The 56225-nt window shown below is 69.8% G+C and carries 56 protein-coding genes and 2 pseudogenes (1 of these 58 running past the window's edge); 19 read left to right on the plus strand and 39 right to left on the minus strand.

The features are described 5' to 3' along the window. Positions 1-385: 385 nt before the first annotated feature. The 24 genes from ACZ5TL_RS35760 to ACZ5TL_RS35875 form a co-directional block, all read right to left on the minus strand. Positions 386-1549, minus strand: coding sequence for an NUDIX hydrolase (locus ACZ5TL_RS35760; protein WP_468594957.1), 1164 nt, complete (start codon positions 1547-1549; stop codon positions 386-388). A gap of 57 nt (positions 1550-1606) precedes the next feature. Further along, positions 1607-2743, minus strand: a complete 1137-nt coding sequence (locus tag ACZ5TL_RS35765; protein WP_468594958.1) for an NUDIX hydrolase — start codon at positions 2741-2743, stop codon at positions 1607-1609. A gap of 77 nt (positions 2744-2820) precedes the next feature. Beyond that, positions 2821-4044 (minus strand): methyltransferase, FxLD system, encoded by a 1224-nt coding sequence (fxlM, locus tag ACZ5TL_RS35770; RefSeq protein WP_468595033.1) that lies wholly within the window; start codon positions 4042-4044, stop codon positions 2821-2823. Positions 4045-4122: 78 nt separating this feature from the next. Then, positions 4123-6114: an ABC transporter ATP-binding protein gene (locus tag ACZ5TL_RS35775; RefSeq protein ID WP_468594959.1), complete on the minus strand. Its 1992-nt coding sequence runs from the start codon at positions 6112-6114 to the stop codon at positions 4123-4125. Continuing rightward, the gene (locus ACZ5TL_RS35780) at positions 6111-6578 is read right to left on the minus strand and encodes an NUDIX domain-containing protein (protein WP_468594960.1); all 468 of its coding nucleotides are present in this window, start codon (positions 6576-6578) and stop codon (positions 6111-6113) included. Before ACZ5TL_RS35780 ends, ACZ5TL_RS35775 begins: the two co-directional genes overlap by 4 nt. Next, positions 6575-6784 (minus strand): hypothetical protein, encoded by a 210-nt coding sequence (locus ACZ5TL_RS35785; RefSeq protein WP_468594961.1) that lies wholly within the window; start codon positions 6782-6784, stop codon positions 6575-6577. The genes ACZ5TL_RS35780 and ACZ5TL_RS35785 overlap by 4 nt, the downstream gene beginning before the upstream one ends. Before the next feature lie 301 nt (positions 6785-7085). Beyond that, on the minus strand, positions 7086-8231 hold the full coding sequence (locus ACZ5TL_RS35790; protein WP_468594962.1) for a hypothetical protein: 1146 nt from the start codon (positions 8229-8231) through the stop codon (positions 7086-7088). Between the two features lie 4 nt (positions 8232-8235). Next, complete coding sequence (gene fxlM, locus ACZ5TL_RS35795) at positions 8236-10281, minus strand: methyltransferase, FxLD system (RefSeq protein ID WP_468594963.1); 2046 nt, start codon at positions 10279-10281, stop codon at positions 8236-8238. Between the two features lie 34 nt (positions 10282-10315). Beyond that, positions 10316-11386, minus strand: coding sequence for a lanthionine synthetase LanC family protein (locus tag ACZ5TL_RS35800; RefSeq protein ID WP_468594964.1), 1071 nt, complete (start codon positions 11384-11386; stop codon positions 10316-10318). Continuing rightward, entirely contained in the window at positions 11383-13341 is a 1959-nt protein-coding gene (locus ACZ5TL_RS35805) for a lantibiotic dehydratase family protein (protein WP_468595034.1), read from the minus strand. Before ACZ5TL_RS35805 ends, ACZ5TL_RS35800 begins: the two co-directional genes overlap by 4 nt. A 169-nt stretch (positions 13342-13510) precedes the next feature. Beyond that, the gene (locus ACZ5TL_RS35810; protein WP_387582225.1) at positions 13511-13699 is read right to left on the minus strand and encodes an FxLD family lanthipeptide; all 189 of its coding nucleotides are present in this window, start codon (positions 13697-13699) and stop codon (positions 13511-13513) included. 131 nt (positions 13700-13830) lie between these two features. Next, positions 13831-14298, minus strand: coding sequence for a DUF6082 family protein (locus ACZ5TL_RS35815; RefSeq protein ID WP_468594965.1), 468 nt, complete (start codon positions 14296-14298; stop codon positions 13831-13833). A gap of 71 nt (positions 14299-14369) precedes the next feature. Beyond that, positions 14370-14945: a DUF6624 domain-containing protein gene (locus ACZ5TL_RS35820; protein WP_468594966.1), complete on the minus strand. Its 576-nt coding sequence runs from the start codon at positions 14943-14945 to the stop codon at positions 14370-14372. Further along, a complete protein-coding gene (locus tag ACZ5TL_RS35825; RefSeq protein ID WP_468594967.1) occupies positions 14942-15505 on the minus strand; it encodes a hypothetical protein in 564 nt (187 codons plus the stop codon). The genes ACZ5TL_RS35820 and ACZ5TL_RS35825 overlap by 4 nt, the downstream gene beginning before the upstream one ends. An 83-nt stretch (positions 15506-15588) precedes the next feature. After that, positions 15589-16080 carry a LuxR C-terminal-related transcriptional regulator gene (locus ACZ5TL_RS35830; RefSeq protein ID WP_468594968.1) on the minus strand — a complete coding sequence of 164 codons (492 nt, stop codon included), beginning with the start codon at positions 16078-16080 and terminating at the stop codon, positions 15589-15591. A gap of 127 nt (positions 16081-16207) precedes the next feature. Then, the gene (locus ACZ5TL_RS35835; RefSeq protein ID WP_468594969.1) at positions 16208-17461 is read right to left on the minus strand and encodes an acyl-CoA dehydrogenase family protein; all 1254 of its coding nucleotides are present in this window, start codon (positions 17459-17461) and stop codon (positions 16208-16210) included. A gap of 82 nt (positions 17462-17543) precedes the next feature. Continuing rightward, positions 17544-18185 (minus strand): GAF domain-containing protein, encoded by a 642-nt coding sequence (locus tag ACZ5TL_RS35840; RefSeq protein WP_468594970.1) that lies wholly within the window; start codon positions 18183-18185, stop codon positions 17544-17546. After that, a complete protein-coding gene (locus ACZ5TL_RS35845) occupies positions 18185-18853 on the minus strand; it encodes a GTP-binding protein (protein ID WP_468594971.1) in 669 nt (222 codons plus the stop codon). The genes ACZ5TL_RS35840 and ACZ5TL_RS35845 overlap by 1 nt, the downstream gene beginning before the upstream one ends. Beyond that, positions 18825-19238, minus strand: a complete 414-nt coding sequence (locus tag ACZ5TL_RS35850) for a DUF742 domain-containing protein (RefSeq protein WP_468594972.1) — start codon at positions 19236-19238, stop codon at positions 18825-18827. Before ACZ5TL_RS35850 ends, ACZ5TL_RS35845 begins: the two co-directional genes overlap by 29 nt. Further along, positions 19235-19750: a roadblock/LC7 domain-containing protein gene (locus ACZ5TL_RS35855; protein ID WP_468594973.1), complete on the minus strand. Its 516-nt coding sequence runs from the start codon at positions 19748-19750 to the stop codon at positions 19235-19237. The genes ACZ5TL_RS35850 and ACZ5TL_RS35855 overlap by 4 nt, the downstream gene beginning before the upstream one ends. A 69-nt stretch (positions 19751-19819) precedes the next feature. Next, complete coding sequence (locus ACZ5TL_RS35860; RefSeq protein WP_468594974.1) at positions 19820-21364, minus strand: sensor histidine kinase; 1545 nt, start codon at positions 21362-21364, stop codon at positions 19820-19822. 27 nt (positions 21365-21391) lie between these two features. Beyond that, positions 21392-23293 carry a glycoside hydrolase family 15 protein gene (locus tag ACZ5TL_RS35865; protein ID WP_468594975.1) on the minus strand — a complete coding sequence of 634 codons (1902 nt, stop codon included), beginning with the start codon at positions 23291-23293 and terminating at the stop codon, positions 21392-21394. Between the two features lie 93 nt (positions 23294-23386). After that, a complete protein-coding gene (locus tag ACZ5TL_RS35870) occupies positions 23387-23530 on the minus strand; it encodes a hypothetical protein (RefSeq protein WP_468594976.1) in 144 nt (47 codons plus the stop codon). Further along, positions 23527-24021, minus strand: a complete 495-nt coding sequence (locus tag ACZ5TL_RS35875; RefSeq protein ID WP_468594977.1) for a DUF6415 family natural product biosynthesis protein — start codon at positions 24019-24021, stop codon at positions 23527-23529. The genes ACZ5TL_RS35870 and ACZ5TL_RS35875 overlap by 4 nt, the downstream gene beginning before the upstream one ends. Before the next feature lie 291 nt (positions 24022-24312). On the opposite strand from ACZ5TL_RS35875, the gene ACZ5TL_RS35880 reads away from it, so the two are divergent. Further along, positions 24313-25095: an aminotransferase class IV family protein gene (locus ACZ5TL_RS35880; RefSeq protein WP_468594978.1), complete on the plus strand. Its 783-nt coding sequence runs from the start codon at positions 24313-24315 to the stop codon at positions 25093-25095. Between the two features lie 9 nt (positions 25096-25104). Then, complete coding sequence (locus tag ACZ5TL_RS35885) at positions 25105-26022, plus strand: formylglycine-generating enzyme family protein (RefSeq protein ID WP_468594979.1); 918 nt, start codon at positions 25105-25107, stop codon at positions 26020-26022. Between the two features lie 35 nt (positions 26023-26057). Here the strand turns inward: ACZ5TL_RS35885 and ACZ5TL_RS35890 are convergent, their stop codons facing one another. Next, positions 26058-26201 (minus strand): hypothetical protein, encoded by a 144-nt coding sequence (locus ACZ5TL_RS35890; RefSeq protein WP_468594980.1) that lies wholly within the window; start codon positions 26199-26201, stop codon positions 26058-26060. A 4-nt stretch (positions 26202-26205) separates the two neighbouring features. On the opposite strand from ACZ5TL_RS35890, the pseudogene ACZ5TL_RS35895 reads away from it, so the two are divergent. Beyond that, positions 26206-26469: pseudogene (locus ACZ5TL_RS35895) on the plus strand (Tat pathway signal protein); the annotation flags it as partial. A gap of 335 nt (positions 26470-26804) precedes the next feature. On the opposite strand, the gene ACZ5TL_RS35900 reads toward ACZ5TL_RS35895, so the two are convergent. Beyond that, positions 26805-27266, minus strand: coding sequence for an ATP-binding protein (locus ACZ5TL_RS35900; protein WP_468594981.1), 462 nt, complete (start codon positions 27264-27266; stop codon positions 26805-26807). A 158-nt stretch (positions 27267-27424) separates the two neighbouring features. Here ACZ5TL_RS35900 and ACZ5TL_RS35905 point away from each other — a divergent pair, with 158 nt between their 5' ends. The 4 genes from ACZ5TL_RS35905 to ACZ5TL_RS35920 are packed head-to-tail and all read left to right on the plus strand — an operon-like array spanning position 27425 to position 30879. Next, positions 27425-28828, plus strand: coding sequence for a helix-turn-helix domain-containing protein (locus ACZ5TL_RS35905; protein WP_468594982.1), 1404 nt, complete (start codon positions 27425-27427; stop codon positions 28826-28828). Further along, on the plus strand, positions 28825-29706 hold the full coding sequence (locus ACZ5TL_RS35910) for an aminoglycoside phosphotransferase family protein (RefSeq protein ID WP_468594983.1): 882 nt from the start codon (positions 28825-28827) through the stop codon (positions 29704-29706). Before ACZ5TL_RS35905 ends, ACZ5TL_RS35910 begins: the two co-directional genes overlap by 4 nt. Before the next feature lie 55 nt (positions 29707-29761). Next, complete coding sequence (locus ACZ5TL_RS35915; protein WP_468594984.1) at positions 29762-30625, plus strand: HAD-IA family hydrolase; 864 nt, start codon at positions 29762-29764, stop codon at positions 30623-30625. Beyond that, a complete protein-coding gene (locus ACZ5TL_RS35920) occupies positions 30508-30879 on the plus strand; it encodes a gamma-glutamylcyclotransferase family protein (protein WP_468594985.1) in 372 nt (123 codons plus the stop codon). The genes ACZ5TL_RS35915 and ACZ5TL_RS35920 overlap by 118 nt, the downstream gene beginning before the upstream one ends. A gap of 127 nt (positions 30880-31006) precedes the next feature. On the opposite strand, the gene ACZ5TL_RS35925 is transcribed toward ACZ5TL_RS35920, so the two are convergent. Further along, complete coding sequence (locus ACZ5TL_RS35925) at positions 31007-31270, minus strand: hypothetical protein (RefSeq protein ID WP_468594986.1); 264 nt, start codon at positions 31268-31270, stop codon at positions 31007-31009. A 1088-nt stretch (positions 31271-32358) separates the two neighbouring features. Here ACZ5TL_RS35925 and ACZ5TL_RS35930 point away from each other — a divergent pair. Further along, entirely contained in the window at positions 32359-32619 is a 261-nt protein-coding gene (locus tag ACZ5TL_RS35930; protein ID WP_280887777.1) for a hypothetical protein, read from the plus strand. A 44-nt stretch (positions 32620-32663) separates the two neighbouring features. On the opposite strand, the gene ACZ5TL_RS35935 is transcribed toward ACZ5TL_RS35930, so the two are convergent. Next, positions 32664-34160 carry a recombinase family protein gene (locus ACZ5TL_RS35935; protein ID WP_468594987.1) on the minus strand — a complete coding sequence of 499 codons (1497 nt, stop codon included), beginning with the start codon at positions 34158-34160 and terminating at the stop codon, positions 32664-32666. Positions 34161-34421: 261 nt separating this feature from the next. After that, positions 34422-35414: a DEDDh family exonuclease gene (locus ACZ5TL_RS35940; RefSeq protein ID WP_468594988.1), complete on the minus strand. Its 993-nt coding sequence runs from the start codon at positions 35412-35414 to the stop codon at positions 34422-34424. Positions 35415-35713: 299 nt separating this feature from the next. Between ACZ5TL_RS35940 and ACZ5TL_RS35945 the strand changes: the two genes are divergently transcribed. Both ACZ5TL_RS35945 and ACZ5TL_RS35950 read left to right on the plus strand, forming a co-directional pair. After that, positions 35714-36682, plus strand: a complete 969-nt coding sequence (locus ACZ5TL_RS35945; protein WP_468594989.1) for a sterol desaturase family protein — start codon at positions 35714-35716, stop codon at positions 36680-36682. Further along, positions 36679-37359 (plus strand): lysoplasmalogenase, encoded by a 681-nt coding sequence (locus ACZ5TL_RS35950; RefSeq protein WP_468594990.1) that lies wholly within the window; start codon positions 36679-36681, stop codon positions 37357-37359. The genes ACZ5TL_RS35945 and ACZ5TL_RS35950 overlap by 4 nt, the downstream gene beginning before the upstream one ends. 12 nt (positions 37360-37371) lie before the next feature. Here the strand turns inward: ACZ5TL_RS35950 and ACZ5TL_RS35955 are convergent, their stop codons facing one another. The 3 genes from ACZ5TL_RS35955 to ACZ5TL_RS35965 form a co-directional block, all read right to left on the minus strand. Further along, positions 37372-38385, minus strand: a complete 1014-nt coding sequence (locus tag ACZ5TL_RS35955; protein ID WP_468594991.1) for a CopD family protein — start codon at positions 38383-38385, stop codon at positions 37372-37374. 248 nt (positions 38386-38633) lie between these two features. Beyond that, positions 38634-40154, minus strand: a complete 1521-nt coding sequence (locus ACZ5TL_RS35960; protein ID WP_468594992.1) for a S8 family peptidase — start codon at positions 40152-40154, stop codon at positions 38634-38636. A 64-nt stretch (positions 40155-40218) separates the two neighbouring features. Then, positions 40219-41748, minus strand: a complete 1530-nt coding sequence (locus tag ACZ5TL_RS35965) for a S8 family peptidase (RefSeq protein ID WP_468594993.1) — start codon at positions 41746-41748, stop codon at positions 40219-40221. A gap of 251 nt (positions 41749-41999) precedes the next feature. On the opposite strand from ACZ5TL_RS35965, the gene ACZ5TL_RS35970 reads away from it, so the two are divergent. The 3 genes from ACZ5TL_RS35970 to moaA all read left to right on the plus strand — a co-directional run bounded on the left by ACZ5TL_RS35970 (position 42000) and on the right by moaA (position 45140). Continuing rightward, positions 42000-42356, plus strand: coding sequence for a DUF485 domain-containing protein (locus tag ACZ5TL_RS35970; RefSeq protein WP_468594994.1), 357 nt, complete (start codon positions 42000-42002; stop codon positions 42354-42356). Then, positions 42353-43978: a solute symporter family protein gene (locus ACZ5TL_RS35975; RefSeq protein ID WP_468594995.1), complete on the plus strand. Its 1626-nt coding sequence runs from the start codon at positions 42353-42355 to the stop codon at positions 43976-43978. Before ACZ5TL_RS35970 ends, ACZ5TL_RS35975 begins: the two co-directional genes overlap by 4 nt. Positions 43979-44150: 172 nt before the next feature. Continuing rightward, positions 44151-45140 (plus strand): GTP 3',8-cyclase MoaA, encoded by a 990-nt coding sequence (gene moaA / locus ACZ5TL_RS35980; protein WP_468594996.1) that lies wholly within the window; start codon positions 44151-44153, stop codon positions 45138-45140. A gap of 13 nt (positions 45141-45153) precedes the next feature. On the opposite strand, the gene ACZ5TL_RS35985 is transcribed toward moaA, so the two are convergent. Both ACZ5TL_RS35985 and ACZ5TL_RS35990 read right to left on the minus strand, forming a co-directional pair. Continuing rightward, positions 45154-45366 carry a hypothetical protein gene (locus tag ACZ5TL_RS35985; RefSeq protein WP_468594997.1) on the minus strand — a complete coding sequence of 71 codons (213 nt, stop codon included), beginning with the start codon at positions 45364-45366 and terminating at the stop codon, positions 45154-45156. 216 nt (positions 45367-45582) lie between these two features. After that, entirely contained in the window at positions 45583-45978 is a 396-nt protein-coding gene (locus ACZ5TL_RS35990; protein WP_468594998.1) for a DUF3099 domain-containing protein, read from the minus strand. A gap of 240 nt (positions 45979-46218) precedes the next feature. Between ACZ5TL_RS35990 and ACZ5TL_RS35995 the strand changes: the two genes are divergently transcribed. Next, positions 46219-46494, plus strand: coding sequence for a GlsB/YeaQ/YmgE family stress response membrane protein (locus ACZ5TL_RS35995; RefSeq protein ID WP_468594999.1), 276 nt, complete (start codon positions 46219-46221; stop codon positions 46492-46494). Between the two features lie 61 nt (positions 46495-46555). Here the strand turns inward: ACZ5TL_RS35995 and tyrS are convergent, their stop codons facing one another. The 3 genes from tyrS to ACZ5TL_RS36010 all read right to left on the minus strand — a co-directional run bounded on the left by tyrS (position 46556) and on the right by ACZ5TL_RS36010 (position 50806). Next, a complete protein-coding gene (gene tyrS, locus ACZ5TL_RS36000; RefSeq protein ID WP_468595035.1) occupies positions 46556-47824 on the minus strand; it encodes a tyrosine--tRNA ligase in 1269 nt (422 codons plus the stop codon). Between the two features lie 67 nt (positions 47825-47891). Beyond that, positions 47892-49286 carry a metallopeptidase TldD-related protein gene (locus tag ACZ5TL_RS36005; RefSeq protein ID WP_468595000.1) on the minus strand — a complete coding sequence of 465 codons (1395 nt, stop codon included), beginning with the start codon at positions 49284-49286 and terminating at the stop codon, positions 47892-47894. After that, entirely contained in the window at positions 49283-50806 is a 1524-nt protein-coding gene (locus tag ACZ5TL_RS36010; RefSeq protein WP_468595001.1) for a TldD/PmbA family protein, read from the minus strand. The genes ACZ5TL_RS36005 and ACZ5TL_RS36010 overlap by 4 nt, the downstream gene beginning before the upstream one ends. A 240-nt stretch (positions 50807-51046) precedes the next feature. Here ACZ5TL_RS36010 and ACZ5TL_RS36015 point away from each other — a divergent pair. Then, positions 51047-51568, plus strand: a pseudogene (locus ACZ5TL_RS36015) (DEAD/DEAH box helicase); the annotation flags it as partial. Between the two features lie 266 nt (positions 51569-51834). Here the strand turns inward: ACZ5TL_RS36015 and ACZ5TL_RS36020 are convergent. Next, entirely contained in the window at positions 51835-52035 is a 201-nt protein-coding gene (locus tag ACZ5TL_RS36020; protein ID WP_468595002.1) for a DUF397 domain-containing protein, read from the minus strand. Continuing rightward, a complete protein-coding gene (locus ACZ5TL_RS36025; protein ID WP_468595003.1) occupies positions 52032-52892 on the minus strand; it encodes a helix-turn-helix domain-containing protein in 861 nt (286 codons plus the stop codon). Before ACZ5TL_RS36025 ends, ACZ5TL_RS36020 begins: the two co-directional genes overlap by 4 nt. Before the next feature lie 167 nt (positions 52893-53059). Here ACZ5TL_RS36025 and ACZ5TL_RS36030 point away from each other — a divergent pair, with 167 nt between their 5' ends. The 4 genes from ACZ5TL_RS36030 to ACZ5TL_RS36045 form a co-directional block, all read left to right on the plus strand. Then, on the plus strand, positions 53060-53524 hold the full coding sequence (locus tag ACZ5TL_RS36030; protein ID WP_468595004.1) for an ATP-binding protein: 465 nt from the start codon (positions 53060-53062) through the stop codon (positions 53522-53524). A 139-nt stretch (positions 53525-53663) separates the two neighbouring features. After that, positions 53664-53936 carry a hypothetical protein gene (locus tag ACZ5TL_RS36035; protein WP_468595005.1) on the plus strand — a complete coding sequence of 91 codons (273 nt, stop codon included), beginning with the start codon at positions 53664-53666 and terminating at the stop codon, positions 53934-53936. 113 nt (positions 53937-54049) lie between these two features. Further along, positions 54050-54964: a helix-turn-helix transcriptional regulator gene (locus ACZ5TL_RS36040; protein WP_468595006.1), complete on the plus strand. Its 915-nt coding sequence runs from the start codon at positions 54050-54052 to the stop codon at positions 54962-54964. Positions 54965-55149: 185 nt separating this feature from the next. Further along, positions 55150-56225 carry the 5' portion of an McrB family protein gene (locus ACZ5TL_RS36045; RefSeq protein WP_468595007.1) on the plus strand. 175 nt of this gene lie beyond the right edge of the window, so only the first 1076 of its 1251 coding nucleotides appear in the window; its start codon is at positions 55150-55152; the stop codon falls past the right edge of the window.

Raw genomic sequence — 56225 nt, forward strand, 5'->3', positions numbered from 1 at the left:
CTACACCATGGCCATCGGCCCGCGACCAGCCCGAGCATCGCGAACCCCGCGCATACCAGACCCGTGACCTGCAACGTCACGATGCACACTGCTCAGTGCGCACGGCTCGGGCGCGGTCGTAGGCCGCCGACACTGACACGCTCGGCCAGAGGGCCGAGGCCGTGAGCGACTGAGCCAGGCCGCCGATCGGGTTGCTCCTGTCTGTTGCGAGCCCGGCCTTCTGGAGACGATCACGCGCAGACCACATCCCGAGTAGGACGTCGCTCAGCATGAGTACATCGTCAGAGGTGTCCATTGCGGACCTCGACCTCCCGTTGCCAGAAGTAGAGACGGGATACGCTCGCGGTGCGAAACTCGACAAGCTGAAACTCGACATGTGGTTTGCCTAGTGAACCGACGGGACGTGCCAGGTGGAGGGCGCGAACGCGGAGTCGGGGTGGCGCAGCCCGAGCAGCACCGTCCCGTCGGGCCGCTGCAGGTAGAGGTGGACGCCGATGACGTTGAGGACCGTGCCGTGCGGCGAGGCTGGGCGGCGCTCCTCGTGCGATGAGGGCCCGCTCTGCGGCGCAGTGCTGGAAGCGTTGGCCGGGAGGCTGGCGGCGTGGCGCCGTACGAGGTCGCTGGTGGTGTCTGCGATGCGCAGGCGGTGGAGGTCGTCGGGGGCGAACCAGGCCAGCATCACCCCTTCCGTCAGGTGGAGTTCGCGGGGATCGCCGTTCCAGTGGCCGGCGTAGATGGCGATGGGCACACTCGCGCCGGCGTCGTCGGAGGCGTACTCGGTGCCGAACGGGGTGAGGTCGGCGATGTCGAGGCCGGCTTCCTCGGCCAGTTCGCGCCGCACGGTGTGTTCCAGGGTGACGTCCTGGGGCTCTCGGCCGCCGCCCAGCAGTGACCACATGCCCGGCTCCCAGATCCGGCCGGGGAAGTAGTCGCGCAGGTGGAGCAGGTACTCGCCGCGGTCGTTGTAGATCAGGGCGGAGGCGTTGACGGTCTCCGGTTCGGTCTCCGGTGTGAGCTTGAGCAGCTTCTCGCGCAGGGAGGGGGAGGCCACCCTGTCCACGGGACGCCACTCGATGCCGCCGACCTCTTCTTCCTGCAGCACCACGGGCAAATCTGTTGCGGGGTGCAGGCGGAAGAGGAACCGGAGGTCGAAGTGCTGGTGGCCGGGTTCGCCTTTGCCCGGGTGGGCGTCGATGTCGAACGGCACAGTCTCGTAGCCGGGCCACGGCGTGACGGCCTGGGGCGGGATCCCGGTCTCCTCGTGCAGCTCCCGCAGCGCCGCTGCCGCCAGGGACTCGTCGGCGGGCTCGGTGTGTCCGCCGGGGGCGAGGACCTTCCCGCTCGCCAGGTGCAGCACGTGCAGAACGCGGCCGAGCGCGTCGACGACGATCGCGCCGCAGGTGACGTGTCCGGTGAAGGTGGAGCGGCTGGCGATGTCAGTGGGACGGTCGAGGGCGGCCAGGAGTCCGCCGAGCTGCTCGCGCTCGTGAGGGTGGCGAGCGAGGTAGGTCTCGACGGTGGTGCGGATGTGGTCGTGCGACAACGGCATGGGGCTACCTCAGAGGGGCGTGGAGCGGGACGTGTTGAGGCGGGGTGCTCGTTCGGGTCAGGTCAGCCGCATCCCCTCCGCCGGGATCTCCTCGATGGCGGCGGGGCGAGCGGTGGGCAGGCCCCACCGCTCTCGTGCCGTCTCCGCCGCGAGCTGGGCTTGCCGCGCGCCGGGCGGGCCCCAGCCCAGCAGGGCGGCTGCCTGGGCGGGGGTGGCGAGCAGGCGGGCGAAGGGGTGGCCGGTGGCGGGGTCGACGGCCGTCGGCCCGATGGCGGTGACCCGGGCGGCCAGGCGGAGCCGGGTGTTGGGCCCCACTCCGCCGTAGACCTCGCCGGTCTCGTCCAGCACCCAGCCCAGTCGCACCGGTTCGGCCAGGGTGAGCTGGGCTTCCTCGGCGGCTTCGCGGTGCAGGGTGTCCTCGGGCGTCGCGTCGGTCGTCTCCACGGTGCCGCCGGGCAGCATCGGCAGCGCGCCCCGCGGGCCGGGGTCGGCCACCAGGACGACGCGGCCGTCGGGGACGAAGCACCACGCCCAGGCTTGCCGCACGGGCAGCCGCTCGGGGACGGGGCCGCGGTGGAGAGGGCTGTCCCACGAGGGCCGGTAGCGGACGTGGACGTCATGGCGGTCCAGCGCCGGGACGTCGAGGATGTGCCGGCCGTCGGCGAGGTGAGCGGTGGCAGTGTTCCCGAGCCGGGCACGGTAGGCGGCGAGCATGATCTGCCCGTCCACAGGGCGCAGCCGCTGCACTGCGTCCCGGGTCTCCAGGAAGGCGTACTCGGACAGCTCCTCGGACGGCAGGCGGATCGCCTCCACCTGGTCGGGGCGGAGGGTTCCGCCGTCGAAGACGAACCGGACCTCCCCGGGGCACAGCGCGCCGGGCTGAAGGTTGGGGTGGTGGGAGGAGAAGGAGTGGACGGCGAGTACGGCCGACAGGGGTAGATCCAGGCCCAGTTCCTCGGTGATCTCGCGCCTGCAGGTGACGTGCGGGTGTTCGCCGGCTTCGACGACGCCTCCGGGCAGCAGCCACGAGTCGTCCTCGCGGTAGGTGGGGTGCACCAGCAGGACCCGGCCGACCTCGTCGGTGATGATCGCGGCGGCGCCCAGCCACGCCGCATGCCGGGATGCGGCGTACTGCGCTGCGGGCAGAGCGGCACGCGGTGAGACGTGATCCGAAGGGGAGACGGGAGAGGTCACGTAGCTCTGCCTTTCGCGACGGTGTACGGGGGAGTGGGCAGCGCGGAACGGCGAGGGGTGATCGGGGGTACCGCCGTTCATCCGGTGTTGCGGCTCCCGGTGCTGCTGGGCACGATCGGCCAGTCCACGGTGATACGGGTGTGCTTCTTGGCGAACAGGTGCGGTTCGTGGTCCGTGTCCGCCGGGGCACGGCCGGCTGCCGGGCGGGCGGTGATGAGGGGGCAGCGGGCGCTGCGGTGATTGCGCTGCCAGTGCTCGACCTGCTCGGCCATCTCCTGCGCGGCGACGTGTCCTTGCGCGCCGTAGCCGTGGACGACGAATTCGTACCGGCCCTTGCCGTCGTCTCCGTCGCCGATGCGCTCATGGGTCAGCCGGGCGAGGGAGGCCCCGCGGACGATGGCGGCGCCGGGCCAGTGCTGGGGCGGCGGGTTCAGGACCTGGTTGTCGCCGTCGGGGTCGACTTCCAGGCGGCAGAAGCCGGGCAGGGCGCCGGCGAGGTAGAGGGTGAGGGCGTCGAATGGTTCCTGGCCGCGGACGGTGATGTTGGTGCGGGTGACGGTCGGCTCGCGGGTGAGGGCGGGGGCGAGTTGGTCGACAGGCAGCGGGGTGCCGTCTTCCCAGGACAGGTGCACGCCGGTGCCGGGGACGGTGCGGCGGTTGGTGTTCCAGGTGCCGTCGCCCTGCATGGCCACGAAGCCGCAGACGATGAGCGGCTCGTCGCTGTGCAGTGCCCCCTTGACCTTGGTGAAGGCGATGGCCCAGTGGTAGCCGTGCAGACGCAGCGGTGCGATGAGACGGCCGCCTTCGGCCAGGGCGTCGATCCAGGGCAGGTCCCAGGTGTCGACGGTGACCACGATGGCGTCGAATCCGCCGTCCGGAACCAGCCGGGCGGGTACGTGCTCGGCGTCCGCGGTGACGACGCGGACGCCGTCGTATCCGGTCTCGGCGAGGAAGCGGGTGGCCCTCTCGGTGACGGACGGGTCGATGTCGAGGGTGGTGACGCACCCGGTCGGGCCGACGAGTTCGGCCATGAGTGCGGCGTTGTAGCCGCCGGAGCCGATCTCCAGCACGTGGTGGCCGGGCTGGATGCGGGCGGCTTCGAGCATGTCGGCCTGCAGCCAGGGCGCGGAGATGGAGCTGATCACCCGGCCGTCGGGCGCATGGCGGGTGGCGACGATGTCGTTGGCGTACGCGGCTTCGAGGGGCACCTCGGGGGCGAAGGCGTGGCGGGGCACGGTACGCAGGGCGTGGTCGACCGCGGGGGTGCGGATGTGTCCGGCAGCGGCCAGGTGGTCGGCCAGCTGGTGGCGCTGGAGGGTGGCTTCGTCGAGGTCCGTGGTGGGGGGGTGTGGTCACGGTGGGCCTTTCGGGCGAGCGGGTCATACCTGGTCCGGGACGGCGGGCGCGGCAGGGCGGGGGATGGTCGCGGTCGGGGCGTACTGTGCGGCCTGGGCGTCGAACATGGCGGCGTACCGGCCGCGGGCGGCGATGAGTTCGTCGTGGGTGCCGTGCTCGGCGAGGTGCCCGTTGTTGAGGACGTAGATGTGGTCGGCGTGTCGGACGCCGGACATGCGGTGGGTGACCAGGACGACGGCTCGGTTCGGTGCGGCGAGCCGGCGGATGCGGTCGAAGGCTTCGATCTCGGCTTCGGGGTCGAGGGCGGAGGTCGGCTCGTCGACGATGAGGACGCCGTCTGCCTGTGATGTTGAGCTACGCCAGTGCGTGCGGGCCAGGCCGACTTTCTGCCATTCGCCGCCGGAGAGCTCGATGGCGCCGCGGAACATTCGGGCCAGCAGGCTGCGCAGGCCGTCGGGGAGTTTGGCGATGACGGGGCCGGCGACGGCGTAGTCGACCGAGGGCTTCAGGTCGTCGTCCGTCGCGGGGTGGGCGGGGCGGCCGAGGCGGATGTTCATCGCGGCGGTCACGGGCCAGCGCTGGAAGTCCTGGGTGAGCAGGGAGACGCGATCGAAGACCTGGGCGCGGTCGAGGTCGGTGAGGTCCGCACCGCCCCAGCGCAGCGTGCCGCTCTCGGGCAGCAGCATGCCGGAGAGGATCTTCATCAGGGTGCTCTTGCCGGAGCCGTTCTCGCCCACCACGGCGGTCACCGACCCCATCGGCAGCGTCAGGGACACTCCGTCCAGTGCCGCGGTGTCCCGGTCGGGGTAGCGGTAGGTGACCTGGTCCAGAACGATCTCCTTGACCCGTTCTGGTACGGGCGCGCCGCCGGCCGGCAGCGTCCGCTGGCCGGCCTGGGTGAGGAAGCGGCCGTGGTCGCGGACGTAGAGGCTCTCCTCGTGCAGCTGGTTGATGTTCATGACCAGCGCGCCCAGGCTCGCCGAGCCGGTCCGCACGGCGATGACGGCGGTTCCGGCGACGGCGAGGCTCATGTGTCCGGCCATGATCAGCCAGAACATGGTCCCGTAAGTCACCGCCATCGCCAGTCCCGACAGGGCGGAGGCGACCCACTCGGTCAGGGCCTTGCTGGAGGCGAGGCGTTCCTGTTCGGCCTCGGCGCTCTCGGCCATGCGCTCGTAGCGGCTGAGGAGGAAGGGGCCGACGGCGTGGAGGCGGACCTCCTGGGCGGCGGTGCGTTCGGTGAGCAGGTTGCCGATCAGGCGGCTGGCCCGCACGTGCTCGATCCAGCTCATCACCGACACGTACCGCTCTTGGGCAACCCGCATGGCGCCCCAGCCGCGCGGGGCGGCGATGAGGATCAGCATGGGCAGCAGGGCGGGGTGCAGTACGGCGAGGACGCCCGCGGTGGTGATCAGGGAGATGAGGCCGTTCAGCGCGGCGACGCAGGAGCTGATCATGCGGCGGGCGGAGCCGGGGCCGTGCTGGGCGATGTCCACGAGCCGCCGGAAGTCGGGGTCGTCGATGGCCTCCAGCTCGACGCGGGCTGCGGCGGCCAGGTACTGGGTGGTGGCGATCCGCTCGACTTTGGGCTCGAGCCGTCCTGCGCGGGAGGTGGACCAGGCGGACAGGGCGGAGCTGACGACGCCGATGATCGCAGCGGCCAGGAGACCGGGCAGCAGGGCGGGCAGCCGCTCGGCGGCGCTGCCGCTGCCGGCGAGCAGGGCGTGCATGACGGCGTTGACGGCGAGCAGGCCGGCGGCCGCGGCGATGCCCTGGCCGATCTCGCTGACACCGACCGAGAGCAGGGCACGCCGGTCTGCCTGCCAGGCCATGCGTAGCGTGGCGCCGACGAGGGCGGGCATGGAGCGCAGCGCGGACATCATGGTCAGGTCCAACGTCGCGTGCTCGTGCTGGGACCAGCCCATGTCGTAGCGCAGGGGCCCGCCGAACAGCTCGTGTTCGGCGTCGGAGACCTGCGGGTCGGCCATCGTGACCGGACCGAAAAACCTCTTCACCGGGCGCCTCCCGCAGGCCAGTTGGTGGCCCTGTAGGACGGGCCGTGGGTGAGCATGTGGAAGATCGTGGCGGTGTAGGGGTGGCAGTCCAGGGAGGGCTTTTCCATCGGTACCCAGAAGAGCCCTTCGTGCTTGTCCGGCTCGGCGTTGTATGGCTCACCCGTCCACGACTGGGCCACGAACACGGCGGTGATCCGATCCAGCCCGCCACCGGGGTCGTGGTGGTGGATGAGGCCGCAGAACTCCTGCTGCTCAGCGCTGATGAGGACCCCCGCTTCCTCCTGCGCTTCGCGCCGCGCGGCGTGGTCGAGCGGTTCACCGGCCTCCCGGTGGCCGCCCACGACCGTGAGCTGTCCCGGCGCGAGGGCGGCGTCCGCCTTGCGGCGCACGCACAGGGCGGCGCCGTTGGACCGGAGCAGGACCTGGGCGACGTCGGCGATCAGCAGGTGAGGCTCCTCGCTCACAGACGGCCCCCCTGCGGCAGGCGCGTGACGGTGTGCCCGCCGCGCGCGATCACGAGCGCATCGTCGTCCCGGGGACCGTAGGCGACAGCGCTCGCTGCGTCGGCTGCGGTGAACGCTGTCAGTGCCCGGTCCTCCGGCTCGGACAGAGGACGGCCATTCCCCCCGTCGGGATGGATCGGCCCTAGCTGGGTGGTGGCGTGGGTCATGCCAGGTACCTCGTATCCGGTCGTGACCCACGGGCGGACGGAGCGTTGCGGTCGGCAGCGGATCGCAGGGTGGTGCCCGAGGAAGCGGCGGTGCTCTCGAACACGGGATGAACAAGCGCAGGAAGGCGTACGGGATACATGGGGGCTCCTCGGGATGAGATGCGGACTGGTGATCGGGTAACGGGAGCTCTCGTATCGCCGTAACGGGTGGAGGCGGGCGAAATCTAGAACCTGAATTCGAATACCGGGCTCTCTCCTTCTGTGGTCGGGTGGGGTGAGCTGTGATGCTGTGTTCGATCACTCATGTGGGTTGCGGTACCTCCATCGGGGGATTGCCTGGTGCCGCCTGGAGGTCTCGGAGGAGTCGTCTCAGCTCGGCTTCGCCGAGGGCGACGGATTCGGTCAGGGACCGCTGGTGGTCCGCGGGCAGGGTTCCGGCACCGAGACCTGCGTTAGCGACCACCGAGCCGAGCGCAGATGTCCGCTCGGTGCTGAAGAGCGCCCGTGTGGTCGGGTGGTCCAGCACTTCACACGCGGCATAGGCGTCGAGGCGGGCCACTTCGGCGAGAGCTGAGAGGAGCGAGGTCGTGTGCGGCCCGTCGGCGTCGAGTTCCAGGGCGGCCAGCCCCGTCCGGGTCTGGAACACGGCAATCGAGGGTTCGGGATCGGCCAGGAGCGAGGCAGCTGCATGCTGGGCCTGGTCGAGGTCGGCTCGCGGAACCGGTGCCGCGACGGGGCGGCAGTGGGTGCGCAGGAGGGTGGCGACGGCCATCTCCCAGGATTCCGTGGGCTGGGTGGTGTCGATCAGGTCGCGGGCTTGTTGGTCCAGGCCCTGCTCCATGAGGGCCATGATCTTGATCTGGCGGCCGTCGAGGAGCCGGTTGCCGATGCCGCGGTGCTGGGCCATGGCGTCAGCGGCCTCGGCCCACCGCCCGATGCGGGCGAGGGCGCGGGCGCCGTCCACGAGCAGGGTGACGTACAGCTCCTGGCACACCGCTCGGTGCTCCTCGTCCGTGCCGGTCAGGGCCGAGAGGTCGACGACGCGGCCGTCGATCTCGGTCTTCTCCCGTTGGCGCGCGGCGTGGTTGAGGCGGACCAGCAGGTCGTAGGCTGCCTCACCCTGGCCGCCGCGGGTCAGCAGCCGGGAGAGATTGACCAGCGGCATCAGCGACATGACGGCGATGCGTCCGCTGAGATGTCCGGCGTTGGTGAAGACCTGGTGCTGGCGCCAGCACAGATCCTCGGCCAGGTCGGGCAGGCCGACGTCGGAGGCGATGAGCGCGGCGTAGTTGAGGACCCCGCAGGTGCGGGCCACCAGGTCATGGTGGCCCGCACCTGCGGGCGCGACGGTCAGCCCGGTGAGGTGGTTGATGCGCTCCTCCAAGGGGAGCGCGGGCGCCTTGGTGCGGCGGACCAGGGGGATGCGGCTGGCTATCGCGGGGATCATCGGCTCAGCCCTTGCGCGCCCAGTCGACGACCAGTCGGCTGTAGGGCTTGTCGACGACGAAGCGGGCGTCGTCCGCCGTCAGCCGGTCACGCGAGTCCGCGACGGCCATCCGGAAGCCCGGCTCGGGGGCGTCGTTGCCGCCGGTCGCGTCCCAGGCGCGGATCTCGCTCACGACGCGCTCGGTGAGGTCGGCGCCGCCCTCGCCGTGGCCGATCACGCCGACCTCCCAGTACCGGCCCTTGTCGTCCTCGCCCTCGCGGATGGTCAGGTACGCCAGCGACCCGGCGTCGAGGGCGGCCATGGAGCCCCACCCGAAGTGCGGGGTGAATCCGGGGCGCTGGCCCGGCAGGCGGGAGAGGCCGTTGGGCAGCACGCAGGCCAGGTACAGGTACAGCCACTCCCACGCCGAGCCCTGCCGGAACTTCACCCCGGTGTAGATCTTGGCCGGCTGCTCGTCGAGGACCGTGCGCAGCGCGTCGCGGTCGACGTCCTGCTCGCTGAACGTCTCCAGGCGCACGTTGCCCTCGCCGGCCATCGGCACGAGGGTGTACACGTCGTCGCAGACGCCCTTGCGCAGCGGGATGAAGGTGGCCATCTCGCAGGAGACGGTCTTCCACGTGTCGCCGTCGCGTTCGAAGGCGAAGGAGCGGGAGATGCTGCCGCGGATGCGCATCGGCAGGACCAGGCGCCCGCCGGGGGCGAGCTGGTCGAGGATCTTCACGGGGACGTCGCCGGCGCCGACGGTGAAGATGATCCGGTCGTAGGGGGCGTGCTCGGGCAGCCCGGCCGCGCCGTCGGCCATCACCGCGGTGGCGTTGTCGACGCCTGCCTCGGCGAGGTGCTGGTTCGCGCCGGCGACGAGGTCCTGGTCGACGTCGAGGGTCCACACCTGCCCGCCGGGGGAGACGATCTTGCCGAGGAGGGCGGCGTTGTAGCCGGTGGCGGCTCCGGCTTCCAGGACCTTGTGACCGGGCTGGGCGCCGAGCTGTTCGAGCTGGGTGGCGACGATGGACGGCGCGGAGATGCAGGAGATCATCTCCCCGTGCTCGTCGTGCTTGATCGGGACCGCGTCCTCCTTGTACGCGCTCTCCAGGTCGACGCCGGGCAGGAAGGCGTGCCGGTCGGTGGTGCGGAAGGCGTCGATGGCCGACTTGCTGCGCAGGTGGCCGCTGTCGACGAGCCGCTGGGCGAGGGATTCGCGCAGCTGGTTGGGGTCGGTTACGGGTGTCACGGGGGTCTCCATCCGAGGGAGGCTAGGGTCCGCCGGGGCGGACTTGCGGGTAGACACGTCAGCTCCTTCTCCAGTGGAGAAAGCGACGTGACGGCCGAGCCACGCGGTGGCGGCCTGCGCTTCGGCAGGCACGCCTGCGCGGTTGAACGCGAAGATCGCGTGATGGGCGATGACGCCCCGGATTCCGCGTATCAGTCGACCGTCGGCGGCGAGCCGGCGCAGGCGGCGGCCGGCGTCCTCGAACGCGGCGACGCGCTCGACCCACCCCGCTTCCGCGTCTGAGCGCAGGGCGGCGTCCGCGTTCATCAACCGCCGCATCGCGGAGACGGCTCTCTCCAGCGCATGCCCCTGGGGCGGGGTGACGGGGGGCCGCAGGGCAGCCCACCGGTCCCACACGTCTCCGGCTTCGAACGGGTCCAGTCCCGCCTCGCGGATCATGGCGGACAGCAGCATCACGCTGCGCTCGCGGGCGCCGGGGGTGCCAGTCTCGGCGAGCGCGGCCGGGCTGTCGGCGCAGAACACGTCGTGCGCGACCTCCATGCCCTCGGGGCCGCCGAAGGCATGGATCTCCGGCTCGTAGATCCCGCCCGTCCAGCCGGTGATCACGCGGGCGGCGACGAGCTGGTCCAGCAGGCCGGTGGCGGGCTGTTCGGTGCGCAGACGCACGCCGGCGTCCTTGCGCAGGAAGTGGAAGCGGCGCCCGGACAGCGCGGTCGCCAGGGCCCGGGCGGCGTCCGCGTGCTGGTCGGGGAAGGCCACGGAGGCGTGCCACCAGGCCGTGTCCGGAGGCATAGGCAGGTTCTCGTCTTCGAAGGTCATGGGCAGGAGCTCCTTGGGGTACAGCGCGGGAGGGTCAGGTGAGCAGTAGGACGCGGCTCCAGCCCGTGATGTCGGTGGCGTTCAGGGCGAGTTGGGCGCCAGCGCGGCCTTCCATGAATCCGGGTTTGGGCAGGCGCTCCCAGTCGTCGGCCAGCCGTCGGTGCAGGTCCTGGATGATCGGAGTGAAGCGTGCGGGTGCGGGGCTGTCGGCGGCGACCGCGCGGGTGAGGGTCAGCAGGCCGGCCCAGCCGTGGCAGAGGGTCGAGTCGGTGATGCGGGCGAGCCGCAGTGGATCGGTCAGGATGGTCTCGACGATGTCCTCGGCCGCCCGGCGGCGGGCGGTGTCGCCGAGGGCGAGCGCGGCGAGCTGCTGGGCGCGGGCGATGCCGGGCTGGCCGTAACACCAGGACTGGCGGGCCGGTTCCGCTGCGGGCGGCTGGTCGGCCTCCAGGTGTGCTGCGGTGGACCAGTAGTGGGCGCCGTGCCAGTCGAGCCAGGTGGCGAACGTGCCGACGGCCTCCTCCTGCCCGGGGACGCTGACTCCGGCGCGCAGGGCGAGGGAGAGCACAGCCAGAGGCCCGGCGATGCCGTGGGCCATGCCGTTGTTGCCGTGGCCGCCGGCCATCGTCTTCCCGTCGGGGCCGACCGGCGACCACCACCCAGGCAGGATCCGGCCTTCACTGCGGGCGGGGTGGGCGAGCGCGACGAGGCAGGCGAGCACGTCGGGCAGCCGGGGCGCGATCGGGCGGCGGGACAGTAGCAGTGCGGCGAGTCCGGTCAGGCCGCGGATGAGGTCCCATTCGGCGAGGTGGGGCAGCGCGCCGGCCGCCTGACGGCGGTGGGCGGCGGCGAGCCGGGCGTCCACGACGCGGTCGACGGCCGCGCGGACGTCGTCGCTGGCCCCGTGGGCGCGGGCGAGGACGAACTCCAGGGCGGGTGCGCCGTGGAAGAGGCTGGCGTTGCTGCCGGTGCTCACCCCCGGGGCGGTGGCCTGGGCGAGGTGGCGGCGGGCGGTGGCCAGGTCACGGTGCTCGATGTCGAGCAGGGCCATCCCCAGGGCGCCTTCGGACAGGTCTTGCGTACGGGGCACGGTCGTCGCGGTCATGAGCGCCTGGCCAGGGGGACGACGATGCTGTGGGCCCGGCCGCCGATCCATCCGTCGGCGTCCGGCGGGGGCGCGTCGTGCAGGGTGGCGATGCCGAAGGGGCTGGCGTCCAGGTGTGCTCGCAGGAGGTCCAGGTCGACGTCGCGGGTGAGGTCGAGGGGCAGCTGCTGGTCGTCCTCGGCGAGCAGGACCCGCTCCGGCACCCGGAACCGGGCACGCCAGGCATGGAGTTGGTCTGCCCACTGCTGGAGGGGTGCGGTGCGGGCGGGCAGTGCGCGGCTGCGGATCTTCCACCGGGCAGCGGTGAGGATGGTGCGCCGGTAGGTGAGCGCCGGGGTGAAGGGCAGGGTCCAGGCGGCGCCCCAGTCCAACCAGGTCACCTGCGGGGATGCGGCCCGGCTGATCTCGCCGAGGAAGCGGGCCATCGGCGGGGTGTAGTTGTTCCACAGGAAGTTGATCGCGGTCGGGGCGAGCAGCTCCAGCCGTTTCCCGGTCGCGTACTCCATCAGCTGTGGGCGGCCGTCGGTGATGCAGACCGCGAGGTCGCGGGGGAAGAGGACGTTCGGGCCGGGGTGGCGAAATTCGCCAACACTGACGACGCGGGGCAGCGCCCGCGGCGCGCGGGTGAGCAGGTCGGCCGGCACCCGCCCGGCATGGAAGGACAGCTGTGCCAGCTCCGCCTCCGCATCGATGGTGGGCAGGTGCGCGTACGCCTCCTCGGTGCCGGGGAAGAGGTGCCAGAACCGTCCGGTCATCGAACCGGCCGAGCGGGAGACGGTCAGGACCCGCAGCCGGAAGTCCCCCCGGTCGAGGGCCTGGACGGAGGAGGCGTGCACCTGAGCGGCCAGTTCGAGATGGGGCGCCGGATGGTGTGGCTTCTCGCCGGCTGCGGCTTCCAGCTCCTCGATCATCGCGCCCGTCAGGGCCACCGTGCGCCTGCCCTCGGCGGCGGCGGTGCCGGCCAGCTCCAGCAGCAGGCGGTCGCGCCGGGACATCGGCCGGGGCGGTCCGCTCACGGTAACGAACCCTTCCGGAAAGCCCACGCCCCGGTCGGAGTCCGTGGCCACCTCCACCGGAACGGGGACGTTCTCGCCGTAGCGCTCGGTGAATTGCTCGATCCACCGACGCCAGGTCGGTGTCCCGTTCGGATGAGTGGCCAGGCGGGCCAGCACGGTCGCTGCCGTCCCTGCCTCGGTCAGCACTTGTTCGGGCAGCCGCACGTCGGCATCCAGCCGCAGGTCGCATGCTGGCCGCAGCCGGTCTGCCTGGGCGCGGACCGCGTCCGGAAGGGCGTCTGACGGGTCGACGGCGGTGGCTGGCGCGCGCAGCGAGGAGCGCAGCAGCCGTACCCGCAGCAGTTCGCCCAGGAGCCGGTGACGCGCTGCGTCGCTCACAGCGGGGTATTCCGCGGCGAGTTTGTCGGCCAGCTGGCGATACTCGATCGGGGAGCGGGCCAGGTTGAGCACGTGGCGCAGCGCAGGGTTCAGGGCGAGGCGGAACTCTGCGTCGCCCTCGGACGGCACGTGGATGTGCTCGTTACGCTGCCGGGCCAGCGTGTTGACGCAGACCTTCGTGTCGGCCATGCGAGTGCTGTCGCTCTCCCAAGCGCTGAGCATCTCGTCGAGACCGATCGGATCGGGGCGGACGACGGCCTGGTGGTCTTCTCCGAAGCGCACGGATGTCGACTGGTCGAAGCCGAGCAGGGCGACGCCGGCGAACAGGCCGTAGGGGGTGGAGCGGTGTGCGTACCGGATCGCGTAGCGGGCCGTGGCCAGAGCAGCACGGCGAACCCGGCGCGGCTTCGGCGTGCGGCCGTCGATGATGGCCTGCACCTGTCCGGCAAGGTCGGGGCTGGCGTCGGTCACTGTCTGCCGAAAGGCATCGTCGGACCAGACGCTGTTCAGCCACGCACGCCACGGTTCCACCGGTGCCGTGGATGCCGGCCAGGGTGGCATGGCGGGCGCAGTGAGGTGCACTGCGGAGCGCAGCATCGCCTGCCCCGCGCCCTGATACAGGCTGGGACGTACCCGTGTCATCACCGCTCTCCCTTCTTCCTTCGTGACGGGGCGGGATGCGGGCCGGACGGGAAGCCCCGCCCGGCCCGCGCTGCCGGATCGGACCGGCTTACGAGGTGGTGCAGGCGCTGGGGCAGGAGCTGCCGCAGGTGTCGCCCGTGCTGCACATCAGGACCGTCTCGGTCGCCGGCGTGCCCTCGATGAAGGTGATGTCGAGTCCGAACGGGTCGGTCTCGTCGGTGGTTGCGAAGTCCGGCTGCGCAGGGGCGGTCGGCCTCTCCGTCTGCATGGCGGTCATGCTTGCCTCCTAGTGGCGATGGGTGGTGCGGGATGCCGGGCCCGGTCGGGACCCGGAACTTGGTGCCAGACGGTGGCGGGCGACGGTGTCGCCTGCTCCAGGGCGTCTGGGAGTCGGTGTGAGCCGTGTCGTCAGGCTGCTGAGGGCTGCGCCCGCGAGTGGGTCTTCGCAGCCCTGTCCAGGACCTCGGTGAAGTGCTCGGCGCGCTCGTCGCCCTCGGCCTCCTGGGCGCGGAGGTCTCCGAAACGGGCCCAGTACCGCCTGCAGACGTCGCTGCTCATGAGCATCGAGGCGTAGAAGGGCAGTTGTCCGTGGCGAACGAAGCCCAGCCGGTCACGCAGGCTGAGGGTGCAGATCTGCTGGTTGGCATGGAGCAGCTGCATGTACTCCTCGACGTCGATGTCCTCGGGCGTCCAGAGCTTGGCGAGGTCGGGGTTGGTGGACATCTGCGTCAGCCAGTCGAGCTGATTCCGCGCGACGGCCACCTCGTTTCGCTCGGCCTGGTGCCGCGCGTCCTGCCTGAGCCGGGCGGCTACGACCACGGCGGTGGTGAGGGAGACGGCGGCGCCGGCAGCGAGGACGGCGGTAGTGAGCTTCATACTTCAACGGTCCTTTCAGGTAAGGGGTCTGCGGACGAGCTGGGTCTGTGGAGCCTGTGGGGCCCGCTGCGTCATGCGGCCCCCGCGAGCACGACGGTCGGGGAGTCGCCGGAATGGCGATCCGGGGCGTACCGGCGACGCACGGTATTCAGGGCGACGGCGATCGGCGGCAGCCCGACGGCGGCCCTTCGCTGGTTCAGTGATTCCGGCGCGCGTAGCGGGCACAGTTCGATGCCGTCTGCTCGGAGGAGGAGCTGGGTTCCGTACTCCTGGTCGTGTCCGTTGTTGATCAGGGCGCGGTCGTGCAGGTGTGCCCAGTGCTGGATGAGCGCGTCGCCGGCCTGGGCCGCACGCTCAAGCAGGGTGGTGGCTGCGCGCTGGAAGTCGGGTTCGTCGTCGCTGTGGAGGGCGATGCTCCAGGCGGCGCGGGCGGCGTCGGGGCCGACGAGGCGGTGGCCGGGCCAGTCGTGTTCGGCCAGGATGCGGCGCAGCACCTTGGTGTTGGCGTGATCGGCGTGACGGCCCTGGCCGAGTTGGACGGCGTCGAGTTGGTTGCGCACTCGTTGGGCCCGGTGCGCGGCCGAAGCCTGGGCGCGGGCGATCAGCTCGCGGGCGAGGTCGGGCCGCTGGGGTTCGGTGGTCGTCACGAGCTGCCCCGTTCGTCCGGGGCGGCCTGCGGCTCGTGGACGCGGCAGCCGATCAGTGCGCTCAGCCCGGACCGACGCTCAGCGGCGAGTTCAAGGCGGGCGACTCGGTCGCGCTCTCGTCCTGTGCCGGAACCCCGGACATCCCAGCCCATGTGGGTGAGCCGACGCAGAAGGGCGGCGGCGGGGTTGGCGTCGAGGGCGTGGCGGGTGAGTGCCTCGGCCCGTACGAGGGGGAGGTCGAGCCGGGCGGCGAAATCGGATGCCCACAGGGTGATCAGCCGGGTGATGTCGTCGGGCTGGTCGGGCAGGGTGTGGACGCAGCCCAGGAAGAGGCACGGGCCCTCGCCCCATCCGAGGCCGGGGTCGCGCTCGGGGACCATGCAGGCCAGCAGTTTCCCGTCCTCGAACAGCCCGGCCGGCCTCGTCTGCGGGTCGCGGAAGAGTGCCGGGATGTCGGCTTGAGAGGGCAGCGGGAGACCGCGCAGGGTGAGCCAGCGCTGGCGGTCCTGAACGAGGGCGGCAGCTTCCTCGCGCTCGGCGTCCGTGCGTAACGTGCGCACCTCATATACGGCGGCCAGGTGCGCCGGGGCAAACGGTGCCGCAGCCGGTCGCTCCTCGTGGGCCGTGGGAGGCGGGTGCCGGTTCACTGGCTCGCTCCGCTCCGCGTCGCGTGGGCCTGCGCGCCCGTCAGCAGGTTCCAGCCGTGAGCCAGAATCACCAGCTGGGTGGTGTCCTGTGCGCCCGTGTCGGCGAGGAGTTGGTCGAGCGCAGCGCGCAGGTCGGCCGGGGCGAGCTTGGCGGCGACGACGATGTCGCGGGCGTCGCTGTACTCAGCGACGGCTTTCAGCAGCAGCAACTGGTCCGAGCCAAGCTCCGGCGCCGGCCTGTCCGCCGTGGGAGAAGCAACCTGCTGGAGGGCGAACAGGCGGTGCACGATCACCGGGGGCTTGCAGCGGGGCGGGCAGTGGAGGCTCTCCCGGATGTCGCGCACGTACTGGCGGACGGTAACGGCCGACAGTCCGGTCTGCGTGGCGATCTCTTGGGGGGCGAGGCCGTTGGCGAGGTGCTGGGCGACGCGCTGCAGGGTCGGCGTCAGGGGGGTGGTCGGTGCGCTGGTCGTTACGGGCGGGGTCACGGTGTCTCTTTCTCGGCTGGGACGGACGGTCTCCGGGGAGGTGCTGCCGGTCCCCGCGGGGGACGGGGACCGGCAGCGCGGGCCCGTGCGCGGCGGTCTGGATTCACGGGGTGCCGCGCACGGGGGCTTATGCGGCGGTTGGGTCGGGTCGTGCCCAGGCGGCTTCGGCGGCGAGGCGTTCGGACCACTGGATGTGGTCCTCGTCGAAGGCGGCGTCGGCCAGGCGTATGCGCTGGACTTCGCCGGTTCCGGCCGGTGGGTAGGTGTGCTGGATGTCGCGCCACAGGCGTTGGAGGACGTAGCCGCAGTCGAGGGCGTGGGCGCCGTGCAGTTCCATGGCGTCCTGGGTGGACTGCATGGCCCACTGGTGGCCGAGGTACTTGGCGTTGATCAGGTCGGCGTCGCAGGGCAGGCCCTGGTCGAGGAGGTGCACGCACTGGTAGGCGAGTATCCGGGCGGCGCGCAGGCGGGCCTCCATGTCGCCGATGCGGTCCCGCAGTACGGGCAGGTCGGACAGGGTGCCTCGGTAGCGGGAACGGGTCTTGAGACGGGTAGTGGTGGTGGCCACGACCGCTTCGTGGATGCCGAGGCTGACTGCGGCCAGGTTGGGGCGGCCGTACAGGATGCTGCTGCTCTGGGCCACGCTCAGCCCCTGGCCGATCTCTCCGACCACGTTGTCCTCGGGGACGCGGACGTGGTCGAGGTCGAGTCGGCCGGCGGAGAAGCCGTGCAGGCCGAGGCCGGGGCGGTGGTCGGAGACGGAGAGTCCGGGGCGGTCGGCTTCGACCATGAATGCGGTCAGTGCCTGGAAGGTGCTCACGCCCGCTTCGGCGGTGCGGGCGACGACGAGGTGGGCTCCGGCGAGGTGGCTGTTGCCGATGTGGATTTTGCTGCCGGTGAGCACCCACTGGTTGCCGGCGCGTTCGGCGGTGGTTTCGATGCCGCCGATGTGTCCGCCGGCGAGCGGTTCGGTCACGGCGATCGACAGCAGCAGGGAACCGTCCGCAACACGGGGCAGCCAGCGGCCCTTCTGCTCGCAGGTGGCGAAGTGCAGCAGAGAGCCTACGGGGATCAAGGTGGCCTGCAGGATGGCTGCGGCAGCCGCCGAGATGCGCGTGATGCGGTGGATAAGGATGGTCTTGGCCACGTGTCCTGCGCCCAGCCCGCCGTAGGCGGCCGGGACGGTGACGGCGAACCAGCGCCGTGCGGCCATCAGGTCGGCGACCTTGCGCTCCACCCTGCCCGGAGCGGCCTCCATACGCGCGGCGCGCGGCGCGACATGCTCGGCCGCGAAGGCGTCCGCCTCATCCCACAGCAGGTTGTGGCGGGCGGTGAGGTAGGGACGCAGCGCCGGTGGCGGTGTGGTGGGTGTGGCGGACATGGTCTCCCTCTCCCTGGATGAAGGTCGCAACGTGGAGCGGCCGGGGATCGCCTACGGCTCCAGTGGGGGGTGGTGTAACGGCCTAGCGGACGGGCGCGCGAGCGATGTGCTCCATCACCTGCACGCCCGAGTTGATGACGATGTCCCTGAGCCGTCGCGCCTCGTCCAGGGACCGCTTCTCGGGGTCGATCACGCACACCGTGCCCAGCACGGTGCCGCTGCCGTGGATGAGCGGGGCGCCGAAGTAGGAACGGATCCCCACCGCGTCGACCACCGCGTTGCCGCTGAAGCGAGGGGAAGCGTGCACGTCGTGCAGCGGGAGGGCCTTCTTGCGCGCCATGACCTCCGGACACCAGCCGTGGTCCCGGCGCATGGTGCGGCCGACGATGACGTACCCGCTGTCCACCGGCGGCTGATGCAGCCCGACGAAGGTCTGCTCCTCAAGGAACAAATTGACGAACCCGTACGCGAACCCCGCCTTGATGGCCATATCGCGGGCCAGCTCGTCGAAGTCCTCGCTCGCCACGGTGGAAACGCCAAGGCGTTCCAACAGCTCATACCGCTGCGCCAGCTCGGTCGCCTGCTGGGACTGGAGTCCGGTGACGGCGGCGCTGGCTGGGTCGGACGGCCCGCGGGCGGCGTCCCGCATGTCGCGTCGCGGCAAGGACCGTGCGGGTGGGGCGGCCTGCGGTGCGAGGTAGGGATCGCTGGGGTGATGTGACATCAGGCGTCCTGAAGGGTGGTAGGAGGTGCGTGGTGTAGGCGGCTCGCGGATGCGTTCTTCACGGCGTGGTCGACGAGGGTCAGCAGGACGCCGGCGACGTGGTTCTGCTCGCGGGCGTCACAGGCGACCACCGGTACGGAGGCGGGCAGTTCGAGGGCGGTGCGGACCTGCTCGGGGTGGTAGCGGTGCGCTCCGTCGAACTGGTTGATGGCGACGACGAAGGGCAGGCCGATGTGTTCGAAGAAGCTGACGGGGGTGAAGCTGCCTTCCAGGCGGCGGGTGTCGACCAGGACGACCGCGCCGACGGCTCCGCGGGAGAGGTCGTACCAGAGGTCGACGAACCGGTCCTGGCCGGGCGTGCCGAACAGGAACAGCTCCAGGGGCACGGGCGCGTCGGGCAGGCTGAGGCGGCCGAAGTCGAAGGCGACCGTGGTGGTCTGCTTGGCCTCGATGCCCGCCAGGCTGTCCACGTCCGCGCTCGCCTCGGTCAGGTACTCCTCCGTGCTCAGCGGCGTGATCTCACTGACGGCGCCCACGGCCGTGGTCTTTCCCGCGCCGAAGCCCCCGGCGATCACGATCTTCAACACCGTCGGTGCACCGGCCTGTGGGGGCGACGGACTCTGCAGCGCCACGGTCGGGTCACCCAGCCTGGGGGTAGGCGATGGCATCGGGCCACTTCCTCTTCAGGCCCACGGAGAGGGCCGCCAATAGGTGGGTGGTGGGACGTTCATCGGCGTCTGTGTCAGAGGCGGCGTAGGCATCGGTGACGGAGACGACCAGGGCATCGGCGTCAAGGAGGTCCGAGATGAGGATCTTGACGGCGGTGATGGGGCGGCCGAGTCGACCGGCCAGTTCGGTCACCGAACGCCGGCGCTCTCGGCACAGGGCGAGGATCTCCGAGCATTCCTCGGCCTGCGCCGGGCCGGGCCGCCCTGGTCCGGCGTCCAGCACGGTGTCCAGACCGAGCAGGTGCCGCGGCTTGGTGCGCCCGCGCGTCAGGGTGTAGGTCCGCACGAACATCGACTCTTCGGCCGCGCGGCCGTGTGTGGTCACTGGGCTTCAGCGCCCGTGCCGACGCGGACGGGGATCTGCATGTAGGGGGCGAACTTCTCCACCAGCCGGCCCGTCTCGTACCCGACGGTGCCCGCGTCGGCGTCCGTGGTGGCGATGACAGCGAGAACGGTGTCCACCACACCGCGTTCGTTGCCGGGGTGGTTCTCGAAGGCGGCGCTGCGCCCGGCGCTCTGGACGAAGAACAGACAGTCGTCTCGCTCGATGATGACCTGCCTGGCCGGCCGCTTCTTGTGGCTGGGGCCGGTGATGTTCGCCGCGAGGGAGGCAACTCCGCTGAACGCGGCCGATAGTTCGTCCGCCCAGTCCTTGTCGACGTCGCTGTCCAGCAGTCGCAGCCCGTCCCGCGACAGCAGCACGGCGTGCGTGACGCCTGTGACGTCGGAGGCGAACTGCCGTAGCAGCCACGCCATGTTCTCCCGCTGTCCGTTTGCTGTCATCTCGGACATAGGCGTGTCGCCGGTCACGTTGCTCATCGCGGGGTGAGTGCTCATAGAGATCGCTCCAGAAGGGGGGAAGGGCCAGGGCATGTAACGGCCACCGGGGACGGGGACGGGCGAGGATCAGGGGCTGCGTTGCTCTGGGGGAGCGGGGGAAGACCCAGCCGCTCCGGCCTGGAAGCCGTTGCGGAAGGCGGCTGCGAGTCCCGGCGCCGCCGGCGCGGGGGCTTGATCCCGCTCACGTGGCGGACGGAATGCGCCAGCCTGACGTACACGTGTGGGAAGTTTTGGCGTGTTGGCTGAGCGACCTGCCTCTGCAGCTCCCGCGGTGCCTGCAGTGCCGGGATGAGTGACCTGACCCGCCCTCGGGGTGGCGGGAACCGCGCAAACCTGTTGCGGCTGCGGCTGCGGCTGCGGCTGCGGCTGCGGCTGCGGCTGCGGCGCGGAGGGCTGGGCTTCTCTGGGGCGTGCGCGCGCGTCCTCGACGGACGGAATCGCCACCAGGAGCCGTGCCGGGATGACGACCAGGGCGGTGGTGCCTCCCGTGACGTTTTCCTGCAGGAGTACGGACAGCCCGTGTGACTGGGCGATCTTCGCGGCGACCAGCAAGCCGAGCTGGCCAGCTCGGACTTGGCCGCTGACGTCGACCTCGTCGGGGGCTTTGAGGAGCTGGTTCATCTGTGCGCGCGTCTGCGGATGCATGGGGATGGCCCGGTCCTCCACCTCGATCGCCAGCCCGTTCGCCACCCGCTGCGCACGCACCATCACCTTCGTCGCCGGATCGGAGCACTCACAGGCGTTCTCGATCAGCTCGGCCAGCAGGTGCGTCAGGTCCGGACCCACATGGCCGGGGAGACCCAGCTCGGCACCCACTGACCCGGCTGCGACGGCCACACGCGGATACTGCACGACCTCGGAGACGGCGCCGCGCAGCGCCGTGGTGACGGGAACCGGCCGGCGCACGCTGCGCAGGGACTGCCCGCCCAGCACCGCTGTGCTCTCGACCTGGCGACGCATCCGCGTCACGAGGTGATCGATCTCGAAGATCTTGGCTAGCAGCTCCGGGTCGTCGGTCAGCATCTCCAGCTGGCTCAGTGCCTGGAGCGCCTTGCCGACCAGGACGTGCTCGCGCATGGCCAGGCGGCGCAGCACTTCCAGGAGTACGACGGACTGGGACTCGTCGTGCACGCGTATCAGCGACGCGATGGCCTGCGCCTGGAGGGCACTCAGCGCGTTGTCGATCTCGGCGCTCGGATTGGCCGATGGCGACTGCGGGCCCTGCAGCGTCAGGCGTCCTCCGCGGCACAGCTCGTCCGCCGACCACTGCACTGACTTTTCGATGGCTGCCGCTGCCCCTGTGACCGCTTTCAGTGCCGCTGCCTGGGACGCCTCCGCGGCCGTCTGCACGGCTTCGGCGGCCGTCCGCGCTCCACGAGCCGCCACCGTGGCGACCCCAGCCAGTCCGCAGACCAGGCCGGCCAGGACCCAGCCGGGTCCTACTGCGGACACCGACCAGAGGGCGAAGGCGGCAGCAAGCACCGCGGCAAGGAGCACCAGGGGCAGTGCCAGGGCGCGGCGGGCACGGTGCAGCGTGATCGCGTCGACCGGGGGCCGCCGTCTGCGGTGGCCGGTCGCGGCCGGCCGTGCCGGGAAGGCGCTGTCAGGCATGGGAATCCTCGTCAGGGGATGGGGTGGCTAAGCGTGCTGCGGCGTCAGGTCTGCGCTGGTCTGGCGCGTGCCGCGGGAGGTCGAGCGGGGCGCTGGAACCGCGACCGTGCCTTGGTGGGGGGAGGACTGCGTCGCCATCTGCTGAAGGAGCAGGGCGCTCTGGATCAGGCCCATGTGGCTGAATGCCTGCGGGAAGTTGCCGAGCTGGCGCTGCTGGACGGGGTCGTACTCCTCCGCCAGCAGCCCGAGGCCGTTGCGCAGAGCGAGGAGGTGCTCGAACAGCGCGTGGGCCTCGTCGAGGCGGCCGGTCAGGGCGAGACCATCGACGAGCCAGAAGTTGCACAGGAGGAAGGTGCCTTCATCGCCCGCCAGACCGTCCACTCCGGTGCGCTTACCGCGGGTCGGGTACCGGTACACGAGTCCGTCCGCCGTGGACAGTTCACGACGTACCGCGTCCACGGTGCCGATGACACGAGGGTCATCGGGCGGCAGGAAGCCGGTGCGGGGGATCAGCAGCGTGGCGGCATCCAGTTCCTGCGAGCCGTAGGACTGGGTGAAGGTGTTGCGCACCGGGTCGAAGCCCTTGGCGCAGACCTCGTGGTGGATCGTCGCCCGCAGCTCGACCAGGGGGGCCACGTCGATGTCGAGCGCGCCAGCCTGGGCCAGGCGGATGGTGCGGTCGACCGCCACCCAGGCCATCACCTTGGAGTGGACGAAATGCCGGCGCGCCCCGCGGATCTCCCAGATTCCCTCGTCAGGCTCCTGCCAACGCTGCGCCAGATGCTCGACGAGCCGCTGGTGCAGGATCGCGGTGTCGGCGCAGTGGGCGACACCGCTCTGGTGCGCGAGGTACAAAGTGTCGATCACCTCGCCGTACACGTCGAGCTGGAGCTGGTCCGCAGCCCCGTTCCCGACCCGCACCGGCAAGGAGCCTTCGTACCCAGGAAGCCAGGGCAGCTCCCTTTCCCGCAGGTCACGCTCCCCGGTGATCCCGTACATGATCTGCAGGTTCTCCGGGTCGCCGGCCACGGCGCGCAACAGCCATCGCCGCCATGCCTGTGCCTCCTGCCGGTACCCGGTCCCCAGCAGCGCGGCCAAGGTGGTGGAGGCATCGCGCAGCCAGGTGAAGCGGTAGTCCCAGTTCCGCCGGCCGCCGATCTCCTCGGGCAGCGACGTGGTCGGCGCCGCGACGATCCCGCCGCTCGGCCCATAGGTCATGGCCTTCAGTACGATCGAGGACCGGACCACGGCCTCGCGGTAGGGCCCGTCGTAGGTGCCTTCCTGCGTCCAGTCCTGCCAGAAGGCGAGCGTCCCGGCGAGCGCGGCCTCCGGGTCGGGAACGTCAGGCGCGGCTGCGTGGGACGGGCACCAGCTGAGCACGAACGCCACGCTCTGCCCGGCGCCGAGGGCGAAGGCGCTGACGACGACGCCGTCCTTCTCCACCTGCTGGACGCAGGTGTCGAGCCACAGAGCGTCCGCGCCGGCCTCCGCGACCATGCGTCCACCGACCTCGTGGATCCACGGACTGACACTGCCGTATCCCGGCCGCGGACGCATGGCCGAGACCATCTCCACCTCGCCGGTCAGGCCCTCGACGATCCGGATCACCTGCGGAGCCCCGTCGCGCGGCGGCATGAAGTCCAGGACGCGGACCGAGCCAGTCGGGGGGCGCCACACCGATTCGAGAACGAGAGAGTCATCGCGGTACCGGCGCTCAGCGATCTTTCCGGAGCCGGACCGGCCTGCGGAACAGGCCGGTGCGATCTGCCAGGTGCCGTGTTTCTGCGTGCCGAGCAGCCCAGCGAAGACGGCCGGCGAGTCGAAGCGGGGCAGGCACAGCCAGTCGATCGAACCGTCGTCGCAGACGTGGGCGCTGGTCTGCATGTCGCCGATCAGGCCGTACTGCTCGATACGCGGAAGGCGCTTCATCGTGTGAATCTCCGTAGGCCCCGCGGCTCCGGGGCTTGCTCTGGGACCGCAGCAGCGGCCGGGAACGGTAGGGATGAGAGGCACGCATCGGTGTCACCGGGGCGGGGAATAGGCGATCTGCGACGGCGAGGGCTCCTTGCCGGCCACACCAAGACCGGATACGCGATCGCCGCGAAGAACAAGCCAGGCCATCGGCACGAGGATCAGTCCGATGACGACGGCTCCGGTCGCCGTCATGTCCGCGGCACCGACGCGGCCCAGACCAAGCAGGCCAGGGCAACAGCGAAGACCGCTCCGCGCAGCACGTTGATCTGCGGCTTCCACCAACGCCTTCGTCGGGTCGGCTTCACGGGCACAACACCGTGAGCTTGCACGGTCGCGACAAGCGCCTGGGTTGCCTCGGCCAGCTTGACTAGATGCACCCTGCTGGGCATGTAGCCGTCGGGGACGCCCTCCGAAGCGAGCTGATGCGCGCTGCGCAGCGCGGACGTCCTCGGCGGTGCCATGACCCCAAGCTGGCTGATATGGCCGCGAAGACGCTGCGCGAGTTCCTCTACGTCGCCGGCGCTCTCCGGCAGCGGCGATGCCTCGTCCAGCACGAGCGCGACAGTCTCCGCCGCGGCGACCGCCCAATCGCGCTGCGGGGTCGGCCCGGCGCCACCCATGTCCTGTCTGCTCGGGGCCGCGCGCTGGCACGCGTCCCGACGGGAAGCCAGCGGAAGACGCATGACACAACTCCTCTTCACATCGGGCCAGCTGGCCTTGGCCGCGACCGGTGCGACGCCTAAGGCAGGGGTCATCGGGGTCCTCCCAAGTGGGTGGCGGTGCAGGGGAGCGCAGCATGCAGCGTCGTTGCCCCGCGCGACACTGATCACCACCTCGATCACTCGACGTGATTGCGTGGTGACCAGCGAACACCTCGCCGCAAAGACTTGGGAATGACTTACAGATGACGTTGACTCGTCAGTAATGCCGTTCGGGGTGCCGCCGCAATGAAGGGTGCTGACATGCTGGGCGACATGGTGACTCTTGATGGAAAGCCCGCGTCCGTAGACGACCTGCTGCCCCTGGCACTCACGAACGTCGGCCACTTCACGTCCATGCGCGTCGACACCGACGGCAGCATCCGCGGCCTGACGCTGCACATGGAACGCCTCGCACGGGACTGCAAGATCGTATGGAACGCACCCTTGAACACCGACCGCGTGCGCGAATACGTCCGCCAGGCCCTGGAGGGACAAACCCGTCCGTGCGTCGTGCGCGTCACGATCTACGACCCGAAGGTCGAGATGGGGCATCCGGCCGACGCCAACGAGCCGCACGTTCTGGTGTCCGTACGCGGTGCCGGCGCCCTGCCTCCCGCGCCGCTGCGAGCCCAGAGCCTGGTGTACGAGCGTGACCTCCCCCAGGTGAAGCACATCGGCCTCTTCGGAGCCCTGCACACCCGCGGCGCGGCCCAGCGAGCGGCCTTCGACGACGCCCTGTTCGTCGGCCGCGACGGCTTCGTCTCCGAGGGCGGCACCTGGAACGTGGCCTTCGTCGACCAGGAGGGCACCGTGGTGTGGCCCGACGCTCCTGTACTGCCCGGTGTCACCATGGCCCTGCTCCAGCAGCAGGCGGAACACCGCACTGCCACCGTCACGCTGGCCCAGGCGAAGGGCATGGCCGCGGCCTTCGCTACGAACACCTCGATCGGAGTCCGTCCTCTGGCCGCGATCGACGACACCCAGTTCCCTGTGGATCACCCCGTCTTGAGGCAACTCCAGAAGGCGTACCTGGCGATCCCCGGCGAGAACCTGTAGGGCAAGACCATGACGGGGGTGACAAGGTGGACCGGCCGTGAAGCCGAGTTGCTGCGCACGGCCATGCGTAAGAAGCAGAAGGAGTTCGCCGAACTGGTCGGCGTAAACCCTCGCCAGATCCCCCGGTGGAAGCGCCGGGGGGAGACCATCGAACTCGAACTCGACAACCAGGCCGCCCTGGATACGGTCCTCGCTCAGGCCCTGCCCGAAGTCCAGCAGCGGTTCGCCGCGCTTATGACCGAACGTGCCGCTGTTGAGCACGACGAGCGCGCCGAGGAACTGCTGCGAAGGGACCCGAGCACCCGCCGACATCCCATCGACGGCAAGGTCATGACCCTCGTCGAAGAGGGCATCTACCTCTCCGGCCCCGACAACCGCTCGGTGTGGCTGGAGCCGTTCCTCATCGACGTCTATCCGACGACCAACGAGGACTACGCGAAATTCGTACAGTCCACGAAGTATCGGCCGCCCCAGCACTGGCCCGAGGGTCACTGCCCCGTCGCACTGGCCACGCATCCAGTGGTGTGGGTGACCTGGCATGATGCGACTGCATACGCTCGCTGGGCTGGCAAATCCCTGCCCACAGGGCGCCAGTGGGAGAAGGCGGCTCGCGGACCGCGGGGGCGCGTCTACCCCTGGGGCAACGAACCGACGGCGGCGAAAGCGAACACGGCTGAGGCTGGCATTGACGCGACGACGCCTGTGTCCCGTTACCAGTCCGGTGCCAGCCCATTCGGCGTCTTCGACATGTGCAGCAACGTTTGGGAATGGTGCTCGACGGAGGAGGAGCCCGGCAACGGGCGGTACCACTTGAAGGGATCGGCGTTCACTTCCCCGTTCGAGCGGGCAGCGCCTTTCCTGCTCAACGCCGCCGCCGCGTCGATGAAGGACAACGACACCGGATTCCGCTGCATCGCAGCCCCGTAGGACACGAACACGCCTGACGCCTACGGCACGGGACCTCATGCCAGCCCCTGTCCGGCCTCGGGGAGCACAAGGGCGACGAAGCCCTTGTGCTCGAACCAGTTGAGTTCCTGCCCAGGGGCACCGGCGCCGTGGTGGTCGGCATAGGACTGGCCGGCCCCCACCTGCCAACACTGGAGCACCGCGCAGGCCGTGTACCTCGGGCACCCACGCAGGGCGCTCGCCCTGGCCGACGCCTCGATGTCCCGCGACCGCTACGGCCAGGCCAGCCATCGTGAGAAGACGCTGCTGGCGATCGTCCACGCCCGCACACTTGCGGCCGAGGGTGACCGAGCCGGCACCCTCGCGGCCATCAGCCGCCCAGAGCGAGACCTCGCCCGCGCCGACACCAACGAAGCGCCCGCCCGCGTCGGCTTCTTCCAGGAAGCCTCCCTCGCCCACGAGACGGCCCCGCTCGTCGACCACTGGCGCGACGCAGCGGAACGCCCGGAGACAGGCTTGCCGTAACTCCTCGACGCTGGAGTCCCTGCGGGCATACATCACGCCCTGCCCGCGGGAATGCGGAAGGTAGACCAGGAAGTACGAGCGTCCTCGCTAACGTCTCCCTCCCAAGAGAGGTTCCGCGTGAGGGCCGGGTCCCAACCCGAAGCCGCATTCGAGTTTTCCGAACTCAGCGTCGCTGGCGATGAACCGCCGTCGGCCTTCGTGTCGGCCCTGGGGAACGGCGGCGAGTGCCGGCACATTGTGGTGGTCCTTTCGGGTCTCGTGAGAAGCAGGGAAAGCGACTACGCGGAGTGCAGGATCGTGGCCCAAACGTCTTTGCCGTGTGCAGTGGACGAGCAGCCGTATCTGTCGCTGAGTTTCTTGATCAGCATCAGGCCGCGACCGCCTTCGTCGTTGTCGCCAGCCGAGACGGGAGCTGGGAGCAGGGGGTGCGGGTCACTGACGCACAGGAAGACCCCGTCGGGGGTGCGGGTGAGGACGACCTTCACTGGAACCGAGGACTCATCCGCCTTGCGGGCGTGCTGGAAGGCGTTAGCCAATAGTTCGGACGCAGTGAGAGTGACCCGCCAGTCGAGTTCGGTCAGGCCCCACAGACGTAGGCACGCGCTGACGAGCTCACGCACGCCCGAGACGGCAGAGGCTGTCAGAGCGACGTCGATTTCGCATGCTCCGGAACGCGTCCGGACCGCAGCGCTCGTGCCTTCCGCAACGGGCTGTTGAGCCTCCATCAGGTATGCCTTCACGGGGAGTCCCTCGTTCGACGAAATCTCTTCAACCGGCGCCGGATGCGGTGTGTACTGGGGTGGCGGCCGTGAGCAACCATTGAGCCAGGCCGACAGAACTGCGTGCAGATCTTGATTCGGAAACCTCGATCTTCCGTTTCGCGAGCGAGGAACAGCCCATGCCAAGACCCGAGAAGCAGTTGACTCCGGACGCGTCTCCGCGTGACTGGTTCGGCCATGAACTGCGGACCTGGCGCAAGAAGCGCGGCCCTCTCACGCACGCCGAGTTGGGTGTGAAAGTGCAGGTCAGCGGTTCACTCATTGAGAAGATCGAGAAGGGGACTGCTACCTGCTCGAAGGACTTGGCTGAGCGCTTGGACGAGGTCCTGCAGACGGATGGAGTCCTCACCCGGGCGTGGGGGATGGTGTTCGGGCAAACGGAAAAACCCCGCCCCGAAACGGAAAGTGCACCCCCTGGCAGGGCGGAGGCGTCGGTTCAGATCCATGAAGGCCGCATCCTGGGCAGAGGTAGTACAACACCTCCAAGCGGGAGCCCTGCCTCTGTGGACCGTCGCGCCTTCCTCGCCACTAGCGGCCTTGCCGCCATCGCCCCCATAGACCTCGTCCACCTCGTGACCCCAGCCGCCCCCCGGGAGATCCCGACTCAGATCCGCCCGCGCGAGATCGGGCAGCTGAAGTCGCTGGCCGACGTTATCCATCGCCAGGACAACGAGTACGGAGGCGGCGGCGCGGTGCGAGAACTCGCCCGCGGTGCCATCATGTGGGGCGCCTCCCTGCTGCCGGTGCCCTGCCCCGAGCCCCTGCGGCCTGAACTCCTAGCCTCTGTAGCCCGGTTAGGGATCGTCGTCGGCGCCTCGCAGTTCGACGCGTACGCCCACGACGATGCCCGAGTCAGCTTCCGGCTAGCCGCTGAGTGCGCGGAAGAAGCCGGGGAGTGGCACCTGCGCGCCAAGACGTACTCGTTCATGGCCCGGCAGGAAATCTGGGTCGGAGATCCGGATGCTGGCCTAACCCACGCAGAGAAGGGTCTGGTGCGCTCCGACCGACTCACCGCGACCGAGCGTGCCATGCTGCACACCGCACGCGCCCGCGCCTTCGGCAAGATGCGCGACGTAGCCAACACCCTGCGCGCGGTCGGAGAAGCCGACGCCGCGTTCGAACAGTCCGACCCGGCACAGGATCCGCCGTGGATGGCCTACTACGACTACGCCCAGCACCACGGCGACACCGCCCACGCGCTGTTCGATCTCGCGGTCCACGCGGACCAGGACCCCGGGCAGGCGGCCCGCCGCTTCGAAATCGCGGTGAAAGGCCACGGCAACGCCTTCGCCCGCTCGCGCGCCATCTCCGAGACAAAACTCGCTTCCCTGGTCATGGCCAAGGGCGACGATCCGCGGCACGCGGTCGTGCTCGGCCACCGAGCGCTGGACGACGTCGGCAAGCTGACCTCCTGCCGGGCCGCCGATGACCTTAGGGAACTCGCCCGGTTCGCAGGCACTCACCGGAAGCTCCCCGAGGCCAGCGACCTGCGCGAACGCATCGCGGCTACGGTGCAGGCGTGACCACTTCGCCCACGCCCACCCAAGCCGTACTTGAGGAGGCGTGCCTCGCCGCCGGCCTCGACGCGACCAACGCCCAACCGATACGGATCGCCGAGAACGCCATATGGCGTCTGCCCGGGGGGATGGTGGTGCGCATCGCTCGGCCCGGCCAGTCCGCCGCCGCAACGCGCGAGGTGCAGGTCGCCCGCTGGCTGGCCGCCCAGGGCGTGCCCGCCGTACGCGCCCTTGACCTGCGGCAGCCGGTAGCAGCCAGCGGACACCCGGTGACGTTCTGGCAAGAGCTGCCACCACACGAAATCGGGACCGTCACCGACGTCGTCGTGCTCCTCAAGCAACTGCACGCCCTGCCGAAACCAGACCTGCCACTGGGCGAGCTGGACCCGTTCGTCCGGCTGGTTGAGCGCATCGACGCAGCGAGCACGATTTCTGACGATGACCGGCAGTGGCTGAACGGCCGGCTTGAAGATCTCAAGCAGCAATGGGCTTCGAGGCCGAAGGGCCTTCCCGAGTGTGTAGTCCACGGGGATGCATGGGTCGGCAACGTGGCGCGCACGGAGGCCGGCCCGTTGTTGATGGACTTCGAGCGCGCTTCGTTTGGCCCGCCGGAGTGGGATCTCGTGTCGACCGCCGTGAAGCTCACCACGACCGGCGCGGTGTCTGCCGAGGAGTACGCCGTGTTCTGCGAGACCTACGGCGTTGACGTCACGGAGTGGGAAGGGTATGAACTCCTCGCCGACGCACGCGAGTTGCGTATGGCGACGTACGCCGCGCAGCACGCCGCCAGCCGCCCGGAGTGGCGGCGCGAGGCGCAATACCGCATTGACTGCTTGCGCGGCCGGGCCGGGGCGCCGCCGTGGCGATGGAAGGGAATCATGTAGCCAACGACCGGCCCGCTACCAGCTGCTCACGCCTGTACGTATAAAGGAAGCTGCTTTGCCAATTCAGCGCCGCGGCCTGATTCTGGATTTCGGCGGCGTACTCACCACCTGCATGAGGCTGAACGGGCAGGCGTTCGAGAGGTCAGAGGGCCTGAAGCCCGGCGAATACTTCGCGGCCCTCAACGAGGACCCCGAAGGCATTGCGATCTACGCAGCGCTGGAGGTGGGGAAGGCGACGCAGAAGGACTGGAACCGTGTCATCGGCGGCATCCTCGGCGGCGACCCCACCAACTTGATGCAACGAGCGCTCGCCAACCTCCATCCCGAGCCGCAGATCGTCGCCGTGGCGAGGCGTGCCCTCGCAGCCGGCATCAAGGTCGCCATGCTCAGCAACAGCTTTGGGATCGAGCCTTACAACCCGGATGCCGACAAGGGCATGTGGACCGACTTCTTCGACGTGGTGATCCTCTCGGAGCTGGAGGGAGTGCGGAAGCCGTCCCCAGCCATCTACGAGCGAGCCCTCGACGCCTTGGGGTTGACCGGCCCGGAGTGCGTGTTCGTGGACGACCACGCAGAGAACTTGCCGCCGGCCGAAACTCTGGCACACCACGGACCCTGCCCCTACTGCCGCCATCCTGGACTCTCTGCTGCTCGACCCAGCCCCAGCACGAACCAACGGAGGCATCCATGGCGAAACCGAACGCGGCGGACCGCTCGGAGGGATTACAAGCTCATCTGCCGAACCGACTTGCTGACCGGCCGACGGCACTGTTCGTCTACGGAACTCTCCAGTTCGAGTCGGTGCTCGCGGGCCTCATCGGGCGCGCCCCCGAGCGCCAGCCCACCACTACGCTGGGTTGGCGCGCAGCAGCCCTCGAAGGCCGCGTATACCCGGGTCTCGTCTCCGCTCCCGGAGTAGAAACCCGCGGCCTGTTGTTGACGGGGATGAATGAACGAGAGTGGCGAATCCTCGATGCCTTCGAAGATGATCGGTACCACCTGCAGCGCATCGATGTGACTTGCAGGTCTGCTGCTTGGGCGTATGTCTGGCCGGGCGGAGAAGTGCAGGTGGAGGACTGGGACGCGGTGGGGTTCCAGGAGCGCCACCTTCAGGCATACGCCGGGCGCTGTGCTCGAATCGCCTCGGAGCTGGCGGCCAGAGCTGGCTACTGAAGTCCAGAATGACTCATGCCGACCTCCAGCCGCCGGGCCTGGGTCTCTCGCCTGCAGCTGGGCACGCTGTAGATGTCGGCGGGGCAACTCATTTCTGAGGCGCGGCTTACCCAGGGCGCGAGCTTTCTCACGATGCGGGCTTGATCAGGTCGAGTGCGTGGTCGGGATGTGACCGGTAGTGATCGACTGCGGCGGCGTGGTTGCGCCAGCCGGCGAGGTCGGCGAGCGCGAGGACGGTGTTGCGCAGGCTGGCCATGGCGCTGGGTGCGTTGCCGGTGCGGATCTTCGAGGCGTCTTCGCGCAGGGTCACGTCGCGCAGGTGGTGCAGGGCTTCCACGCCCCAGTGCTCGCGGATGTGTTCGCCGAGCTGGGCAGCGGTGACTTGGTGCATGGTCAGGTCGGTGAGGGCGTAGACCCGTTCGAAGGTGAGCTTGCCGGTGGCCAGGACGCGGCGGCGGCGCGCGATCTGCAGGACCTGGTCGGCGTGGGGGGAAGGGCAGGCCGGGGACGGTGGCCGCCTTGAGACGGCGGATCTCGTCGCGGCCGTGCGCGGTGGAGCGGGTCTTGTGGGCGGACACTGCCCCGCTCCTCACCCTGCCACTCGCGCAAAGAAACGGTCCGTGAACTTCGCTGCGCGGGCGCACAACATAGACCACGATCGCCGGTTAGCCAAACCGGCGATCGTGACGACCATTGGGGGTGTTCGCAGCGGCTGTGCTTGGCGGTGGAGCCGTTGCGGACGCAGCCGGTAGTGCCGCAATACGCGAGGAGGTAATGAGCGGCCCCTGTCTGCGGCTTCCCTGAAATCGGCAGCGCCGTTCGCTGAAAACAGTGATACCCGTGTCGAGTTGGCGTGGACTCTCTGGTGTTGCTGATCCCGCTCTGTCGCTCTGGGGGCTCCTTCCCGAGGAACTCCACCTGATGTGCCGATCTTCGATACCTCCTGCCCATTGCCTCGTGCTGGCAGCCTCGTACACCTCCCTCACCGAGTCCGAGTCGCCCGCGATCACGACGCGGCGCTTTGACCGTCGAGGGAGCAACCGGCCGCTGCCACTGGAAGAGGTGGCCGAATGGCTGAAGGTTAGCGACGTCCCGGTGTGGAACGAGTACCGCCATTGGGTCCTGGCGAGTCAAACGGGCAGGCCGAGCGTGATTGCGAGTGAGAACAAGGCACAAGAGGAAAAGGCATGACGCTGCACCCCGGGTCCGGCGAAAGCAGGAAGGCGTACGGCACTGTCTGATCGACCCGACAGACAAAATTTCTTCGAGGATTCTTTGACGCGTGAAGAGTGGCTTGAGAAATGGCTGTCTGAAGCACCGGTCCTGACCGAGGAGCAGGCAGACGAGATCCTGGAACTGATGGAGCTGAAGTGACAGAAGTGCAGAGAGGACGAGTCGCTACGCCGACCAGGTAAAACCTCCGGCCGGCAGAGCGCCGTCAGCTTGCCAGCGTCCTCCCTTCCCTTGACTATGCCGCGTATGACACGTTGCGAAGTGTGTGGCAATGACTACGACCTGGCCTTCACCGTGGAGACCCAGGACGGTTCCCGTCACGTATTCGATTCGTTCGCCTGCGCGATCCACCGTATGGCACCCATCTGCGAGCACTGCCGGGTCCAGATCATCGGCCAGGGAGTCGAGGCCGAGGGGCACTGGTACTGCGGCGCGCACTGCGCCCGCGCAGAGGGAAAGGTGGGCATCGTGGACAAGGTGGGAAGTGCGCACAGCTCCGCCTCATAGCAAAAGGACCCCTCTCACACGGGAGGGGTCCTTTTGTTTCGTTGTCAGGCGGTGTAGAACACCGGCTCTGCTCGTGCAGCGTTGAACCGGCCGCCTCGGCTTTGGGCTGGGTGGATGACCACCGCCCTGAGCACTTTTCTGGCGATGATCCGCTGACGCTCGATCGACAGGTTCCCCCAGCCGTTCGACAACAGCTCCTCCGTGATGGCACGAGTGCCAGCTGGGATCGTGTGGTCTGCCCTGTCCACCAGCAGCTCGTTCTTGCGGGCGTTGAGGTCATCGAGCGTCGTGACGTACGAGGCGGCGCGAACCTTCTTGGCTTCCCAGAGGGCCTGAAGTTCCGCGATCTGCTCTTCCACGTCCTTCAGCTCGGCCTCACGTGCCCACGGTTCCGAATCCGCGGGGACCTGCTTCTTCTTGCTGGCTCTGAGCACCTGGAGCCAGACGAGATCCTGGACTAGCTCGTCCAGCTGTGGACCGTCAATGCTGAGTGCCCCGCAGTGCTCCGGGCGCTGCTTGTTGCAGTTGTAGTTGAACGTCTGGGTGCGCTTACCCTTCGCCCACTTCGGGTGGCCTTTCAGACCCGCCCCGCATCGGCCGCAACGTGCGATGGCAGTCAAGAAGTATTGAACGTTGGCAGTGCCAACCTCCTGCCGCGCGGTCGCTTCTTTCTTGGCCTGAACCAGGTACCAGGTGTCAAGGCTGGCGAAGATCGGGTCCCAATCACCCATGACGATCTCGTTCTCATCGTCGTAGATGATCTCTTCGTTGTAGGTGCGAATGCCCCAGTTTCGAGGGGCAAGGATCATGGCTTTGGTACCGCCCCAGGTGAAGTGCTTACCAGTGGCGGGGTTGATCACCCCTGGACCCTTCTCGTCATCAGCGAGCCACTTCATGATCGTGGCTACCTTGTCCCCCTTGAGGTACTTTTCTACGGCCTGCTTCCTGATTTTCGAAGTCTCGGGGTTCAGCTTGCTCGGGTCGTCGTCCATCCAGCCGTAGACGCGTCCCGTCGCGTGAGACTTCCCCTTCTTGGCCTTGGCGACGTTCGCCCGGATGACTCGACGTCTGGTGTCTTCGGAAGACTTGTTGGCGATGTTCACGAAGAGGCGGGCCGAGAAGCGGCCGTCCGAACTGGTGAGGTCGAAGTTCTGCCCCGACAGTGTCTTGAAGACCAGAGGTTCCTTCGTGGTCTCGTAGATGTCGATGACCCGCTCAAGGTCCCGCGGCTGCCGGTACACGCGGTCGATGTCGTAGGCCAGGATGCCGCTGATGCGGCCATTCTTTAGATCCTTGACCATCTGCTCGAAGTCGGGGCGACGGACGTTGCGCTTGAAGGCGCTCAGGTTGTTGTCCTCGTACCACTTGACCGGTGCGCCAGCGGCCAGGGTCTCGATGTCCTCGCGCTGGCGTAGGACGCCCTTGCGCTCTTCCTCGGCGGCTCCCTCGGGCGTCAGTAGCCCCGCCTTCACAGCTCTACGTATGTCTGCAAGGTCCGCATCCGAGATGCGACAGTACCCCCCGACAGGCTTGGTCAGCACGCGGTTCCCCCTCCTCTGAACTGTGCTGATGTGTGAAATTTGACCGTGCCGATACCTTAGATCCGAGTAGTCATCTCAGTCAAACAGGAGTACCGCCCCCTGCGCGTGCACCTCGAAGGTCATTCCGTACTGATTGCCACAAACCTCACAGGTCGCCATGCGCCACAGGGTGGGCCGCCCGCCCCGGGCCGGGCGAGCGGCCGCCGGGCGAGTCGCCCGGCAATCACCCGTCCGTACGGTCGGCCTCCGCCGCGCGTCCGGTCATCCCCCGGACGCCGGCTCCACGTCCGCGAGGAGTTGCCCGAAGGCCGCCTCGTCCACGATCGGCGTGCCGAACTGGCGGGCCTTGACCACCTTGGACGTGCCTGAGTCCGGGTCGTTCGTGACGAGCAGGCTGGTGAGCCGGGACAGACTGGAGGCCACGTGCAGCCCGGCGTCCGTCGCGCGGTCCTCCAGCAGCTCCCGCTCGGTCGAGGTGTCACCGGAGAAGGCGACCCGCATCCCCTGCTTGAGCCGTCCGCCCGCCGCGTAGCGCCCGGGGTTGGGGTAGGGGCAGGCGGGGCGCTTCCGGGCAGGGCGCCAACCGCCCGGGCGGTAGCCGCCGTAGCCCGCCTGCTGCCCGATCCGGGGCGTGGCCGGGCGGTCCGTCCACTCGGTCAGCGGCCGGCACTCGTGCAGCGGCAGCCGTACGTTGTTCGCCGCCGCGGCCCGGAGGCTGGGCCGGAACGCCTCCGCCAGTACGCGCGCGTCGTCCAGCGCGTGGTGTGCCCGCTGCTGGACGACGCCGAAGTGCGCGGCGAGGGACTCCAGCTTGTGGTTGGGCAGCGGGAGCCCGAGCTCCTTGGAGAGCGCGATGGTGCACAGCCGCTGCCGCACCGGCGCCTCGCGCTTCGCGCGCGCGTACTCCCGGGCGATCATCTGCCAGTCGAAGACGGCGTTGTGCGCGACGAGCACACGCCCCGTCAGCCGGGCCGCGAACTCCTCGGCGATGTCCGGGAAGAGGGGCGCGCCCTCGAGCGCCTCGCTCGTCAGTCCGTGGATCCACACCGGGCCGGGGTCGCGCTCGGGGTTGACCGTCGTGTACCAGTGGTCCTCGACCTCGCCGCGCGCGTCCAGCCGGTAGACGGCCGCGGAGATGATGCGGTCGTCCCGGGCCAGGCCCGTGGTCTCCACGTCAACGACCGCGTATCCCTGGGGATACGCGGTCGGCCACGCCGTGGCAGAGAACACTGCGGTCGTCAGGTCTTCCAGCATGGTTCCTGAGGATACGGGCCACGACTGACACCACTGTCCGTCAGGTGCGCCGGCGGGGCCCGCCCGATGCTCCCTCAGGCGTGTTGTCCGGTCTGTCCGTTCGCGGGGCGTACGTCTGATCGGATCCCTGGTGGCATCTCGTCCGTCGGTGCCGGTCGGCTTCCGTCGGCCTCCGCCGATGCCCGTCTCGGCCGGGGGCCGGATTGGCGGAGATCGCCAAGAAGCAAGCGCGTACCGTCGGTAATACTTGTCGGTAACAACGTCTAGGCGGGGCCGGGCGGCGGTCCTACGGTGCTTGCATGCCGAACCTGCCCGATGTCGTGCTGTGGTCGATCCCCGCTTTCGTGCTGCTCACCGTGGTCGAGATGGTGAGCTGCCGTCTCCACCCCGACGAGGACGCGGCGGGCTACGAGGCGAAGGACGCCGCCACGAGTGTCGGCATGGGGCTCGGCAGCCTGGCCTTCGACTTCCTCTGGAAGATCCCGATCCTGGCCCTCTACACGGCCCTTTACGAACTCACCCCCCTGCGCGTCCCCGTGCTGTGGTGGACGGTTCCGCTGATGCTGCTCGGGCAGGACTTCTTCTACTACTGGTCGCACCGCGGCCACCACGTCATCCGCATCCTGTGGGCCTGCCACGTCGTCCACCACTCCAGCCGGAAGTTCAACCTCACCACCGCGCTGCGCCAGCCCTGGACGTCCCTGACCGTGTGGCCGTTCTACGTCCCCCTCATCCTCGCCGGTGTGCACCCCGCCGCGCTCGCGTTCTGCTCCTCGGCGAACCTCGTCTACCAGTTCTGGATCCACACCGAGCGCATCGACAGGATGCCCCGCTGGTTCGAGTCCGTCTTCAACACGCCCTCACACCACCGCGTGCACCACGCCTCCCAGGGCGGCTATCTCGACCGCAACTTCGGCGGCATCCTCATCGTCTGGGACCGGCTGTTCGGATCGTTCGTCGCCGAGACCGAGCGGCCCCGGTACGGGCTGACCAAGAACATCGACACGTACAACCTGCTGAAGGTGGCGACGCACGAGTACGTGGCCATCGCGAAGGACCTGAAGGCGGCGCGCAGTTGGGGAGAGCGTGCGGGACGGGTGTTCCGGGGGCCGGGCTGGGGCCCGGCACGGGTCACCGCACCGGCACCGTCGCCGGCCGGTGAGAGCACGCGGACCGGTGGGAGTGCGTCGGCCGGTGGGGGCGCGTCGGCGGGTGAGGCCGTCTCGGTGGGCGAGGCCGCGCAGGCCGGGAAGGGCCCGTCGGCGTGAATCCCACGCGCCTTGTCCTGGCCGCCTTCGGCCTCGTCGCGGCCGTCGACCTGGTCTGTCTCGCGGCCGGCTTCGACGCGGGGCACACCGTGGCCAAGCCCCTGCTGATGCCGCTCCTGGCCGGCTGGGCCGCACTGCGCCGGGCGCCCGGGACGCTCCTGGCAGCTCTGCTGTTCGGGTGGGGCGGGGACGTCCTGCTCCTGTCCGACGCCGAACCCGCCTTCCTCGCCGGCATGGCCTCCTTCGCGGCGGGACACGTCTGCTACCTCGTCCTGTTCACGGCGTACGGCAGCCGGAACGCGGTCCCACGCGCGCGTGCGCTCGTCCTGGCCCTCGGCTACGCCGCCGCCCTGGTCGCGACCATCGCGCTGCTCTTGCCTGACCTGCCCGCCGACCTGCGCGTCCCCGTCGCCGGGTACAGCCTCCTGCTGACGGCCATGGCCTACCGGTCCGCCACCCGGCTCGGCCTGTTCGCCGGACTCGGAGGGGCGCTTTTCCTGCTCTCCGACACGCTCATCGCGACCGGCGTCGCCGACTGGCCGCAGCTGCCCCGGCCCGACTTCTGGATCATGCTCACCTACATCGCCGCGCAGGCCCTGCTGGCCGGCGGCGCGCTCGGGGCCCTCGACGCGCGGAGGGCACCGGCCGCCACCTACGGCGAGATGCGCGCTTTCTGAGACCGCCGCGCGTCACCAGCGGATGGGCACCGGAAGCGCAGTCAGCAGGCCGGACGCCGCGACCACCAGGCCCAGGGCGACGACCTCCGCCCGGGCCGGGGCGCAGGCCGTCAGCGGGTCGGCCGCCCGGCGCAGCCGTCGTCGTGCCCACCCCGCGAGGGCGGCGACCGCGGCCACGAGGAGCACCTTGGCGAGCAGCGCGCGTCCGTACGCGGTCGCCGTCAGCTGCTCGAGGATCGTCCCCGGCGGCATCCGGCGCAGGGAACTGCCCACGCCCGTCGCGGTGATGGCGGCGAGCAGAACGACCGCCACGCGCGCGTAGCGGCCCAGCAGCGCCGCGCCCGCCGTGCCCTGCCGCAGCCGGAGGATGCGCAGGGCGTGCAGCAGACCGCCCACCCACAGCGCCGCGCAGGTGAGGTGGACCAGCGTCAGCCCCGAGCCGGTCAGCGGGCTGTGCTCGGTCGTGGGGTGGGCGCGCAGGGCCTCGGCGACGACCACGGCGGCCAGCGGCCACACCTGCGTGGCCGGGCGCCGCGACACGGCGCACAGTCCCGCCACGAGGAACGCGTTGACCTCCAGCAGGGCGAGCTTGCCGTCCCGGGAGGTGTAGAGCCCGCCGACGTCGACGTCCGACAGGCCGCCCGGCACCAGATTGCCCGTGGCCACCACCGAGGCGAGCCCGAGGGCAGCGGCGAAACCGGCGGCGGCCGCGAAGGGCGACCAACTGCGCGGCATGCCCGAGGGGCCGGTCTCCGAGCCCGGCACGGACCGCGCCAGCCGGTTCACGAACAGCTCGCCGACCGGTATGCACAGCGCCGCGAACAGCACCGTGCGCAGCAGGGCTATGCCCCCGGCGCCGGGCGCCTCCGCCTCCCCGGTGCCGTGCAGCGCGGTGGACGGGCCGAGCAGCGGGATCGACGCGGCCAGCGCCACGAGCACCAGGACGGCGGCGGCCCGGCCGGCTCCGGCGCGCCGCACAGGGCCGCAGGCATCGGCCGCCCCGGGGGTGGATCTTGTCAAGGTCACCCCGAAATCTTCACCAGCCTCCACAGGACGGGGCAAGTCCGGAAGAAGAGTCCGTCAGCCCTCGACGCGGCTGACCACCACAGCCGCACCTCCTTCTGCGCATCCGCCGGCCGCCGCACCACTCCACGTCGCCGGATCCTCGTCCACGTCCACGTACACGTCCACGTCCATGGCGGGAGATCCTGCCGCGGACACGAAGCGGGCCGGGCAGGTGTCCCCGCCCGGCCCGGCCTGCCTTCACATCAGCTCTACTTGGTCACCGCGTCCAGCGCGTCCGTGATGCCCCAGCCGTAGAAGCCGTTGCGGTTCTTGGAGCCCTCGCACACCGCGTCGATCTTGCCGTCGGCGTCGATGTCGTACGGGTCCGTGCACGGCGTGGCGTCGGCCTCCGCGTACAGGAGGGCCTTGACCAGGGCCGGAGAGGCGTACGGGTGCGTCGACTTGATGAGGGCGGCGACGCCCGCGACGTGCGGGGACGCCATCGACGTACCGGCCATGTAGCCCCACTTGCCGCCCGGCAGCGTGCCCAGGATGAGGCCGCTCGTGGCCGGCGCGTCCGGCTTCTGGTAGGCGGTCGAGTCGCCGCCCGGGGCGGCTATGTCCGCGACGCCCAGCCCGTAGTTGGAGAAGGACGACTTGATGCCCTTCGCACCCGTCGAGGCGACCGTGACGACGCCCGGCAGCTGGGTCGGGATGTCGAGGCACTTCGAGGGGTCGACGACCCGGTCGCCCGGCGTGGTGTCGTTCGGGGACGACGGGTCGGTGATCTCGTCGGAGGCCAGGTCGTAGTTCTCGTTGCCGGCCGCCGCGACGTTGACCGCGCCCTTCTTCTCCGCGTACCGCGAGGCCCGGGTGACGGCGTCCAGGAGCGCCTTCTGGTCCGGGTCGTTCTTGCAGTTGAAGTACCAGGGGTCCGTGTAATAGCTGTTGTTCGTCACGTCGACCCCGTGCTCGGCCGCCCACACGAAACCGCAGACCACGGCCTCCGTGTAGAAGAAGCCGTCCGGGTTGGACACCTTGATGCCGGAGACCTTCACCCCGGGCGCCACACCGGTCATGCCGACGCCGTTCTTGGCGGCGGCTATCTCACCGGCGACATGCGTGCCGTGCGGGCTCTCCTCGGCGCTCGGCCGCCAGGCCCCGTCGGACGTGTCCGGCTTGCCCGAGACGCAGTTGACCGACGCCTCGCGGTCGAAGTTGGGCGCGATGTCCGGGTGGGTGTCGTCGACGCCGGTGTCGATCACGGCGACCGTGACCTTGTCGCTGCCCAGCGACTTCTCGTGCGCCTTGTCCGCCTTGATCGCGGGCAGGTCCCACTGCTGGGGCTGCAACGGGTCCTGCCCGGCCGGTGCCTCGGCCCGGGCGACCTCGGCCGCGCTCAGCACCTTCGGCGCGCCCAGGTCACCCGTCGCCGCCGACGGCAGCGGCGCGGTCCGGGTGGCCCCGGCCGACTGCACCCCGCGCACCTTGCGGACGGTCTTGGCGAAGTCGGGGTTCGAGGAGTGGACGACGATGACGCCGATCTGGTCGTACGACGTCACGATCGTCCCGCCGGCCTTGGTGACGGCCTTCTTCACGTACGCCGAAGTGCGGTGCCCCGGCTTGACGTTGACGACGTAGCTCAGCGGGGTCGCGTCGGCCGAGACCGCCGCGGGGGCGTCCTCGGCGGCCGTGGCGGCGGTGTTCGGCAGGAACGCGAGGGCCGTGGCCATGGCCATCCCGGCCGGAATGGCGACGGCGCGGCGGTAGCGCGCGTACGGCGCGGTCATTCTGTCTCCAGTTCGTTCACGGTACGAGCTGACTTTGCGGAAGGTCTCAGTGGCGCGAGTCCGGTCACTTGACCGCGCGCAGCGCGTTGACGATGCCGTGGCCGTAGAAGCCGTTGTTGTGCTTGCCGCCCTCGCAGACCGCGTCCTGCGTGCCGTCGCCGTCCTGGTCGTAGGACGTGGGGCAGGCGGTCGGGTCGGCCTGTGCCTTCAGCATCGCCTGGAGCTGGGCCGGGGAGGCCCAGGGGTGCTTGGACTTCAGGAGCGCGGCGACACCGGAGGCGTGCGGCGAGGCCATCGAGGTGCCCTGCAGGAACGCCCACGCGCCGTTCGGCATGGTGGACAGGATGCGGCCGTCCTTCGAGGGCGTGTCCGGGATCTGGTAGCGGCGGTCACCACCCGGCGCGGCGACGTCGACGACGCCCTTGCCGTACGTCGAGAAGTACGACTTCACGTTGTCGACGCCCGTGGAGCTCACCGTGACGACACCCGGCAGCTGGGTCGGGATGTCGAGGCACTCGTGCGGGTCGATCGTGCGCTCGGCGGGCGTGGTGTCGTTCGGGCTGGAGTCGTCGACGATCGCGTCCGCGTCCAGGTCGTGGTTGGAGTTGCCCGCGGCGGCGACGTTGAGCGTGCCCTTCCTCTGGGCGTACAGCTGGGCCCTGTTGACCGCGTCGACGATGGCCCGCTGGTCGGGGTCGTCCATGCAGTTGTACAGCCACGGGTCGACGTAGTAGCTGTTGTTCGTGATCTCGACGCCGTGGTCGGCGGCGAACACGAACGCGCACACGACGCTCTCCGGGTAGAAGAGGCCGCTCGCCCGGTCGGTCACGTTGATGCTGGACACCTTCACACCCGGAGCCACGCCCGCCACCCCGACTCCGTTGCGGGCGGCGGCTATCTCACCGGCGACGTGCGTGCCGTGGTAGTCCTCGGGGGTGTACGGCCGCCAGGCGCCCTCGCTGGTGTCGGGCTTGCCGCCGGCGCAGTTGGCCGACTGGGCGGCGGAGAAGTTCGGGGCGATGTCCGGGTGGGTGTCGTCCACGCCGGTGTCGATCACGGCGACGGTCACCTTGCGGCTGCCCGGGTTGATCTTCGCGGCCTGGTCGGCGCCGATCGCGCGCAGGTCCCACTGGTCCGCTTCGAGGGGCTCGCTCTCGGGCGTCTTCGCCGACGCGGCCTCGGCGCGCTTCGCCTGGGCGGCCGTCAGGTACTCGACCGCGCCCTCCTGCTTCGTCCCCGCGGCGGTCAGGGGCGCCGTCCGCGTCGCACCCGCCGACTTGACCCCGCGGGCCTTGCGTATGGTCGTGGCGAAATCGGCGTTCGAGGAGTGGACGACGATCACGCCGATCCGCCCGTACGTGGCCACGACCGAGCCGCCGGCCTTCCCGATCGCCTTCTTCACCGACGCGATCGTGTGACGGTTGACCTTGGTGTTGACGACGTACGCCAGCTTCGGCGCGTCCGCCGCCCGGGTGACCGACTCCGCCTGCGGGGCCGCCGACGCGGCGGCGGGCAGGAAGCCCAGCGAGGCGGTCAGCGACAACACGACGGGTACGGCGAGCGCGAGCCGACGTCTGGAACGCGAGTGAGACATGGGGTCTCCACATCCTCCGGAACGAAACCGGCCCGAGGCACAGGTGGTGCTCGGGCAGGTACATGACGAGTGGTGCAGAGTGAAGCTATCCCGGGCTCTCGCTGGCCAGCAACGTTTTGCCGAAACGACTTCGGAAAGAACGCCGCGCGGTTGAACCGGTTCTCCCGTGCCGCCGTGACGTTGAACAAGGAGCGCGAGGCACTCGCCCCCGTCCCCCTTCCCGACCGCTTCCGTCATTGCGAGGAGACTCCGTGGCCACCGACACACCTCCCCCCTCGAAAGAGCAATACAAACTCCCCTCACCCGAGGAGTTCACCGAGGTGCAGGAGAGCGCGGAGTTCGGTGAACTGCGCCGCTCCTACCGCTCCTTCGCCTTCCCGTTGACCGTCGGCTTCATCGCCTGGTACCTGCTGTACGTCCTGCTCTCGAACTACGCGGGCGGCTTCATGGGCACCAAGCTGTTCGGCAACATCAACGTCGCCTTCGTCCTCGGCGTCGCCCAGTTCGTTACCACGTTCCTCATCGCCTGGTGGTACTCGCGGCACGCCGCCGCGAAGCTCGACCCCAAGGCCGAGGCCATCAAGTCCCGGATGGAGAACGGCGCATGAGCCCCGTACAGCAGACCTTCCTCGCCGCGAACGAGGCCAGCGAGCACCGCCCGCTGATCATCACCCTGTTCGCGCTGTTCGTCGTCGCGACCCTCGGCATCACCGTCTGGGCGGGCCGCCAGACCAAGGACGCCGCCGACTTCTACGCCGGCGGGCGCCAGTTCAGCGCCTTCCAGAACGGCCTCGCCGTCTCCGGCGACTACATGTCCGCCGCCTCGTTCCTCGGCATCGCGGGCGCCATCGCCCTCTTCGGCTACGACGGCTTCCTTTACTCCATCGGCTTCCTGGTCGCCTGGCTGGTCGCCCTGCTCCTGGTGGCCGAGCCGCTGCGCAACTCCGGCCGCTACACCATGGGCGACGTCCTCGCCTACCGCATGCGCCAGCGCCCGGTCCGCACCGCCGCCGGTACCTCCACCATCGTCGTGTCGATCTTCTACCTGCTCGCCCAGATGGCCGGCGCCGGCGTCCTCGTCTCGCTGCTGCTCGGCATCACCTCCGACGCCGGCAAGATCCTCATCGTCGCCCTCGTCGGCCTCCTGATGATCGTCTACGTCTCCATCGGCGGCATGAAGGGCACCACCTGGGTCCAGATGGTCAAGGCCGTGCTGCTCATCGGCGGCACCCTCCTGATCACCTTCCTGGTGCTGCTGAAGTTCAACTTCAACATCTCCGACCTGCTCGGCACGGCCGCCGCGAACAGCGGCAAGGGCGCCGCCTTCCTGGAGCCCGGCCTCCAGTTCGGCGCGACCGGCACCTCCAAGCTGGACTTCCTCTCCCTGGGCATCGCCCTGGTGCTCGGCACCGCCGGTCTGCCGCACATCCTGATCCGCTTCTACACGGTGCCCGACGCCAAGGCCGCCCGTAAGTCCGTCAACTGGGCCATCGGCATCATCGGCGGCTTCTACCTGATGACGATCGCGCTCGGCTTCGGCGCCGCCGCGCTCATCTCGCAGGAAGAGATCATCGCGTCCAACCCGTCCGGCAACACCGCGGCCCCACTGCTCGCCCTGCACCTCGGCGGCGTCGACTCGACCTGGGGCGCGATCCTGCTCGCCACGATCTCGGCGGTGGCCTTCGCGACGATCCTCGCCGTGGTCGCCGGACTCACCCTCGCCTCGTCGTCGTCCTTCGCGCACGACATCTACGCCAACGTCATCCGCAAGGGGGAGGCCTCCGGGGCGGAGGAAGTGCGTGCGGCCCGCTGGGCGACCGTGCTCATCGGCGTCGTCTCCATCGGCCTGGGCGCCCTCGCCCGCGACCTGAACGTGGCCGGCCTGGTCGCGCTCGCCTTCGCGGTCGCGGCCTCCGCCAACCTGCCGACGATCCTCTACAGCCTGTTCTGGAAGCGGTTCACCACCCAGGGCGCCCTGTGGTCGATCTACGGCGGCCTGATCGTCGCCGTCGGCCTGGTGCTGTTCTCGCCGGTCGTCTCCGGCGACCCCAAGGCGATGTTCCCCGAGGTCGACTTCGCCTGGTTCCCGCTGAAGAACCCGGGCATCATCTCCATCCCCTTCGGCTTCCTCATGGGCTGGCTCGGCACGGTCCTGTCCAAGGAGGAGCCGGACGCCAAGAAGTTCGCGGAGCTGGAGGTCAGGTCCCTGACCGGCACCGGCGCCCACTGAGCACGACCCCTGCCACGCGGCCGTGTCGTAGGAACCTCCAGGTCCCTGCGGCGCGGCCGCGTCGTGCGTCGTGGGATCGAGGCCTGTGGTGATGTCGGTGCGGTCGCGTAGGCTCGCAGGAGTCGGAGAAACCGTGCCGCACGCACGATCCGCGTCGAGGGAGGGGGCCCACGTGCTCATCGACACCTACGGCCGAGTGGCCACCGACCTGAGGGTCTCGCTGACCGACCGGTGCAATCTGCGCTGTACGTACTGCATGCCCGAGGAGGGCCTGCAGTGGCTGGCCAAGCCGGACCTGCTGAACGACGACGAGATCGTCCGCCTGATCGACATCGCGGTCACGTCCCTCGGCATCGAGGAGGTCCGCTTCACCGGCGGCGAGCCCCTGCTGCGCCCCGGCCTGGCCGGCATCGTCGAGCGCGTCGCGGCCCTGGACCCCCGCCCGCAGATGTCGCTCACCACCAACGGCATCGGCCTCAAGCGCACGGCCGCGGCTCTGAAGGCGGCGGGCCTGGACCGGGTCAACGTCTCCCTGGACACGCTCCGGCCCGACGTCTTCAAGACCCTCACCCGCCGCGACCGCCACAAGGACGTCCTCGAGGGCCTGTACGCCGCCCGTGACGCCGGTCTCACCCCGGTCAAGGTCAACTCGGTCCTGATGCCGGGGCTCAACGACGACGAGGCCCCCGACCTCCTGGCCTGGGCCGTGGAGCACGACTACGAGCTGCGCTTCATCGAGCAGATGCCCCTGGACGCCCAGCACGGCTGGAAGCGCGACGGCATGATCACGGCCGGCGACATCCTGGCCTCGCTGCGCACGCGTTTCGAGCTGACCGCCGAGGGCGAGGACAAGCGCGGTTCGGCCCCGGCGGAGCGCTGGCTGGTCGACGGCGGCCCGCACGTGGTGGGTGTGATCGCCTCGGTCACCCGGCCCTTCTGCGCGGCCTGCGACCGCACTCGCCTGACGGCCGACGGCCAGGTCCGCACCTGCCTGTTCGCCCAGGAGGAGACGGACCTGCGCGCGGCGCTTCGCTCGGGCGCCCCCGACGAGGAGATCGCCCGCATCTGGCGCCTGGCGATGTGGGGCAAGAAGGCGGGAGCGGGTCTGGACGACCCGACGTTCGTCCAGCCGGACCGCCCGATGTCGGCGATCGGCGGCTGAGCGGCTGGACCCCTTAGTCGGTCTCTTCCCACTCCTGGAGCAGAACGACGTCCTTCAAGAACCCCCGCACCCCGAGGAACTGCGACAGATGCTCGCGATGCTCCTCGCAGGCCAGCCATGTCTTGCGCCGCTCAGGCGTATGCACCTTCGGGTTGTTCCAGGCCAGCACCCACACCGCATCGACACGGCAGCCCTTCGCGGAACAGATGGGCGTCTCGTCACTCACAGGTTCGTCTCACCACTGCACACAGAAAAGGCGACGCCGAGCAGCCACGGGGGGAGCTGCCCGGCGTCGGTCCGTCGCTCCGACGGGGGATGCGGAGCGCGTACGAAGTATGTCACGGGTAACCCCGGGCCCGGCACTGGAACAACATGATTGATCTGAGCTTTTCTTGAGCTTGGCGGGAAGTTGACTTCCGTTTGTGATCGCCTCGCGGGTGCCCTACCGCTCGTGCGACTCCGCCCGCGCCCCCGGCATCGTCCCCGACACGGCATCTTCCGCGGCGGATTCCGCCGGCCCGTCCTGCGGCTCCGGGGGCGCGATCATGGGCCGCGCCGGTGGCGCCACGAACGTTGACGGCAGAGACGGCGCGTTCTCGCGCCCCGCGTTCGCGATCACCACCGCGATGTACGGCAGCACCAGCCCGAGCACCAACGCCACGATGGCCACGTGCCGTTCGACGTTCCACAAGGTGGCCGCGAGGATCACGGAGATCGTGCGGACCGTCATCGAGATCACGTACCGGCGCTGCCGGGCGCGTACGTCGTCCTGCAGCCCCGCCCGGGCGCCGGTGATCCGGAAAACCTGGACGTTGCCGCCGCCATGCTGCTTCCGCATCGCATTCCACCATCCGCCCGTATTCGGACTCTCCCCGCCCCGTAGCGGCCTGGGCCGACCGGGGCCCCGGCCAGGACACTTCCACGGTACGCCGCGTCCGCGTCGGCTACGAGGCCGGGTTCCGTCCTGCCCGGGCGAGCAGCCCGGGCCGTAGCGCGTACGGCTTTCCCGGCGTGCGGCGCAGGGCGTCTGGGCCGACACTGGCCGTAGTGCTCACGTCGAGCCGTGGAGGAGGCAGCGATGGGCTGGTTGTGGGCGATCCTCGTGGGGCTGGTGCTCGGTCTGCTCGCCAAGGCGATCATTCCGGGCAAGCAGCACATTCCCCTGTGGCTGACCGTCATCCTGGGCATGATCGGCGCCATCGCCGGCAATGCCATCGCCCGGGCGGCCGGTGTCGAAGCCACAGCGGGCATCGACTGGTGGCGCCATGTTTTCCAGCTGGTGGCCGCGATCATCCTCGTCGGTCTCGGCGACCGGGCGTGGACGGCGGCCAGGGGAGACAGACGCAGGGCATGACGGGGCGCACGGCGAAGGGGGTGGCGTCCGCACCGGAGGCCACCCCCTTCGCCGTGCGGGCTCAGCCGCCCGTGACCTCGACCGCCGCCAGGTTCTTCTTGCCCCGGCGCAGCACCAGCCAGCGGCCGTGCAGCAGGTCCTCCTTGGCGGGGACGGTGTCCTCACCGACGACCTTCACGTTGTTCACGTAGGCGCCGCCCTCCTTGACCGTGCGGCGCGCGGCCGACTTGCTGGCCACCAGACCGACCTCGGCGAACAGGTCGACGGCCGGACCGAGCTCGGCCACCTGGACGTGCGGCACCTCGGAGAGGGCCGCGGCCAGCGTCCTCTCGTCGAGCCCCGCCAGCTCGCCCTGCCCGAAGAGGGCCTTGGACGCGGCGATCACGGCGGCCGTCTGGCCGGCGCCGTGCACCAGCGTCGTCAGCTCCTCGGCTAGGGCTCGCTGCGCGGCGCGGGCCTGCGGACGCTCCTCCGTCTGCTTCTCCAGCTCCTGAAGCTCCTCGCGGGAACGGAAGGACAGGATGCGCATGTACTTCGAGATGTCCCGGTCGTCCACGTTCAGCCAGAACTGGTAGAACGCGTACGGCGTCGTCATCTCCGGGTCGAGCCAGACGGCGCCGCCCTCGGTCTTGCCGAACTTGGTGCCGTCCGCCTTGGTCATCAGCGGTGTCGCCAGCGCGTGCACGTCGGCGTGCGGCTCCAGGCGGTGGATCAGGTCCAGGCCCGCCGTGAGGTTGCCCCACTGGTCGCTGCCGCCCTGCTGCAGCGTGCAGCCGTAGCGCCGGTAGAGCTGGAGGAAGTCCATGCCCTGCAGGAGCTGGTAGCTGAACTCCGTGTAGCTGATGCCCTCGGAGGACTCCAGTCGGCGGGCCACGGAGTCCTTCGTCAGCATCTTGTTGACGCGGAAGTGCTTGCCGATGTCCCGGAGGAACTCGATCGCGGAGAGGTTCTCCGTCCAGTCGAGGTTGTTGACCATGACGGCCGCGTTCTCGCCCTCGAAGGTCAGGAACGGCTCGATCTGGGCGCGCAGCCTGTCGACCCAGCCGCCGACCGTCTCCGGGTCGTTCAGTGTGCGCTCCGCGGTCGGGCGGGGGTCGCCGATCAGGCCCGTGGCACCGCCGACCAGCGCCAGCGGCCGGTGACCGGCCTGCTGGAGCCGGCGCACGGTGAGCACCTGCACCAGGTGCCCCACGTGCAGCGACGGCGCGGTCGGGTCAAAACCGCAATAGAACGTGACGGGACCGTCCGCGAGCGCCTTGCGCAAAGCGTCCTCGTCAGTGGACAGGGCGAACAGCCCGCGCCACTTCAGCTCGTCGACGATGTCCGTCACGGTTCTCATGTCTCCTTGGATGATCTTCGGCCGGCCGGGCGACAGCCGGCTGCGAACGCCTACGAGGTTATACGCCCTGGCTGACAGAGCTCATATTGAAATCCGGGACGCGCAGCGCGGGCATCGCCGCCCTGGTGAACCAGTCGCCCCACTCCCTGGGCAGCGTCTTCTCGGTCCGGCCGGCCTCCGTGGCCCGGCCCAGCACGCCGACCGGCGACTCGTTGAACCGGAAGTTGTTCACCTCGCCGGTCACCTCGCCGTTCTCGACGAGGTAGACGCCGTCCCGGGTCAGACCGGTGAGCAGCAGCGTCGCCGGGTCGACCTCGCGGATGTACCACAGGCAGGTCAGCAGCAGCCCGTGCTCGGTGTCCGCGACCATCTCGTCCAGAGAGCGGTCCTCGCCCCCGTCCAGGACGATGTTGTCGATGCCCGGCGCCACGGGCAGCCCGGTCAGGCCGGCGCTGTGGCGGCTGGTCGTCAGGTGCCGCAGCTCGCCCTCGCGCATCCACTCGGTGGCCGCGAGCGGCAGCCCGTTGTCGAACACCGACTGGTCACCCCCGGAGGAGTGCGCGATCACGAACGGCGCCGACTCCAGGCCCGGTTCGTACGGGTCGCTGCGCAGGGTCAGCGGCAGGTCGGTCAGCCTCTCGCCGACCCGGGTGCCGCCGCCCGGCTTGGAGAAGACCGTGCGGCCCTCGACCGCGTCCCGGCCCGACGCCGACCACAACTGGTAGATCAGCAGGTCCGCCACGGCCGTCGGCGGCAGCAACGTCTCGTAGCGCCCCGCGGGCAACTCCACACGCCGCTCGGCCCAGCCGAGGCGCACGGCCAGCTCCGCGTCCAGCGCCGCCGGGTCGACGTCCTTGAAGTCCCGCGTGGAGCGCCCGTCCCACGCGGACCGGGTCCGGTCCGGCGACTTGGCGTTCAGCTCCAGCGTCCCGTTCGGCTGGTCGTGCCGCAGCCGCAGCCCCGTGGAGGTGCCGACGTAGGTCGACACCAGCTCGTGGTTGGCGAAGCCGTACAGCTCGCGGCCGCCCGCACGCGCGCGTGCGAAGGCCTCGCCGAGGGCCGGGGCGAAGTCGGCGAACACGGCCGAGGACGTCTCGACCGGCGCCTCCGTGAACTCCGGCGACTGCGCCACGCCCGTGACCAGCGGCTGGGCGTCCTCGGCGGGACCGGCACCGCGCGCGGCGGCCTCGGCGGCCCGCACCAGGGGCTCCAGATCGTCGGCGGTCACGGCGGACCGCGACACGACCCCCGAGGCCGTGCCCTCCTTGCCGTCCACCGTCGCGACCACGGTGAGCGTGCGCCCGCGCGTGACGCCGTTCGTGGTCAGCGCGTTGCCCGCCCAGCGCAGGTTGGCGGTGGACTGCTCGTCGGCGATGACGACACAGCCGTCCGCCCGGGACAGTTCGAGGGCGCGCTCGACGACCTCGTGGGGCTTGCTGGTGCGCGCGCTCATCGACTGGCCTCCTGCGTGGTGTTGAGGATGTTGACGCCCTTGAAGAGGGCCGACGGACAGCCGTGCGAGACGGCGGCGACCTGGCCCGGCTGGGCCTTGCCGCAGTTGAAGGCGCCGCCCAGGACGTAGGTCTGCGGTCCGCCCACCGCGGCCATCGAGCCCCAGAAGTCGGTGGTCGTCGCCTGGTAGGCCACGTCCCGCAGCTGCCCGGCGAGCCGCCCGTTCTCGATCCGGTAGAAGCGCTGCCCCGTGAACTGGAAGTTGTAGCGCTGCATGTCGATCGACCAGGACCGGTCGCCGACGACGTAGACGCCCCGCTCGACGCCCCCGATGAGGTCCTCGGTCGACATCCCGGCCGGGTCCGGCCGCAACGACACGTTGGCCATGCGCTGCACCGGCACGTGCCCGGGGGAGTCGGCGTAGGCGCACCCGTTGGACCGCTCGAAGCCGGTCAGCCTCGCGATCCGCCGGTCCAGCTGGTACCCGACGAGCGTGCCGTCCCTGACCAGGTCCCAGGACTGGCCCGCGACGCCCTCGTCGTCGTACCCGATGGTGGCCAGGCCGTGCTCGGCGGTGCGGTCGCCGGTGACGTTCATCAGCTCCGAGCCGTAGCGCAGCCTGCCCAGCTGGTCGAACGTGGCGAAGGACGTGCCGGCGTAGGCGGCCTCGTAGCCGAGCGCCCGGTCGAGCTCGGTGGCGTGCCCGATGGACTCGTGGATGGTCAGCCACAGGTTTGACGGGTCGACGACCAGGTCGTACAGGCCCGGCTCGACGCTCGGGGCGCGCATCTTCTCGGCGAGCAGTTCCGGGATCTGCTCCAGCTCGCTCTCCCAGTCCCAGCCGGTGCCCCGCAGATACTCCCAGCCGCGTCCCACGGGCGGCGCGAGGGTGCGCATCGAGTCGAACTCGCCGCTCGACTCGTCCACCGACACGGCGTTGAACACCGGGTGCAGCCGCACTCGCTGCTGCGTGGTCACGGTCCCGGCGGTGTCGGTGTAGAACTTGTTCTCGTGGACGGTGAGCAGCGAGGCGTCGACATGGTCCACCCCCCGCGCCGCCAGCAACCGCGCGCTCCAGTCCGCGATCAGGGCGGCCTTCTCCTCGTCGGGCACCGTGAACGGATCGATCTCGTACGACGAGATCCACGTCTTCTCGGCGTGCACCGGCTCGTCGGCCAGCTCGACGCGCTCCTCCGAACCGGCCGCCTTGATCACCTGGGCGGACAGCCTGGCCATGGCCACCGCCTGCCCGGCGACCCTGGCGGCGGCGTCCATGGTGAGGTCGACGCCGGACGCGAAACCCCACGTACCGCCGTGCACCACCCGCACCGCGTACCCGAGGTCGGTGGTGTCCGAGGACCCGGCGGGCTTGGCGTCCCGGAACCGCCAGGAGGCGCCCCGCACCCGCTCGAACCGGAAGTCCGCGTGCTCGGCACCGAGTGCACGCGCGCGTGCGAGGGCCGCGTCGGCGAGGGCGCGTAGGGGGAGTGCCAAGAAGGTCTGATCGATGTCATGGGGCACGGTCGGAGAGATCCCTTCGGGCGCTTGCCTGTGGTGACCATCGGAGGCAGTGAACCACGTCTCGCTCTTCGGACTCCCCTGAAAAAGCTGGAGCGTGAGGAAGCGAAACCACCGGCGGAAGGAGGGGGGTGGGGCAGTAGGGGTGGATCAGTTGCGTGGTCCGTCTCCTGGCGGGGGTCTGCTTCCAGGACGTGGCACGCGACCAAGCGGACGTATGTGATCAAGGGGCCCGACCGACCTATGGACGTCTTCGGTGTCCATCACGACCTCATCGCCGAGTACGAGGCGTTCACCAGCTCCCTCGTCGCCGTGCGGGACCCGGACATCGAGAGTCACCTCGTCGGCGAGCGCGAGCGCAAAACCCGCTGGCCGACCTACATCGTGCCGATCGTCGACAAGGTGCTGCGGCACCCGAATCCCGACGGGATCTCGGCGATCGTCGTCTATCCCATGAACGCGCTGGCCAACAGCCAGCTCCACGAGCTGGAGAAGTACCTCACGTGGGGCGTCCCCGAGGACCGCCGCAAGGTGACCTTCGCGCGGTACACCGGCCAGGAGGACTCCGAGCAGAAACTCCAGGTCCTGCGGAACAAGCCGGACATCCTGCTCACCAACTACGTGATGCTGGAGTACCTCCTCACTCGCCCCGACGAACGGCGGGAGCTGATCGGCGCCGCTCGTGGCCTGCGCTTCCTCGCCCTCGACGAACTGCACACCTATAGGGGCCGCCAGGGAGCGGATGTCGCCCTTCTCGTCCGCCGGCTGCGGGACGCCTGCGAAGCACCCCGCCTCCAGTGCATCGGCACCTCGGCCACGATGGCGACCGGCGTCACCTTCGTCGACAACCGGCAGGATGCCATCCTCCAGGCCGGCCACTTCAACGACTTCGCCCTGGTCAGCCAGGTACGCGGTGCTCTGTACCGGGCTCTGGCGACGGCGGGGGAGCTTGGGCTGACCTACGACCGGCTGCCCCAGGCCGTGGGGGACAACTCCCGTACCCGCCCGTTGTCGTCACGTACGACGCGGACTCAGCCGTCCAGAGACGCGTGGGCTGCGAGTGCCGTGAACGCCGCCCACGTGGTCGGTGTGAAGACGAGTGGACGGATGTGCGTGTCCTTGGAGTCGCGGATGCGGATGGCCTCGGGGCGCACGGCGACCTCGACGCAGTTGTCGTTCTCGCTGCCGCTGTAGCTGCTCTTGAACCAGCTCAGCTCGTAGGCGGTAGTCATAGCGCTCCTCGCATCTGTTCCAGCAGCGTCACGGTAGCTCGACAGTCCAGGGCTTGGGAACGCAGCTTGCCATAGCGCTGGAGCAGGACGCTTACATCCTTGGGCGCGGAGATCAGGCTGCTCGACCGCTGGCCTTCGGTGTAGCCGAGCCACTTATGAGCCGTTGTCTCCGCGAGGTACATCTGACCGTCGATGCCGCAGTGGTCCTCCTGGACGGTGGCCATAATCTGGATCTCGACATTGCGCCGCGCGCTCATCTCAAGCAGGCGATCGATGACTTGCCTGGTGACCTCGCGCCCTCCCATGCGCCGGGCTACGACGCTCTGTTCGATGACGAAGCTGAACGCGGTGTTGTGGTTGGCGGAGATGAGCTGCTGCCGTTCCAGCCGAGACGCGACCTCCCGTTCGATCTGCTCCTCGGACGCAGGCGGCAGTCGCCGGTCGAAGATGGCTCGGATGTACACCTCAGGTTGCAGCAACCCTGGAATCGCTCGGCACTCGTACGTGTACAGAGAGACCGCATCCTCCTCAATCTCCGCCCACTGCCGAAACCAGGAAGCCAACACCGCCCTCCGCGTCAGACTCTTCGCCGCAGCCGTGAGGACCTTGACCGCGACCGACCCCAGGACCTCCTCCGCCCGCCCCGGCAGGTCCGCCGGCGGGAACCGCTTCCCCTGCTCGATCTTGGCGACGTACGCGGCCGAGTACCGCACCCGCACCGCGAACTCCTCCTGCGTCAGGCCGCATTCCTCGCGCAGGGCCTTGAGGACCGCGCCGAAGGTCTTCAGGCTGTCGGAGAGTTCCGCCTCCGTGGCGTTCGCGGCGCCGTTTCCGCCTCCGCCGTGGTCCGTCCTCATCGCCGCGTGCCTCCCGTGTTCACGTCTCCACGCCCCGCACAACCCCGCCCGACCCGCCCAGGGTCACGGGGAGTTACCCACCCAGTCCAGAGTGTGCACCGATACAGTCGCGCCTGTATGGGTGTCGTCCCTGTTGGGGGCCGGGAGCGGCCCGGAACGCTGGGCGCATGCCAGCACCACGGGCCCAAGAGGCCGTAACCGTAAGTGTGTTCACCCAGCGCTTCTCCGCCACGCGCCGCGGCGCACGCCTCGCCCGCAGACTCGCCACCCACCAGCTCGACCGGTGGCACCTGCCCTACGGCAGCCCGGCCTCCGATACCGTCACCCTCGTCGTGGCCGAACTCGCCTCCTACGCGGCCCTCCACGGCCGCGTGCCGGGGCGTGACTTCGAGTTGCGGCTCACATGCGACCGGACCGCGGGACTCGTCCGCGTCGAGGTGTCCGACACCCACCCGGGGCACCCGGAGCCGACGGCCCAGGGCTCTGCGGACGCCGACAGTGGCAGAGGTCTGCTCCTCGTGGAAGCCGTCGCCGACCGCTGGGGCGTGGCCGGGCGGACGGGTCCGGGCAAGACCGTGTGGGCCGAGTGCGCGGTCCGTGTCCCGGACGGCCCGTGTCCCGTTCGGCCGTAGTTGACGATCATCTTCCGCAACGCCCTGCTACGCGTGCCGAGTTGTGATTTCGGCCAGTGTCAGTAGGGGCGGGTAGGCTTGCCGGCCTGTTCGAGTTGACGGTCAGCTCTGCGACGGGCGACGGCTTGTGGAGGCGTACGTGGTCGGACGTGAGGTCGCTGCGGCGGACCATCCGAGCAAGGAGGTCAGGGCGGTCCTCAAGCGGCTCGTCGCCGACGGGTGGACGCTCGCGTCGGAGGCTCACTGGGGCACGCTGTACTGCCCGTGTCCGGACCACTGCACGGTGATCCGGGTCGGTGGCACCCCGAAGAATCCCAGCCAGGAGGCCCGTCGAATAGCCCGCAAGGCGAAGTGGTGCCCGCTGCCGCCGGACGACCCGCGCACGGCCCTGCGTGGCGGCGTTGGCAATTGACAACACCTTCGGGCTCGGCGAAGCTTGCATCTGGGGGGTTCCCTGGAGCGAGAGGCCGCAGATACCGGAACCAGGAAGAGCGAGCAGGCATACGCATGGGGGGCTGGGGCGCCATGGAGTACGAGTTTCACTTCGTCGTGGACGGCATCGAGGTGGACGACGACAAAGCTGTCGCGATCGTCCACGAGACCTTCGATGGGGTGTTGACCCGTCACCGAGGCCGGCACTTCCTGGACGTCTCCGAGAGCGGGGTCAACGCGATCGACGCGGCCCACCGTATCGTCGTACGGCTGCGCAAGTCCCTGCCCGCCCTGAGACTGGTGCGTACCGACCCCGACCTCGTGGGTGTCTCGGACATCGCGGAGCGGGTCGAGCGTTCGCGCCAGAACGTCCAGCAGTGGGTGAACGGAGAGCGGCGGCAGGACAAGCTGCCCTTCCCGGATCCCGAGGGGATCACCGGACGCTCACCGGTGTGGCGCTGGGGAGACGTCAACGCCTGGCTCGCCCAGTTCGGCGAGGGCGACGAGGTGCACCCACCCACCCGCGAAGAGGCCCTGACCATCGACTTCCTGTTGCCCAAATGGCAGCGAACCCTGGACGACGGCCTGCCCCTGGTGCACTTTGCCGCCGCCGAAACCGCGGACGGGCGGGATGAGGAGCGGGAGACCGTCCAGCGGCTGCTGGAGGGCACACTGGCGTTGCCCGGCGTGCTGGAGCGGATCGCCGCGTTCCCCGTGCCCAGGACGGAGCGGCAACGGCTCACCGTGGTGTGCGCGGTCCTCACCGACCGGCTGAGCAGCGTGGTGTCCCGCATCGGCCACGACGAGGTGTGGGCGGTCCTCGCCTTCCAGGGCGCGGAGAGCGAGCTGCACCTACAGCCCGTCGGCACGGCGAAGGCTCCGGGCGCGGTCCCGGTCTCCAGCCTCGGTCTAGGCCCTGAGGCCACCGTCGGTGACCTTCTGCTCGTCCAGACGAACGGCCCCGACGACATCCCGATCACCCCGATCACCCCGGTCGGCCTGGACTGAGTCCGGGCGCGGCCGTCACCCCCGCCCCTGCGACGAATGGACGCCGTGCCCAGCATCACGACCGTCGTCGCCCAGGCCCTGCACACCGCCGCGACCGTCCTGCGGAAGGAAAAACGGCGCTCCCCGCCACCGGACCCGCGCGCAGGGAAGCCGTCGCCCGGGAACTCGACGCCTTCCTCAACCGCATGCGCAAGGGCGACATCGTGCTGTCCACCGACGGCTTCGAGACGTACGTCGGAGTGGTCGGCGGTCCCGCCGCCCACAACGCGGAACGGCTGGAGCGGCCCGTCGACTGGCGCAACCTGAACAAGCCCCTGGACTTCCTCAAGGACCTGCCCTCCGGACTCTCCAGTGTCGTCCAGGACGCGGACTCCCAGGTCCTGGAGGCCACCGAGTACGCCGAGACCGTCCTCGCCCTGATCGGTGACATGCCGCGCACCGCCCCGCTGCCCACGGGCCCGGCCGTACTGCCCGACGCCACCGCCGAACTGGCCGAAGCGCTCCACATGCCCGACACCACCTGGCTCCGGGACTGCGTCGAGCTCCTCCGCGCCACCCCGCAGCTGATCTTCCACGGGCCGCCCGGCACCGGAAAGACGTACACGGCACTCGCCCTCGCCCGCCACCTGGCCGGCGCTTCCAGCGCCACGAACGTTCGCCTCGTCCAGTTCCACCCCGCCTACGCCTACGAGGACTTCTTCGAGGGCATCCGCCCGCGCCTGGGCGCCGGCCAGGACGGTGACACGGGCGGCGGCCTCGCCTACGACCTCGTCCGGGGCCCGCTGCGCAAGCTCGCCGACGAGGCGGAGCGGCGCCCGGCCGAGGTCTTCGTCCTGGTCGTCGACGAGATCAACCGCGGCCACCTGGCCAAGATCTTCGGCGAGCTGTACTTCCTCCTGGAGTACCGCCACGAGCGCGTCCACCTGCTGTACGGCTCCGACGACGGACGGGGCTTCCGCCTCCCGCCCAACCTCTACATCCTCGGCACCATGAACACCGTCGACCGCTCGGTGGCGTACATGGACGCCGCCATGCGCCGCCGCTTCTCCTTCATGGAGCTGCACCCCGACACCCCGCCGGTGGCCGGGTTGCTGGACTCCTGGCTGCGCAGGCGGGCGGAGGAACGGGGCGAGGACCCGGCCGCGTTCGACGACTCCCACGCCCGTCTCCTCGACGAGATCAACCGCCTCCTCGCCGACGGCAGCCCCGGGGACCGCTCCTTCCGCGTCGGCCCCTCGTACTTCATGCAGGACCTCGCCCG

The sequence above is a fragment of the Streptomyces sp. NPDC033136 genome, assembly GCF_055578235.1.

Coding starts and splice junctions, on each gene's coding strand:
- ACZ5TL_RS35760 (WP_468594957.1), bottom strand. CDS start 1,549: ATGCCGTTGTCGCACGACCACATCCGCACCACCGTCGAGACCTACCTC.
- ACZ5TL_RS35785 (WP_468594961.1), bottom strand. CDS start 6,784: ATGACCCACGCCACCACCCAGCTAGGGCCGATCCATCCCGACGGGGGG.
- ACZ5TL_RS35790 (WP_468594962.1), bottom strand. CDS start 8,231: ATGATCCCCGCGATAGCCAGCCGCATCCCCCTGGTCCGCCGCACCAAG.
- fxlM (WP_468594963.1), bottom strand. CDS start 10,281: ATGACCTTCGAAGACGAGAACCTGCCTATGCCTCCGGACACGGCCTGG.
- ACZ5TL_RS35800 (WP_468594964.1), bottom strand. CDS start 11,386: ATGACCGCGACGACCGTGCCCCGTACGCAAGACCTGTCCGAAGGCGCC.
- ACZ5TL_RS35805 (WP_468595034.1), bottom strand. CDS start 13,341: ATGCCACCCTGGCCGGCATCCACGGCACCGGTGGAACCGTGGCGTGCG.
- ACZ5TL_RS35810 (WP_387582225.1), bottom strand. CDS start 13,699: ATGACCGCCATGCAGACGGAGAGGCCGACCGCCCCTGCGCAGCCGGAC.
- ACZ5TL_RS35815 (WP_468594965.1), bottom strand. CDS start 14,298: ATGAAGCTCACTACCGCCGTCCTCGCTGCCGGCGCCGCCGTCTCCCTC.
- ACZ5TL_RS35835 (WP_468594969.1), bottom strand. CDS start 17,461: ATGTCCGCCACACCCACCACACCGCCACCGGCGCTGCGTCCCTACCTC.
- ACZ5TL_RS35840 (WP_468594970.1), bottom strand. CDS start 18,185: ATGTCACATCACCCCAGCGATCCCTACCTCGCACCGCAGGCCGCCCCA.
- ACZ5TL_RS35845 (WP_468594971.1), bottom strand. CDS start 18,853: ATGCCATCGCCTACCCCCAGGCTGGGTGACCCGACCGTGGCGCTGCAG.
- ACZ5TL_RS35855 (WP_468594973.1), bottom strand. CDS start 19,750: ATGAGCACTCACCCCGCGATGAGCAACGTGACCGGCGACACGCCTATG.
- ACZ5TL_RS35860 (WP_468594974.1), bottom strand. CDS start 21,364: ATGCCTGACAGCGCCTTCCCGGCACGGCCGGCCGCGACCGGCCACCGC.
- ACZ5TL_RS35865 (WP_468594975.1), bottom strand. CDS start 23,293: ATGAAGCGCCTTCCGCGTATCGAGCAGTACGGCCTGATCGGCGACATG.
- ACZ5TL_RS35870 (WP_468594976.1), bottom strand. CDS start 23,530: ATGACGGCGACCGGAGCCGTCGTCATCGGACTGATCCTCGTGCCGATG.
- ACZ5TL_RS35875 (WP_468594977.1), bottom strand. CDS start 24,021: ATGCGTCTTCCGCTGGCTTCCCGTCGGGACGCGTGCCAGCGCGCGGCC.
- ACZ5TL_RS35880 (WP_468594978.1), top strand. CDS start 24,313: ATGGTGACTCTTGATGGAAAGCCCGCGTCCGTAGACGACCTGCTGCCC.
- ACZ5TL_RS35885 (WP_468594979.1), top strand. CDS start 25,105: ATGACGGGGGTGACAAGGTGGACCGGCCGTGAAGCCGAGTTGCTGCGC.
- ACZ5TL_RS35905 (WP_468594982.1), top strand. CDS start 27,425: ATGCCAAGACCCGAGAAGCAGTTGACTCCGGACGCGTCTCCGCGTGAC.
- ACZ5TL_RS35925 (WP_468594986.1), bottom strand. CDS start 31,270: ATGCACCAAGTCACCGCTGCCCAGCTCGGCGAACACATCCGCGAGCAC.
- ACZ5TL_RS35930 (WP_280887777.1), top strand. CDS start 32,359: ATGACACGTTGCGAAGTGTGTGGCAATGACTACGACCTGGCCTTCACC.
- ACZ5TL_RS35940 (WP_468594988.1), bottom strand. CDS start 35,414: ATGCTGGAAGACCTGACGACCGCAGTGTTCTCTGCCACGGCGTGGCCG.
- ACZ5TL_RS35945 (WP_468594989.1), top strand. CDS start 35,714: ATGCCGAACCTGCCCGATGTCGTGCTGTGGTCGATCCCCGCTTTCGTG.
- ACZ5TL_RS35960 (WP_468594992.1), bottom strand. CDS start 40,154: ATGACCGCGCCGTACGCGCGCTACCGCCGCGCCGTCGCCATTCCGGCC.
- ACZ5TL_RS35965 (WP_468594993.1), bottom strand. CDS start 41,748: ATGTCTCACTCGCGTTCCAGACGTCGGCTCGCGCTCGCCGTACCCGTC.
- ACZ5TL_RS35975 (WP_468594995.1), top strand. CDS start 42,353: ATGAGCCCCGTACAGCAGACCTTCCTCGCCGCGAACGAGGCCAGCGAG.
- ACZ5TL_RS35990 (WP_468594998.1), bottom strand. CDS start 45,978: ATGCGGAAGCAGCATGGCGGCGGCAACGTCCAGGTTTTCCGGATCACC.
- ACZ5TL_RS35995 (WP_468594999.1), top strand. CDS start 46,219: ATGGGCTGGTTGTGGGCGATCCTCGTGGGGCTGGTGCTCGGTCTGCTC.
- ACZ5TL_RS36005 (WP_468595000.1), bottom strand. CDS start 49,286: ATGAGCGCGCGCACCAGCAAGCCCCACGAGGTCGTCGAGCGCGCCCTC.
- ACZ5TL_RS36020 (WP_468595002.1), bottom strand. CDS start 52,035: ATGACTACCGCCTACGAGCTGAGCTGGTTCAAGAGCAGCTACAGCGGC.
- ACZ5TL_RS36025 (WP_468595003.1), bottom strand. CDS start 52,892: ATGAGGACGGACCACGGCGGAGGCGGAAACGGCGCCGCGAACGCCACG.
- ACZ5TL_RS36030 (WP_468595004.1), top strand. CDS start 53,060: ATGCCAGCACCACGGGCCCAAGAGGCCGTAACCGTAAGTGTGTTCACC.
- ACZ5TL_RS36040 (WP_468595006.1), top strand. CDS start 54,050: ATGGAGTACGAGTTTCACTTCGTCGTGGACGGCATCGAGGTGGACGAC.